This is a genomic window from Pseudosulfitobacter sp. DSM 107133, from assembly GCF_022788695.1.
GTDB lineage: Bacteria > Pseudomonadota > Alphaproteobacteria > Rhodobacterales > Rhodobacteraceae > Pseudosulfitobacter.
Genome location: NZ_CP085156.1, coordinates 171,591 through 229,261 on the forward strand (window position 1 = coordinate 171,591; position 57,671 = coordinate 229,261).

Annotated in this window: 48 protein-coding genes and 1 pseudogene (2 of these 49 cut by a window edge); 16 read left to right on the forward strand and 33 right to left on the reverse strand. The window is 62.3% G+C overall.

Annotation, left to right across the window (positions count from 1 at the left end; translation table 11 throughout):
* Positions 1–77, reverse strand: the start of a protein-coding gene (locus DSM107133_RS20850; protein WP_205387833.1) for a TIGR00366 family protein. The gene continues 1,360 nt to the left of window position 1, outside the view; 77 of the gene's 1,437 nt are visible here — the first part of the coding sequence; its start codon is at positions 75–77; its stop codon lies off the left edge, out of view.
* A 136-nt stretch (positions 78–213) separates the two neighbouring features.
* Between DSM107133_RS20850 and DSM107133_RS20855 the strand changes: the two genes are divergently transcribed.
* A complete protein-coding gene (locus DSM107133_RS20855; protein ID WP_114293803.1) occupies positions 214–873 on the forward strand; it encodes a GntR family transcriptional regulator in 660 nt (219 codons plus the stop codon).
* A 10-nt stretch (positions 874–883) separates the two neighbouring features.
* Here the strand turns inward: DSM107133_RS20855 and DSM107133_RS20860 are convergent, their stop codons facing one another.
* The gene (locus DSM107133_RS20860) at positions 884–3,379 is read right to left on the reverse strand and encodes an ATP-binding protein (RefSeq protein WP_114293802.1); all 2,496 of its coding nucleotides are present in this window, start codon (positions 3,377–3,379) and stop codon (positions 884–886) included.
* Positions 3,376–4,101, reverse strand: a complete 726-nt coding sequence (locus DSM107133_RS20865; RefSeq protein WP_114293801.1) for a response regulator transcription factor — start codon at positions 4,099–4,101, stop codon at positions 3,376–3,378. The genes DSM107133_RS20860 and DSM107133_RS20865 overlap by 4 nt, the downstream gene beginning before the upstream one ends.
* Before the next feature lie 302 nt (positions 4,102–4,403).
* Here DSM107133_RS20865 and phnD point away from each other — a divergent pair, with 302 nt between their 5' ends.
* The 4 genes from phnD (at position 4,404) to phnE (DSM107133_RS20885) (ending at position 7,782) form a co-directional block, all read left to right on the forward strand.
* Positions 4,404–5,339 (forward strand): phosphate/phosphite/phosphonate ABC transporter substrate-binding protein, encoded by a 936-nt coding sequence (gene phnD / locus DSM107133_RS20870; RefSeq protein WP_240310552.1) that lies wholly within the window; start codon positions 4,404–4,406, stop codon positions 5,337–5,339.
* Between the two features lie 81 nt (positions 5,340–5,420).
* Complete coding sequence (gene phnC, locus DSM107133_RS20875; RefSeq protein WP_028954723.1) at positions 5,421–6,194, forward strand: phosphonate ABC transporter ATP-binding protein; 774 nt, start codon at positions 5,421–5,423, stop codon at positions 6,192–6,194.
* On the forward strand, positions 6,191–6,985 hold the full coding sequence (phnE, locus tag DSM107133_RS20880) for a phosphonate ABC transporter, permease protein PhnE (RefSeq protein ID WP_114293799.1): 795 nt from the start codon (positions 6,191–6,193) through the stop codon (positions 6,983–6,985). Before phnC ends, phnE (DSM107133_RS20880) begins: the two co-directional genes overlap by 4 nt.
* Positions 6,982–7,782: a phosphonate ABC transporter, permease protein PhnE gene (gene phnE / locus DSM107133_RS20885; RefSeq protein ID WP_114293798.1), complete on the forward strand. Its 801-nt coding sequence runs from the start codon at positions 6,982–6,984 to the stop codon at positions 7,780–7,782. Before phnE (DSM107133_RS20880) ends, phnE (DSM107133_RS20885) begins: the two co-directional genes overlap by 4 nt.
* A gap of 79 nt (positions 7,783–7,861) precedes the next feature.
* Here the strand turns inward: phnE (DSM107133_RS20885) and dmdD are convergent, their stop codons facing one another.
* On the reverse strand, positions 7,862–8,668 hold the full coding sequence (dmdD, locus tag DSM107133_RS20890; protein ID WP_114293797.1) for a methylthioacryloyl-CoA hydratase: 807 nt from the start codon (positions 8,666–8,668) through the stop codon (positions 7,862–7,864).
* A 139-nt stretch (positions 8,669–8,807) separates the two neighbouring features.
* Between dmdD and DSM107133_RS20895 the strand changes: the two genes are divergently transcribed.
* Positions 8,808–9,821 carry an AraC family transcriptional regulator gene (locus tag DSM107133_RS20895; RefSeq protein WP_114293796.1) on the forward strand — a complete coding sequence of 338 codons (1,014 nt, stop codon included), beginning with the start codon at positions 8,808–8,810 and terminating at the stop codon, positions 9,819–9,821.
* Positions 9,822–9,828: 7 nt separating this feature from the next.
* Here DSM107133_RS20895 and DSM107133_RS20900 read toward each other — a convergent pair whose 3' ends face one another.
* The 4 genes from DSM107133_RS20900 to DSM107133_RS20915 form a co-directional block, all read right to left on the reverse strand.
* Positions 9,829–10,623: an NAD(P)-dependent oxidoreductase gene (locus DSM107133_RS20900; RefSeq protein WP_114293795.1), complete on the reverse strand. Its 795-nt coding sequence runs from the start codon at positions 10,621–10,623 to the stop codon at positions 9,829–9,831.
* Between the two features lie 10 nt (positions 10,624–10,633).
* A complete protein-coding gene (locus tag DSM107133_RS20905) occupies positions 10,634–11,914 on the reverse strand; it encodes a TRAP transporter large permease (protein ID WP_114293794.1) in 1,281 nt (426 codons plus the stop codon).
* Complete coding sequence (locus tag DSM107133_RS20910; protein ID WP_114293793.1) at positions 11,915–12,433, reverse strand: TRAP transporter small permease; 519 nt, start codon at positions 12,431–12,433, stop codon at positions 11,915–11,917.
* 67 nt (positions 12,434–12,500) lie between these two features.
* A complete protein-coding gene (locus DSM107133_RS20915; protein ID WP_114293792.1) occupies positions 12,501–13,475 on the reverse strand; it encodes a TRAP transporter substrate-binding protein in 975 nt (324 codons plus the stop codon).
* Between the two features lie 156 nt (positions 13,476–13,631).
* On the opposite strand from DSM107133_RS20915, the gene DSM107133_RS20920 reads away from it, so the two are divergent.
* From DSM107133_RS20920 to DSM107133_RS20945, 6 genes are all read left to right on the forward strand, one after another.
* Positions 13,632–14,387, forward strand: a complete 756-nt coding sequence (locus tag DSM107133_RS20920; protein ID WP_114293791.1) for a FadR/GntR family transcriptional regulator — start codon at positions 13,632–13,634, stop codon at positions 14,385–14,387.
* Positions 14,388–14,459: 72 nt separating this feature from the next.
* Positions 14,460–15,365, forward strand: coding sequence for a 5-dehydro-4-deoxyglucarate dehydratase (kdgD, locus tag DSM107133_RS20925; protein WP_114293790.1), 906 nt, complete (start codon positions 14,460–14,462; stop codon positions 15,363–15,365).
* Positions 15,362–16,501, forward strand: coding sequence for a mandelate racemase/muconate lactonizing enzyme family protein (locus DSM107133_RS20930; protein ID WP_114293789.1), 1,140 nt, complete (start codon positions 15,362–15,364; stop codon positions 16,499–16,501). The genes kdgD and DSM107133_RS20930 overlap by 4 nt, the downstream gene beginning before the upstream one ends.
* Complete coding sequence (locus DSM107133_RS20935; protein ID WP_114293788.1) at positions 16,498–17,364, forward strand: amidohydrolase family protein; 867 nt, start codon at positions 16,498–16,500, stop codon at positions 17,362–17,364. The genes DSM107133_RS20930 and DSM107133_RS20935 overlap by 4 nt, the downstream gene beginning before the upstream one ends.
* A gap of 441 nt (positions 17,365–17,805) precedes the next feature.
* On the forward strand, positions 17,806–19,173 hold the full coding sequence (locus DSM107133_RS20940; RefSeq protein WP_114293787.1) for a nucleobase:cation symporter-2 family protein: 1,368 nt from the start codon (positions 17,806–17,808) through the stop codon (positions 19,171–19,173).
* 34 nt (positions 19,174–19,207) lie between these two features.
* Positions 19,208–20,569, forward strand: a complete 1,362-nt coding sequence (locus DSM107133_RS20945) for an 8-oxoguanine deaminase (protein WP_114293786.1) — start codon at positions 19,208–19,210, stop codon at positions 20,567–20,569.
* Positions 20,570–20,638: 69 nt separating this feature from the next.
* Here DSM107133_RS20945 and DSM107133_RS20950 read toward each other — a convergent pair whose 3' ends face one another.
* The 8 genes from DSM107133_RS20950 to DSM107133_RS20985 form a co-directional block, all read right to left on the reverse strand.
* A complete protein-coding gene (locus DSM107133_RS20950; RefSeq protein ID WP_114293785.1) occupies positions 20,639–22,111 on the reverse strand; it encodes an NAD-dependent succinate-semialdehyde dehydrogenase in 1,473 nt (490 codons plus the stop codon).
* Complete coding sequence (locus tag DSM107133_RS20955; RefSeq protein ID WP_114293784.1) at positions 22,108–23,160, reverse strand: tartrate dehydrogenase; 1,053 nt, start codon at positions 23,158–23,160, stop codon at positions 22,108–22,110. The genes DSM107133_RS20950 and DSM107133_RS20955 overlap by 4 nt, the downstream gene beginning before the upstream one ends.
* A gap of 17 nt (positions 23,161–23,177) precedes the next feature.
* Positions 23,178–24,641 (reverse strand): aldehyde dehydrogenase family protein, encoded by a 1,464-nt coding sequence (locus DSM107133_RS20960; protein WP_114293783.1) that lies wholly within the window; start codon positions 24,639–24,641, stop codon positions 23,178–23,180.
* A 106-nt stretch (positions 24,642–24,747) separates the two neighbouring features.
* Positions 24,748–26,142, reverse strand: coding sequence for an NAD(P)/FAD-dependent oxidoreductase (locus DSM107133_RS20965; RefSeq protein WP_114293782.1), 1,395 nt, complete (start codon positions 26,140–26,142; stop codon positions 24,748–24,750).
* Positions 26,127–26,429 (reverse strand): (2Fe-2S)-binding protein, encoded by a 303-nt coding sequence (locus DSM107133_RS20970; RefSeq protein WP_114293781.1) that lies wholly within the window; start codon positions 26,427–26,429, stop codon positions 26,127–26,129. Before DSM107133_RS20970 ends, DSM107133_RS20965 begins: the two co-directional genes overlap by 16 nt.
* Positions 26,426–28,411 (reverse strand): hydantoinase B/oxoprolinase family protein, encoded by a 1,986-nt coding sequence (locus tag DSM107133_RS20975; RefSeq protein ID WP_114293780.1) that lies wholly within the window; start codon positions 28,409–28,411, stop codon positions 26,426–26,428. Before DSM107133_RS20975 ends, DSM107133_RS20970 begins: the two co-directional genes overlap by 4 nt.
* Positions 28,404–30,470: a hydantoinase/oxoprolinase family protein gene (locus DSM107133_RS20980; protein WP_114293779.1), complete on the reverse strand. Its 2,067-nt coding sequence runs from the start codon at positions 30,468–30,470 to the stop codon at positions 28,404–28,406. The genes DSM107133_RS20975 and DSM107133_RS20980 overlap by 8 nt, the downstream gene beginning before the upstream one ends.
* Before the next feature lie 98 nt (positions 30,471–30,568).
* Positions 30,569–31,498 carry a LysR family transcriptional regulator gene (locus tag DSM107133_RS20985; RefSeq protein WP_240310545.1) on the reverse strand — a complete coding sequence of 310 codons (930 nt, stop codon included), beginning with the start codon at positions 31,496–31,498 and terminating at the stop codon, positions 30,569–30,571.
* A 76-nt stretch (positions 31,499–31,574) separates the two neighbouring features.
* Here DSM107133_RS20985 and DSM107133_RS20990 point away from each other — a divergent pair, with 76 nt between their 5' ends.
* Positions 31,575–32,681, forward strand: a complete 1,107-nt coding sequence (locus DSM107133_RS20990; RefSeq protein ID WP_114293896.1) for an FAD-binding oxidoreductase — start codon at positions 31,575–31,577, stop codon at positions 32,679–32,681.
* Positions 32,682–32,686: 5 nt separating this feature from the next.
* Here DSM107133_RS20990 and DSM107133_RS20995 read toward each other — a convergent pair whose 3' ends face one another.
* A complete protein-coding gene (locus tag DSM107133_RS20995; protein WP_114293778.1) occupies positions 32,687–34,012 on the reverse strand; it encodes an FAD-binding oxidoreductase in 1,326 nt (441 codons plus the stop codon).
* Between the two features lie 160 nt (positions 34,013–34,172).
* On the opposite strand from DSM107133_RS20995, the gene DSM107133_RS21000 reads away from it, so the two are divergent.
* Positions 34,173–34,667, forward strand: coding sequence for an Lrp/AsnC family transcriptional regulator (locus DSM107133_RS21000; protein WP_114293777.1), 495 nt, complete (start codon positions 34,173–34,175; stop codon positions 34,665–34,667).
* Between the two features lie 315 nt (positions 34,668–34,982).
* Here DSM107133_RS21000 and DSM107133_RS21005 read toward each other — a convergent pair.
* The 10 genes and pseudogenes from DSM107133_RS21005 to DSM107133_RS21050 form a co-directional block, all read right to left on the reverse strand.
* A pseudogene (locus DSM107133_RS21005) lies at positions 34,983–36,650 on the reverse strand (ABC transporter ATP-binding protein).
* Positions 36,650–37,513 (reverse strand): ABC transporter permease, encoded by an 864-nt coding sequence (locus tag DSM107133_RS21010; RefSeq protein WP_114295364.1) that lies wholly within the window; start codon positions 37,511–37,513, stop codon positions 36,650–36,652. The pseudogene DSM107133_RS21005 and the gene DSM107133_RS21010 overlap by 1 nt, the downstream one beginning before the upstream one ends.
* Positions 37,513–38,469 carry an ABC transporter permease gene (locus DSM107133_RS21015; protein ID WP_162792162.1) on the reverse strand — a complete coding sequence of 319 codons (957 nt, stop codon included), beginning with the start codon at positions 38,467–38,469 and terminating at the stop codon, positions 37,513–37,515. Before DSM107133_RS21015 ends, DSM107133_RS21010 begins: the two co-directional genes overlap by 1 nt.
* A gap of 83 nt (positions 38,470–38,552) precedes the next feature.
* On the reverse strand, positions 38,553–40,163 hold the full coding sequence (locus tag DSM107133_RS21020) for an ABC transporter substrate-binding protein (RefSeq protein WP_114295363.1): 1,611 nt from the start codon (positions 40,161–40,163) through the stop codon (positions 38,553–38,555).
* Positions 40,164–40,225: 62 nt separating this feature from the next.
* On the reverse strand, positions 40,226–40,957 hold the full coding sequence (locus tag DSM107133_RS21025) for an HAD-IA family hydrolase (RefSeq protein ID WP_114295591.1): 732 nt from the start codon (positions 40,955–40,957) through the stop codon (positions 40,226–40,228).
* A 189-nt stretch (positions 40,958–41,146) separates the two neighbouring features.
* Entirely contained in the window at positions 41,147–42,058 is a 912-nt protein-coding gene (locus DSM107133_RS21030) for a glyoxylate/hydroxypyruvate reductase A (protein WP_114295362.1), read from the reverse strand.
* A complete protein-coding gene (locus tag DSM107133_RS21035; protein ID WP_114295361.1) occupies positions 42,058–43,431 on the reverse strand; it encodes an aspartate aminotransferase family protein in 1,374 nt (457 codons plus the stop codon). Before DSM107133_RS21035 ends, DSM107133_RS21030 begins: the two co-directional genes overlap by 1 nt.
* 17 nt (positions 43,432–43,448) lie before the next feature.
* Positions 43,449–44,294, reverse strand: a complete 846-nt coding sequence (locus tag DSM107133_RS21040) for a GNAT family N-acetyltransferase (RefSeq protein ID WP_114295590.1) — start codon at positions 44,292–44,294, stop codon at positions 43,449–43,451.
* Positions 44,295–44,427: 133 nt separating this feature from the next.
* Positions 44,428–45,540, reverse strand: coding sequence for an acetylornithine deacetylase (gene argE / locus DSM107133_RS21045; RefSeq protein ID WP_114295589.1), 1,113 nt, complete (start codon positions 45,538–45,540; stop codon positions 44,428–44,430).
* Positions 45,541–45,545: 5 nt separating this feature from the next.
* Positions 45,546–45,926: a cupin domain-containing protein gene (locus DSM107133_RS21050; protein ID WP_114295360.1), complete on the reverse strand. Its 381-nt coding sequence runs from the start codon at positions 45,924–45,926 to the stop codon at positions 45,546–45,548.
* 219 nt (positions 45,927–46,145) lie between these two features.
* Here DSM107133_RS21050 and DSM107133_RS21055 point away from each other — a divergent pair, with 219 nt between their 5' ends.
* A complete protein-coding gene (locus DSM107133_RS21055) occupies positions 46,146–46,811 on the forward strand; it encodes a haloacid dehalogenase type II (RefSeq protein WP_114295359.1) in 666 nt (221 codons plus the stop codon).
* 16 nt (positions 46,812–46,827) lie between these two features.
* Positions 46,828–48,117, forward strand: a complete 1,290-nt coding sequence (locus DSM107133_RS21060; RefSeq protein WP_114295588.1) for an FAD-binding oxidoreductase — start codon at positions 46,828–46,830, stop codon at positions 48,115–48,117.
* A 23-nt stretch (positions 48,118–48,140) separates the two neighbouring features.
* Here the strand turns inward: DSM107133_RS21060 and DSM107133_RS21065 are convergent, their stop codons facing one another.
* The 6 genes from DSM107133_RS21065 to DSM107133_RS21090 all read right to left on the reverse strand — a co-directional run.
* Positions 48,141–49,097: a GNAT family N-acetyltransferase gene (locus DSM107133_RS21065; protein ID WP_114295358.1), complete on the reverse strand. Its 957-nt coding sequence runs from the start codon at positions 49,095–49,097 to the stop codon at positions 48,141–48,143.
* A gap of 183 nt (positions 49,098–49,280) precedes the next feature.
* Positions 49,281–50,318, reverse strand: coding sequence for a zinc-dependent alcohol dehydrogenase family protein (locus DSM107133_RS21070; RefSeq protein WP_114295357.1), 1,038 nt, complete (start codon positions 50,316–50,318; stop codon positions 49,281–49,283).
* A 102-nt stretch (positions 50,319–50,420) separates the two neighbouring features.
* Positions 50,421–52,100 carry a hydantoinase B/oxoprolinase family protein gene (locus DSM107133_RS21075; protein WP_114295356.1) on the reverse strand — a complete coding sequence of 560 codons (1,680 nt, stop codon included), beginning with the start codon at positions 52,098–52,100 and terminating at the stop codon, positions 50,421–50,423.
* The gene (locus DSM107133_RS21080; RefSeq protein ID WP_114295355.1) at positions 52,097–54,160 is read right to left on the reverse strand and encodes a hydantoinase/oxoprolinase family protein; all 2,064 of its coding nucleotides are present in this window, start codon (positions 54,158–54,160) and stop codon (positions 52,097–52,099) included. The genes DSM107133_RS21075 and DSM107133_RS21080 overlap by 4 nt, the downstream gene beginning before the upstream one ends.
* Positions 54,157–56,883, reverse strand: a complete 2,727-nt coding sequence (locus DSM107133_RS21085) for a molybdopterin cofactor-binding domain-containing protein (RefSeq protein ID WP_114295354.1) — start codon at positions 56,881–56,883, stop codon at positions 54,157–54,159. The genes DSM107133_RS21080 and DSM107133_RS21085 overlap by 4 nt, the downstream gene beginning before the upstream one ends.
* Positions 56,873–57,671 carry the 3' portion of an FAD binding domain-containing protein gene (locus DSM107133_RS21090; RefSeq protein WP_114295353.1) on the reverse strand. 38 nt of this gene lie beyond the right edge of the window, so only the last 799 of its 837 coding nucleotides appear in the window; its start codon lies beyond the right edge, outside the window; the stop codon is at positions 56,873–56,875. The genes DSM107133_RS21085 and DSM107133_RS21090 overlap by 11 nt, the downstream gene beginning before the upstream one ends.

Below are 57,671 nucleotides of genomic sequence, written 5' to 3' on the forward strand. Positions count from 1 at the left end.
AGGATGACATAAATATGGGGCATCCTGAATCCCGGTTCCTCCTGACCTGTTTCCAGATCAATGTCTTGCGTACTCATCACATCTCCTCCCGAGAAATGGCGTTGATTGCTTCAAAAATTTCGTCTAACATTTTAGGTATCGTTTTTGTTGAAAGACAACATTGCTACCGAGATAGGACTTTCAATTTTTTCTTGAAAATCACGGATTGTATTCATGAGCACGCCGATAAAAATCGAAACACAGCCCCAATATGACAAGGCTTTTGACGCTTTGGTTCAGGCATTGTGCAGGGGGAAATTGCGCTCGGGCACCTATTTCACAATGCCGGCCCTTGTCGAGGAACTGGGCTTTCCCATTGCTGCCATCCGCGAGGCGACCAAGCGTGCCGAGCAACAGGCGCTGTTGAAAATCCTGCCAAAACGCGGGATCACCGTGATGGATGCAAGCCCCGCATTCACCCGTCACTGCATGGACATGCGCGCGATGATGGACAAGGAAGGCGCGCGGCGACTGTTGGCGCGCGGGCCAGTGCCCGGACTTGCTGCGCTGCGCGACAGGCACCAAGCGATGATGGCCCGCGCCGAACAGAACATGACGCCGTTGTTGCCACCCGAAGCGATCGACGTTGATCTCAGCCTGCACGACGCGCTTGCCAACGGACTGGAAAACCCGTTGCTTTTGCAGTGCTACTCTGAAAACCGCAACCGGATCGCTGTTATTCAGCATTCACGTCCGATGTTGCAGGACCGGATTGTGCCGGCGATGCGCGAACATCTGACGATAATCGACGCCCTTGATGCAGGCGATATCCAAGGCGCGGTTGCGGCCATTGACGTGCATCTGGTGCAGACCTTGCGCTGGTGGGGACTTTAGGCTCTGGACCCTAAAACATTTTTGCCAGCGCCTGCGCCAATGCATCAACGGTGACGGGTTTTGACAGGCGGGCAAAACGGTGCCTGTCGGCAGGATCAATGTGGTCGGCGGCGGGCAGCTGTGTCGACATGGCGATGGCGCGGACCTGCGGATAACGCTCCAGTGCCATACGGATCAGATCCCAGCCGCTGTGCTGCGCGTCCAGCTTCAGATCGCTCAGGATCAGGTCGGGCGCCCCCGCCTGTGCCCCCTCCAGCAACGCGCGACCGCTGGCGAAGTCAGGTGCGGTGATTACATCGAAGCCCATGGATTGCAGCGCAGCAGCGGCGGCGGCCAGTGCCTTGGGGTCATCGTCGACCACCACGGCGCGGCCCGTGTGCTGAACCGCCACCGGCACAGTCTCGGGCAGCGCTGGGAACAGCAAGGTCACCGTGGTGCCCTGTTCGGGGGTCGAAGTGATCTGCAAGCTGCCCCCCGACTGGTGTACAAACCCGTCCACCATCGAGAGCCCCAGCCCCGTGCCCCCGCCGTCACGGCGCGCGGTAAAGAACGGTTCGGTGGCATAGCGCAGGGTTTCGGCGCTCATCCCGTGGCCGTCATCCGAGACCACCAGTGCAATCTGGCCATCGTCCTGTTCTGTCACTGAAATCTCGATCGTCCCGTTGCTGCTGATCGCCTGACCGGCGTTGACACACAGGTTCAGAATGGCACTTTCCAACTGGCCGGGGTCGATCATCGCCCAGATCGGGCCTTCGGGTGTTGCGACAGACAGGGTGACCGTTTCGGGCAGGGCAATTTCCAGCAGGTCGCGCATGGCGTGCAGCAAATCGACGATATCGGTGCGCTGCGGTTCCAGATGCTGTTTGCGGGCAAAGGCCAGCAGCCGTTCGGTCAGGGTCACGCCCAGATCCACCGCATCCTCGATCCGCGCGCGCAGCCGCGTGCCTGCCTGCGCATCGGCGCCTTCCAGCAAATGCAGATTGCCTGAAATCGTCGACAGGATATTGCCAAAGTCGTGCGCCACCTCGCCGGTGACCTTGCCCAGGGTCTCGACCCGCTGGATTTCCGCCAGCCGTGCGTCAACCAACCGCCGTTCGGTGACTTCGGAAAACAACCAGACAGCCCCGCCATCGGGAAACGGCGAGCGGCGCAGTTCCAGCACATGCCCTGCCGCACTTTCGTATTCCAGATAGCCCGCAGCCGTCACCGCCGTGTCACGCAGTACAAAGGGTGACTGCGCCAGCAGATCGTCCACGGTCTCAACCACCTCCGCGCCCTCGGGCAGGCGCAGCAAATCGCGGGTGCGCTGGTTCTGCGCCAATATCCGGCCCGAGGCTGCGGTGATCACAACCCCGTCGGTGATATTTTCAAACACCCGCGAAAACAGCGTGTTCTGCCGCCGGATCAGCCGCGAATTGCGGTCCAGCCGCAGCGCATTGGCCCGGAAAATGCGAAAAGCCGAAAACAGCTGCCCGATCTCGTCGTCGCTTTCCAGCCTGCGTTCCAGCCGCGTCGCGCGATCCCCCGCCGCCAGCCTGCGCATGGCCTGCGCGATGCGGTGCAGGTTCATCACCACATAGCGCGAGACAAACACCGCCGAAACCACCGCGACCCCCAAGCTGACAGCCATCAGCCCCAGCATCACCCATTGCGCCACGGCCAGACGGGCGCGGGTGTCGGCCTGTGACAATTCAAGCCGGTCGCGCGCCGCCGTCACCTTTTGCGCCGCCAGCAGGTTGATGCGCTCGGCCTCGGTGCGGATACGGAACAGGGCGTTTTCCGCGTCCAGCGAAATGGCCAGACTGCGATAGACCAGATTGAACAGCGTATCATCGCGGGTGATCGTGCGGTCGATCTCTTGCACGCGATCCGCGATGCGCGGCGAGGCGACGGCAAGGATATCGGCACGGATATTGTTATACCCCAGACGGAACTCCCAGATCGAAGTCAGTGTATTGGCCCGCGCTGTTCCCACTGCTTCCATCGCCAGTTGTTGCAACGTCGCCCAGGCCTGCCTTTCATACGCCGTGGCCTCGCGTGTCGTGATCCATTGCCGATAGCGGCGCAGCAATACCTCAAGCGCCGCGTCTATACTGGCAATATCCTGACGGATGTGGTTGCGCTGCGGGATGATCCTGACCAGATCGTCCACCGCCGCGCGCATCCGCGCCACCGACAGCGACAGTTCGGCATCGCCTTCGGCCATGCCTTCCAGCCGCGTGATGGCAGCATAGATTTCATCGGTTTCCGTGGCGATGCCAAAGGGCGGGTTCAGCGACAGCAGAAAGGGTGCAGATTTCGACAGGGTTGCAGCGTTATGTGACAGCTCCAGCGCACGGGACACTTCGGCCAGCGACACGCTGTGCAGCAGCTCAATCTGTCGGTCGGCCCGCGACAGCGTGTAGAAGGCGATGATTCCGATGGCGGTCGCAACCACCGCCAACAGCCCGATGGCCCCCAACAGTCGCGTGCGGATGCTGATCCGCGACAGGCCCGCGCCTGTCATGCCCCCCGCCCGTCCAGCACAAAGATATAGCCCTGCGCGCGGCGCGTTTGCAGATGCACCGGCTTTGACGGGATCGGCTCGATCTTGCGACGCAGACGCAGGATCAGCACGTCGATGGTACGGTCCAGATAGCGTTCGGTATCGCTGCCCAGTTCTTCCAGCAGCTCAAGGCGCGGAATGATCCGGCCCGGGTTGCGCACAAAGTAATCCAGCAGCCGGTATTCCGCATTGGTCAGCGGAATTTCATTGCCCGCCGCATCCTGCAACTCGCGTTTCTGCAAATCGACCCGCTTGTTGCCAAATCCGATCTCGTGGCCGGTGGCGGGCGGCGTCACCGCCCCGTGGCCATAGCGGCGCAGCACCGCGCGGATGCGGGCCACCAGCTCGCGCGGGTTGAACGGTTTGATCAGGTAATCGTCGGCACCGGTTTCCAGCCCGATGATCTTGTCGATTTCGTCTCCCACGCCGGTCAGCATGACGATGGGCAGATTGTATTTCTCGCGGATGTGGATCGCCAGCATCAGTCCGCTTTCGCCGCGCAGCCGCAGGTCGATTAGCGCAAGGTCGATGGCCGGCGGATCCCCCAGCGCATGAAACGCCGCACTGTCGGCACAGGCAATCGCCCGATATCCGCTTTGCTCAAGCAATGCGGACAGCGTTTCGCGGACCTGTGCATCATCATCGACGATGGCAATCGTGGGCTGAGTGTTGGCCTGTGTCATGGCATAGCTATGTCACGCCACAGGCGCGCCCGCCAAGCGTGCAACGCGCTGACGCAGCGAAAAACCAGCCAAACGCCCCCGTATTGTAATTCTGTTAACATTGCACCCTGCCCCAGTAACTCTGTTAGTCAGTTGGGCAGTGGCTTGGGCCTGCTATTGCCGACTAGCATCAGCCCAGAGCGAACACATCCGGGGCCTTCGAAACAGCGGCGTCCCCTGCGTGGCAGTTCGACACATGTATTTACGGGAGGAACAAAATGCATATCACCAAAACCCTGCTGGGCACTGCCTTTGCAGTCGCCATGGGCAGCACGGCTGCCTTTGCCCAGGACACCTGCGCCGAGCGCGGCGCGCTGGACGTGATCTATTGCGATGCCAACGGCGATCTGGTCGCAGACGCACCCACCGATCCGGCCAAGCTGAACGATCCATCGACGCTGGTCTTTGCCTATACGCCGGTGGAAGACCCCGCCGTTTACGCCGACATCTGGGCCCCCTTCATCGCCCATCTGGAGGAGGCCACAGGCCGCGACGTGCAGTTCTTTGCCGTTCAGTCCAACTCGGCCGAGGTCGAGGCCATGCGCTCGGGCCGTCTGCATATTGCCGGCTTTTCAACCGGCCCCACACCTTTTGCGGTGAACCTTGCCGGTGCGGTGCCTTTTGCGATCATGGGCGCGGATGACGGGCAGTTCGGTTACAAGCTGCAAGTGTTCACGCAGGCCGATTCCGACATCAAGGAAATGTCCGACCTGAAAGGCAAGCGCATCGCCCACACCTCGCCCACGTCGAACTCGGGCAACCAGGCGCCGCGCGCGCTGTTCCCCGGTCTGGGTGTCGTGCCTGATACCGATTACGAAGTCACCTACTCCGGCTCGCATGACCAATCCATGCTGGGCGTGGTTGCAGGCGACTATGACGCCGCCCCGGTGGCCTCGGAAGTGGTCGAGCGTATGGCCGAGCGCGGTCTGTACGACCCTGCCGACGTGCGTCTGATCTGGGAAAGTGATCCGTTCCCGACAACCTCGTTCACCGTGGCACATGATCTGGAACCCGAGCTGGCTGAAAAGATCAAGCAAGCCTTCTTCAGCTTCCAGTTCGAAGGCACCAAGCTGGGTGAAGAGTTTCAGGGCGTGAGCAAGTTCATCCCGATCACTTACAAGGACCAGTGGGCCGTGATCCGCGAAATCCAGGCCAACAACGGCGTGGAATATACGCCCCAAGGTCTGGCTGCCAACTAAGCGCCAAACCGGACACGGGCCGCGCGTTGCCGCTGGCCCGTGTTCCTTTGCGCCTGTCCCATTGCCCCGTGAGAGGTCAAAATGCTGAAAATCGAAAAACTGGTCAAACGCTACAACGGCGGTGATCCCGTGTTGAAAGACCTTGATCTTGAGGTCGGCGGCCAACAGGTCGTGTCAATCATCGGATCATCCGGCGCGGGCAAAAGCACGCTGTTGCGCTGCATCAACCGGCTGGTTGAACCCACTTCGGGCACGATCACGCTGAACGGCACCGATCTGACAAAGCTGAAGAAATCGGAACTGCGCCTTGCCCGCCGCCGCATTGGCATGGTGTTCCAAAGCTTTAATCTGGTTGACCGTCTGACAGTGATGGAAAACGTCCAGTCGGGGCGCTTGGGCTATATCTCGACCTGGGCCGCGCTGACGCGGCGTTATCCCAAATCCGACATCCGCCGCGCCTATGAGCTGATGGAGCGCGTGGGCATTGCCCATTACGCCAACAAACGTGCCGACGAACTGTCGGGCGGCGAACGCCAGCGCGTCGGCGTCGTGCGCGCGCTGATGCAACAGCCGGAAATTCTGCTGGCGGATGAACCCACCGCCTCGCTCGACCCCAAGACATCGGAACAGATCATGGCGCTGCTGCGCGATCTGGCGAACGAGCTGGAATTGCCGGTTATCATCAACATCCACAACGTCACCGAGGCCAAGCAATACACCGACCGTATCGTCGGCATGCGCTATGGCCGGATCATCTTTGACGATGTGCCCGACGCACTGGACGCCGCCGCGATGGATGAAATCTATGCCGGTGTGCCCGCCGAGGACCGCGCGGCCCAAGGGGCGGCGGCATGACCGATTTTCCCGACACATGGCGCAAGCCGCCCTTCATCCGCAACACGCTGCTGCGGCGCGGGCTGTGGATCGCCATCCTGGCCTATGTTGTCTTTACCATGGCCACCCTGCCGATTGACTGGGAACGCGTTTCGGCAGGCATGGGCCGCGCCGCCAAGATCTTTGGCGGAGCTTTTCCGCCCAGCTTTGCCCGCGCCGACCTGTTGATCGACGGCTTTATGGAAAGCCTGAAAATCGCGCTGCTTGCCACGGTCGCCGGTGTGGGCCTGTCGATCCCCATCGCCTTTTGTGCCGCGCGCAACATCGCGCCACGGCCTGTCTATTATCTGGGCCGCGCCACCATCATCATCGCGCGCAGCTTTCACCCCGTCATCGTCGCCATCATCTTTGTCAAAGCCGTCGGCTTTGGCCCCTTTGCCGGTGTGCTGACGCTGACCGTCTATTCCATCGGCTTTGTCGCCAAACTGCTGGCCGAACGGATCGAAGAGATCGACTTTGGTCAGGTCGAGGCCATGCGGTCGGCAGGGGCACCGTTTTTCAGCACGCTGGTCTACGCCATCGCACCGCAAATTCTGGCCCGTCAGGTGGGTCTGTCAATCTATCAGCTGGACAGCAACCTGCGCGCTTCGGCGGTGGTCGGTCTGGTTGGTGCGGGCGGCATCGGCGCAACGCTGGCCAATGCGTTCGGGCGTTATGATTACGACTTTGCGCTCGCCATCACTATGGTCATCGTCGGGGTTATTCTGGTGTCCGAGGCGATCAGCGGCGTCATTCGGGAGAAACTGGCATGAGCAGCACCGCAGCTTTGGACCACTGGTCGCGCTTTACCCCGAAACAACGCATCAAACGCTATGGCGTGCTGCTGGCCACCCTGCTGGTGGTGGCATGGGCGCTGCAAAGCATCGACGTCATCTGGGAATGGGTCTGGGATTCACCCGCGCAAATGGCCGACCTGTTCAGCCGCATGGTGCCGCCTGACCCGCAGAACCTGCCAACGATCATGCAGGCAATGTGGGAAACCGTGAACATCGCCACCATCGCCACGTTGTTCGCGGTGATCCTGTCGTTGCCCGTCGCCTATATTGCCGCGCGCAACACCACGCCCAACGTCGTGACCCTGTGGATTGGCCGGTTCATCCTGGTGTCGTCCCGTTCGGTCAACACGATCATCTGGGCGCTGCTGTTCGTTGCCATCTTTGGTCCCGGCATCATCGCGGGCATCGTGGCGATCATGTTCCGGTCGATCGGGTTCATGGGCAAACTACTGGGCGAAGCCATCGAGGAGATCGACACCCGCCCCGTCGAGGCGCTGCAAGCCAGCGGTGCGTCGCGCTTCAAGGTGGTGCTATATGCCATCGTGCCACAGGTCATGCCCACATTCTTTGCCGTCTCGATCCTGCGTTGGGACATCAACCTGCGCGAATCCACGGTTCTGGGGCTGGTCGGCGCGGGTGGCATCGGGATTATCCTGCAAGGGGCCATCGACACGTTCAACTGGCCCGAAGTATCGACCGTGCTGCTGGCGATCCTGGCCTTCGTTATTCTGGGCGAGGTGGTGTCGATGTACCTGCGCAAACGCATCCTGTGACCTTGCAGGGGCGGGCCCACATCCCGCCCCTGTAATCCGCGGCGCCCGGTGGGTCCTCCCCCACCGGGCGTTGCCATTTTCAGCTTTGGGGGCGCACCCGTGCGCCGGTCTTGTTGGCAAATGCTTCCAGCCGTTCGCGTGCTGCGGGCTGGGTGTTGACCATCCCCGCCACCACGGATTCAGCATAAGCGCCATCCATCGCAGACATATTGCGGATATGGCTGACCGCCGAGCAGATGGCAAAGTTGGTCAGCGGCAGGTTCATCGCCACCTTGTCCGCCAGTTCCAGCGCCTTGTCCAACGTCGATCCTTCGGTCAGATATTGCGCCAGCCCCAGATCAACCGCCTCTTGTCCCTGATAGACCCGTCCCGTCAGCACCATGTCGATCATCCGCGCCTTGCCGATCAGGTCGCTGACGCGGATCGTGGCACCGCCGCCGGTAAAAATGCCGCGCTGGCCTTCGGGCAGGGCGAAATAGGTGCTTTCATCGGCCACCCGCACATGCGCGGCACTGGCCAGTTCCAACCCGCCGCCCACAACAGCCCCTTTCAGCGCGGCAATGACCGGCACACCGCCGTATTCCATCTTGTTGAACGCCTCGTGCCAGCGCAGGCAGACATGCATGAATTCGTCGGGGCTGCGGTCGGCTTTCCAATGTTCGATCAGGTCCAGCCCGGCGCAGAAATGATCGCCCGCACCGGCCAGCACCACCGCCCGCACACCATTGCGCTGCGCGGTGCTGAAAAATTGCACCAGCTCGTCAATCGTGGCCACATCCAGCGCGTTGCGCTTGTCGGCGCGGTCCAGCGTCACGATCACCACGCCGTTGTCGCGCAGCTCTAGGGCCAGATTGGAATAGTCGGCGAATTTTGCTGCATCGAGCATGGGAAACTCCTGTGTTTCTGACCGCGCGCGGCCCCTGTGGATGTACTAAAGTGACACATATGCGCTGGGAAACAGGTGAACAATCTCTATACATGCCAGTATCCTTTCCAAAACTGACAAATCAGGACCCCGCCCCGACATGATCCAGCCCCATGACGCGCACAGCCTGACAACGGTGTCGCGCCTGTTTATCGACGATTGGCTGACCGCCCTGCGCCGCGTCTGCACCGCGCAGCAGATGCAGGTGTTTCTGGAACGCGCCGGTCTGGACGCCGCAGGCACCACTCGGGTGACGCTGGACCAGATCGTCACCCTGTACCAGATTGCCGCCGTGGACAGCGGGGACGAGATGATGGGGCTGTGGAGCAGGCCCATTCGCGCCCGCGCCTTGCAACATCTGCTGACCACTGTCGCTGCGGCCCAGACCCTGCCCGCCGTGCTGCATCGGTTCTCGACCTTTTGGAACCTGTTGCTGGATGATATCAGTTTCAAGCTGGACATAACGCCCGAGCGGATCACGCTGTCCATCGCGCCCCTGTATGACCAGACGCCGCAACGCTTTGGCCATTTGCTGATCCTCAAGCTGGCGCATGGTCTGTTGTCCTGGCGCGCCGGTTACGAGGTTCCGGTTGCGGGGGTGCATTTTGCCTTTGCCCGCCCTGAATTTGCAGCGGATTATCAGGTGATCTTTCCCAGCCCAGTCACCTTTGACGCCCCGCGTTCGGCCATCCTGTTTGATCCTGCAACATTCGGGCCTGCGCAGGTGCACAGCAAATCCGAGCTGACCGATTTTGTGAAACGCGCACCGCGTGACTGGATGTTCACCGGCTACCGTGAACACACGCAATCGCTGCGGGTGCGCGCCTTTCTCTCCAGGTCCAACTGGCAGGATTGTCGCCTGATAGACGCGGCAGAAACGTTCCGGATGACGCCCAGAACGCTGATGCGGCGGCTGGACGGTGAGGGCACGTCGTTTCAATCCATCAAGGACGGGCTGCGCCGCGATATCGCAATCCGTGACCTGCGCGCGGGCGGCAGAAGCATCGAACAGATATCGCAAGAGCTGGGGTTTTCGTCAGCCGCGAACTTTCACCGCGCGTTCCGCCGCTGGACCGGCCAGACGCCCGTGGCGTTCCGGCAGGTCGCAGCTTAGGCGCGGGTCAATCCTTGTGGATCGGTTCCGCCGTGAACATCCCGCCCTGATAGACACTTTGCGGCGCATCGGCGGGCGGACAGGGTGCTGCCGCCTCGATCTCGGCGCGGAAGGTTTCCGAATTGTCCTTGGGCCGCCAGCCGATCAGCTTGGCGGTTTCGGTGTCCCACCAGCGCAAGTCGTTGTCGGACACGCCCCAGATCACCGGACAGCCCAGCATCGGCACACGGAACACACATTCGATCAACGAAATGAAATCATCCGGCGACATCCACGTTGCCAGCATCCGCCGGTCGCGCGGCTTTTCAAAACATGACCCGATGCGGATCATCGCCGTCTCTTGTCCGAACTTGGAATGATACATCGACGCCATCGCTTCGCCAAAGCATTTGGACACGCCGTACAGCCCGTCGGGCTTTACCGGATCACTGACGCTTAGAACCTGATCCTGCCGGTAATAGCCGATGGTGTGGTTCGAGGTGGCAAAGAAAATACGCGGCATCCCGTGCGCCCGCGCCGCTTCATACAGGTTGTAGACACCCGTGATATTGCCGCGCTGGATAAGGTCCCAGGACCGTTCCACCGACACCCCTCCCAGATGCAGGATGGCGTCGCAATCCTTGACCAGATCGTAAACGGCAGCTTCATCTCCCAGATCGCAGGGCACGACCTCTTCGTTCGCGCCGGCGGGCTCCATGTCGGAAATGTCCGACAGGCGCAGCACATCGGCCATATGGCCCAGACGCGCACGCGCCAGTTTGCCCAGGTTTCCAGCGGCGCCGGTGATCAGCAATCGTTTCATAGAATCCTCTTTATTTCAGCAGGTTCGGCAGGGTCATCGAAAAGGCGGGCACATAGGTGACCAGCATCAGCGCAAACAGGATCGCAAGGTAAAAGGGCCAGATCGCCTTGACCGCCTCCTCGATCCTGATGCCGCCGACCACACAGCCGACGAACAGACAGGCCCCGACGGGCGGTGTACACAGCCCCAGACCAAGGTTCATCATCATGATAACGCCGAACTGCACAGGGTCCATGTCGATGCCAACAACCACGGGCAGAAAGATCGGGGTGCAGATCAGGATCAGCGCCGCCATGTCCATAATCATGCCCAGAACCAGCAGCGTCAGGTTCAGCAGCAGCAAGATCACGATGGGATTGTCCGACAGCGAGGTTACAAAGGTCGCGAGATTGTCGGGCACGCGGTACAGCGCCAGCAAATAGGCAAAGGACGACGCGGTCGCCACCAGCATCATCACCAGCGCCGTGGTGCGCACCGAATTGACGACAGCAGCCTTGAACCCCTCCCATGTAAGCTCGCGATAGACAAAGATGGTGACAGCCAGCGCCCAGATGGCCCCAAAGGCACCGGATTCGGTCACCGTCATCACCCCAGACAACACGCCACCCACGATAATCACCGCCGTCAGCAGGCCCGGAATGGCTACAACAAAGTTGATGAACAAGGTGGACCAGCCGGGAAATTCCTCGGACGGGTAGCCGCGTTTGACGGCAATCCACCAGGCCACGATGCCCAGACACAGGCACATCAGAATGCCCGGAATGACCCCCGCCAAAAACAGCTGCGACACCGACACACCGCCACCCGCCGCCACCGCGAACAGGATCATGTTGTGCGACGGTGGGATCACCACCCCCGCAACCGACGACGTGACGGTGACATTGACGGCATAATCAGCGTCATAGCCTTTTTCCTTCATCACCGGCATCAGGATCGCACCCAGGGCCGAGGTGTCGGCCACGGCAGACCCCGAAATGCCGCCGAACAGCATGGACGAGGCGACGTTGACCACCCCCAACCCGCCACGCGATTTGCCCACGGCGCTGGCAGCCAGCCGCACCAGACGCCCTGCGATGCCGCCCTGCATCATCAGATCACCGGCAAAGATGAAAAACGGGATGGCCAGTAATGAAAACACCGAAATGCCCGACAGGATGCGCTGGAAGCCGATGAACAGCGGCAGGCCTTCGTACAGAAACCCCGCAACCGTCGCCAGCCCAAGGGCAAAGGCCACCGGCATCCCTGCAATCAGGCCAAAGGCAAAGATGCCAAAAAGAAGTGCAAGGCCCATTTAACGCTCCGTGGGGTCAATGCCGCGTGCAAGATCGGCAAGATGTGCAAGGGAAAACAAAATGCTGAGAATGCCGCAGATCATCATCGGAATGGCCCGCCAGCCTTCGGCGATGCCCAGCATCGGGATACGACGGCGCCATGTCTTTTCGGCCAGATCATAGCCTTGCGTGGTCAGGTAATAGCCGAAAACAATCACCCCGATGACCGCAATCCAGCGCAGCGGGACACGGATTGGACGGGGCATCATCTCGCGCAGGAAATCAACCGACAGGTGGGATTTGCTCCACACACCCGCCGCGCCGCCCAGAAAGGTGATCCAGACCACCAGCAACAGGGCCGCCTGTTCCACCCATGTCGGCGTGTCGTTCAGAACGTAGCGCCCGAAGACCAGCCAGCCAAAGATGGCAATCAGAAAGACCAGCTGCGCGCCGGCAACAATCATGCAGATGTGGGCAATGGTGTCGAGAATACGGGTCATCGGACCGCGAGGACCGTGAGTGGTGGGCAGAACTGTCATGGTGGCCTCCGCTGAGACGAAAAAACCCCGATCCGCTGTGCGGACCGGGGGGATTTTCAGGCTGGTGTCAGTCGGTCGACTGAATATCCGTAATCAGCGTTTCAAGGTCAGGGTTCGCCTTGATAAAGCCGTCATAGACGGGGCCCATCGCATCCTGGAACGCCTTGGGATCCTTGACTTCGTTGATCGCAACGCCTGCCGCTTCCACCTTGGCACGGCTGGCCTTTTCACGCTCGGCCCACAGGACCCGCTGTTCCTTGGCGGCGGTCACGGCAGCGGCTTTCACGATGTCCTTGTCTGCATCCGAAAGCGCGTCCCATGCGGCGGTCGAAACACACAGACATTCGGGAATGATCAGGTGGTTGGTGATCGAATAATACTTGGCCACTTCAAAATGGTTCGAACTGTCGAACGAGGGATAGTTGTTTTCGGCCCCGTCGATCACGCCGGTTTTCAGCGACTGGTAGACTTCGCCATAGGCCATCGGGGTGGCGTTGCCGCCCAACTGATCAACCATGTTCACATAAAGATCGTTGTTCATCACGCGGAACTTCATGCCTGTGACGTCGGCCGGTGTTTCGATGGGGTGTTTGGTGTTGTAGAACGACCGCGACCCGCTGTCGAACCACGACAGGGCCACCAGACCCTCGGCGGCAAGCGCATCCGAGAAACGCTGACCGATTTCGCCGTCCATGACGGTGTGCATCTGATCCACGTCGCGGAAGATAAACGGCAGCGACAACACGTTGGTTGCCGGAACAATCTGGCCCATCGGCCCCATGTTAAAGTTGGCAAAATCCAGACCGCCGTTGCGCACCTGTTCAATCGCATCAGGTTGGTCGCCCAGAACCGCATTGTGATAGACGGTGGGGCTGATCCGGCCTTCGGTCTTGTCGGTGACTTCCCTGGCGAAAGTTTCCAGCGCGATCGAGTTCGGATAGTCTTCGGGGTGAATGTTCCAGCCGCGCCATTCATCTGCCATCGCCGGAGCGGCGATGAGGGCAGCGAATGCGCCGGACAGCACGATACGGGTAAAAGTCATGTAAAATCCTCCCAGATTTATTGAACGGTCTTGGCCGCCGATGTGCCGATGTATGAAGAAACATATGAGAGGTTGTCAACACATATGATGAATTTAGGCGAGATTTGACAACTCTGCCGAAATACCGCTTTAGTTCCAGGCAAAAGGATTCACGCAATGGCTAACATTCCAACAGGTAAAACCACCCTCGCCCGCCGTACGCCCCCGCGTGCGCGCGGTAATATGGTGGCCGAGGTTGTCGTACAGCTGCGCGAACAGATTGCGCGCGGCGCCTTTGCCGTTGGCGACAAGCTGCCATCAGAAGCGCGGCTGACCGATGCGTTTTCCGTGTCACGCACCGTGATCCGCGAAGCCATCGCCACCCTGCGCGCCGACGGGTTGGTCGAACCACGACAGGGCGCGGGCGTTTTTGTTCTGGAACCCGCAAGCCCGGAAACCCGCCCGTTTCAGGTGGTAGATGTCGACAAGATTTCTTCGATTATTGAGGTGCTTGAGCTGAGAACGGCCGTGGAAATGGAAGCCGCGGCATTGGCCGCCGTGCGCCGTTCACCCGCGCAGGAAGAAGAGATTTACGAGGCCGAAGCCCAGATTCGCGCCCTTGCCCAAAAAGGTGAAGCCACAACCGAGGCCGATTTCCGCTTTCACCGCGCCGTGGCGCTGGCCACCAACAATCCGCGCTTTGTCGAGTTTCTGGACGTCATGGGGCCGACGGTAATTCCGCGGTCGAATCTTGAGGCCGACGGGCGGCAGCGCAGTTCGGACAGCTATATCGCCCTGATTTCAGCCGAACATCGCGCCATTGCCGATGCCGTCGCCCAGGGCGACGGCGAAGCTGCGCGCGAAGCTGTGCGCCACCACCTGCGCGGAAGCCAGCAACGGTACCGCAGCCTTTTGCGGGACTCGTCAAAATAGATCATACAAGTTGTTGACATACATCAGTCAGGTCAGATACCCCTGACAAAAATCACAACACCGGAGCATCCTATGAACCCGAATGATCTGAAAGCGTCCCTCGGTTCGGGACTGTTGTCCTTTCCCGTGACACCCTTTGGCGTCGATGGCGCATTCAACCGCCCCGTCTACGAAGACCACATCAACTGGCTGTCGCAATACCCTGCGGCCACGCTGTTTGCCGCTGGTGGCACCGGTGAATTCTTCTCGCTCAAACCGTCGGAAATCCCCGAGATCGTCACCGCGGCCAAAGCGGCGTCAGGGTCGATCCCGATTGTTGCGGGCTGCGGCTATGGCACAGAAATTGCGGTGGATATCGCGCAGGCGGCGGAAAAGGCCGGGGCCGACGGCATCCTGCTGATCCCCCACTATCTGATCGACGCCCCGCAAGAGGGGCTTTACGCGCACGTCAAACGGGTCTGCCAATCCATCGGCATTGGCGTAATGGTCTACAACCGCGACAATTCGATCCTGCACCCCGACACGCTGGCGCGGCTGTGCGACGAATGCCCCAACCTGATCGGGTTCAAGGACGGGTCGGGCGACATCGGGCTGGTGCGTCAGGTCACCGCCAAGATGGGCGACCGGTTGATGTACCTGGGTGGCATGCCCACCGCCGAACTGTTCGCAGAGGCCTATCTGGGCGCAGGTTTCACCACCTATTCGTCGGCTGTCTTCAACTTTGTCCCCGGTCTTGCGATTGAATTCTACGACGCTCTTCGGGCCGGCAACCGAGACCGCTGCACGGCGATCCTGAACGATTTCTTCTATCCCTTCATGGAAATCCGCAACCGCAGCAAGGGTTACGCCGTTTCCGCCATCAAGGCCGGCGTGCGCCTGCAAGGCTTCGATACGGGGCCGGTGCGTTCGCCGCTGACTGACCTGACCGCGGACGAAATGGCCATGATGGAACGCCTGATCGGAACCCACAAACGATGAAGATTACAGCCGTTCGCACCCACCTGCTGGAACATCGCCTTGAGACCGCCTTTGAAAGCGCGTCGATGCGCTTTGACCGGCGCCAGCATCTGCTGGTCGAGGTCATCTGCGAAGATGGCACGACAGGCTGGGGCGAATGTCTGGGGCCTGCACGCGCCAACCGCGCGGTGGTTGAAACCTATGCAAACTGGCTGGTGGGGATGGACCCGCTGGAAACCGAAAAGATCTGGGCCGTACTGTACAACGCGTTGCGCGATCAGGGGCAGCGCGGACTGGCGGTAACGGCATTGTCCGGCATCGACGTTGCCCTGTGGGATATCAAGGGCAAGCATTTCGGCGTGCCGGTCTCGACCCTGCTGGGCGGGCGGTTTCGCGACACGGTCAGGGCCTATGCCACTGGCGGGTTCAAGCGCGACGGTGTGGATCGTGTGACAGACAACGCCGAAGAGGCCGCGCGCCACCGCGCTGCGGGTTTTCACGCGATGAAAATCAAGATCGGCTTTGGGTTCCAGGAAGATCTGGCCGTGATCCGTGCCGTGCGCGACGCGATGGGCGGCGACATGCGGCTGATGATCGACGGCAACCACGGCTACGACACAGTCGAAGCCATCAAGGTGGGCCGCGCCGCTGCCGCCTGTGATATCGACTGGTTCGAAGAGCCGGTCACCCCCGAACACCTGTCTGCCTATCGCGAGCTGCGCAAAATGCAGCCGATCCCGGTCGCGGGCGGCGAAACGTGGCACAGCCGCTGGGGCATGCGCGAACCCGTGGAAACGCGTTGTGTCGATATCCTGCAACCCGACCTGTGTGGCTGCGGCGGCTTTACCGAGATGAAGCGCATTGCCGATCTGGCAGCCTTGCACAACATTCGCGTCGTGCCGCATGTCTGGGGCACAGCGGTGCAAATTGCCGCGTCGTTGCAATTCATGGCGGCAATGGTGCCAAATCCGGTGCGTCTGAACCCGATCGAGCCGATCCTTGAGTTTGACCGCACCGAAAACCCGTTCCGCCAGGCGGTGATTACCGCCCCGATCGAACACAGCAACGGCATCGTCACCATTCCCGACGGCCCTGGTCTGGGGATCGAGATCAACCGCGCCGCCCTGACCGAGTTTGCCGCAGGAGACGACACATGATTGATCGCAAACTGTCGGGCGAAAAACCTGCAATAGCCTTGCCTAAAGGTGCCATAGACACGCAAAGCCACATGTATCTGCCCGGCTTTCCGGCGCTGCCGGGTGGACCGGCGAACCCTGTTGACCCTTTGCCGACGCCGGACATGTATCTGGCGATGGCCAACTGGCTGGGCATCGACCGCGTGGTCATCACCCAAGGCAATGCGCAACAGCGCGACAATGCCAACCTGATCGCCTGTGTGTCACAGCTGGGCGACATGGCGCGCGGTGTTGCGGTGATTGATGCGCAAACCGCTGACGCCGAAATGCGCGCCCTGTCTGACGCAGGCATCGTTGGCGCGCGGATCATGGATTTGCCCGGCGGCGCGGTCGGGCTGGACTCACTTGAGGCAGTCGACGCCATGGCCGCCGCCCACGGCTGGATGCTGGCCGTGCAGTTTAACGGTTCGGACATTCTGGAACACGAAAGCCGGTTGGCCGCGCTGAAAAGCCGGTGGACTCTGGACCATCACGGCAAATTCTTTCGCGGCGCCACACCGGATGGCCCCGAAATGGCCTGTATCAAACGTCTGATCGACGGCGGACGCTGTTGGTACAAACTGGCCGGTTGCTACGAAAGCTCCAAAGTCGGCGCGCCCGATTTTACTGACATCGCCGCGATGACACGCGCCGTCGCCAACCACGCGCCAGATCGGTTGATCTGGGGAACGAACTGGCCGCACAATCTGGCCAGGACCACCACAGAATACCCCGATGACGGGGCGCTTCTGGACGTGGTTCTGGGCTGGGTGCCAGAGGCGGATCGCGCCAAGGTTCTGGTATCCACCCCAGAAACCCTGTTCGGTTTCCCGCCGCTCGGTTAATACCTGTCTCAAAAGCAGTGGCGCGCCTCAGATGTGCGCCACCATGCCCTTGGACATCCGGCTGCGCCTGCGCGATTGCTGTCTCACGGTCACCCGCCCCCTACACCACACGCACCATGTCGGCATGTCTGATGTGCAATGAAGCGGCATCATCTGCCGTGTGCACGGCCACGGCTTCGACCCCGAGGGCCGTCAATTCCATAATTTTTGTAACAGCAACTAAATCAGCTTGAAAATAAACGGCCACTTAGGCGTTGCGTGCTGGCGCGCATTGCTCAAGCCTGTGCGCACCGATCTGTTCGTCAGATTGTTCCAACGCGATGACAGGGCTTTCCAGACCATGGAACGGCCCGGTGCAGCTTTGCCGTCCCTCGGAGGAGGGGGCGGCCGGCTTTGTACTGTCGACGCGCAGCACACCATTCGGTCGGGAGGACCAGTACCATGTCGAACCACGCACTCTCAGAGGTTCTGTCGCACGAGCACAGCGAAAGCCACGCGACAGACGTCAACTATATGCCGCCCCTGTTCGAAGCGATCCCGCTGGGCATCCAGCACGTTCTGGCGATGTTTGTCGGCAACGTCACCCCGCCGTTGATCATCGCCTATGCCATCGACGCGCCGGCGGCGACAACGGTGTTTCTGGTGCAGGCGGCGATGTTTGTGGCAGGCATTGCAACCCTTGTGCAGACGCTGGGACTGGGGCCGGTCGGGGCAAAGGTTCCGATCGTTATGGGCACCAGCTTCGGGTTTCTGCCGATCCTTGTTCCTATTGCCCAGAACAACGGGCTGCCTGCCGTTTTGGGCGCGTGTTTCTGTGGTGGCATAGCTATGGCAATTGTCGGCTATTTTATCCGTCACGTCCGGTTTCTGTTTCCCCCCGTGGTCACCGGCACTTTTGTTCTGTTGATCGGCCTGATCCTGTTACCGACCGGTTTTGCCTATGTCGGCGGCGGTTTTGGCGCCGAGGATTTCGGCGCGACCCGCCACCTGTTGCTGGCCTTTGTCGTGTTCTGCGTCACACTGGGCATCAACCAGTTCGCCAAGGGGTTCTTGTCTGAAATGGGCGTGCTGATTGGCATCATCGTCGGGTATCTGATCGCAATTCCGATGGGGCTGATCGATTTTTCCAGCGTCGGTGAGGCCGATTGGGCCGCTCTGCCGCATCCGTTCAAGATCGGACTTGAGTTTGTGCCAACCGCAATCTTTGGCGTTGTGGTGATGTCGATTGTGACCAGCGCTGAGTCCATCGGTGATATTGCGGGTACGGTGATTGGCGGGGCCAACCGCGAACCCACATCCAAGGAACTGTCTGGCGGGGTAATGGCAGACGGGCTGGCCAGCAGCTTTGCGGCCATCTTCAACGCCTTCCCGCAGATCAGTTTCAGCCAGAACGTCGGGCTGGTGGCCCTGACCGGCGTGGCCAGCCGTTATGTCGTCGCCATCGGCGGCGGGTTCCTTGTGTTTGCAGGGCTGTTCCCCAAGGTCGGCGCCTTTGTTACCACCATTCCGGCTGCGGTGCTGGGCGGCGCGGTTGTCATCATGTTCGGCATGATTGCCGCTGCGGGAGTCAGGATGCTGTCACTGGTCACCCTCAACAAACGCAACATGTTGATTATTGGCGTGTCGGTTGCCTTTGCCATCGGTCTGCGCGGTCAGCCCTCGCTGTACGAACACTACTCTGTCGAAATCAAGGCAATGCTGGAATCCGGCTTGATACCCGGCACCGTTGTTTCGATGGCGCTGAACCTGCTGCTGCCGGGGCGCGAAGTGGTAGATCATGGCGACCAGGCCGTCGGGCAGACCACATGAACCGCACCTCAACACTGTCAAGAAATGGCTGACCATGACCACATTGCTTATCAAAAACGCCCACCTTCTTGCGACGCTTGACGACACACGCCGCGAGATACCGGACGGCGGGATGTTCATCCGCGACAATGTCATCGAACAGGTCGGCCCCACAGCCGACCTGCCCGAGACAGCCGACAGCGTCTATGACATGGCCGGACATGTGGTGTTGCCGGGCCTGATCAACACCCATCACCATATGTACCAAAGCCTGACGCGGGCTGTTCCCGCAGCACAGGATGCGGAACTGTTTGGCTGGCTCAAGACACTGTACCCGCTCTGGGCGCGGCTGACTCCCGAGATGATCCGCATTTCGACCCTGACCGCGATGACCGAATTGCTGCTGTCGGGCTGCACCACCTCCAGCGACCATCTGTATGTTTTTCCCAACGGGTGCAGGCTGGACGACAGCATCGAAGCGGCAACCGAGATTGGAATGCGCTTTCACGCCTGTCGCGGCAGTATGAGCGTGGGGGAAAGCAAGGGCGGGTTGCCGCCCGACAGTCTGGTGGAAAACGAACCGGACATTCTGGCCGACACACAGCGTTTGATCGAAGACTATCACGACGCCGACCGCCATGCGATGCTGCGCATCGCCGCCGCCCCCTGTTCGCCGTTTTCGGTCAGTCAGGGGCTGATGCGCGACACGGGCGAACTGGCCCGTACCTACGGTGTCGGACTGCACACGCATCTGGCAGAAAACACCAACGACCTTGCCTACAGCCGCGAAAAATTCGGCATGACCCCGGCCGAATATGTCGAAAACCTTGGATGGGTCGGCACGGATGTTTGGCACGCCCATTGCGTGCAGCTTGACCAGCCCGGCATCGACCTGTTCGCCCGCACCGGCACCGGCGTGGCACATTGCCCCTGTTCAAACATGCGCCTTGCTTCTGGCATCGCGCCGATCCGCAAGATGATCGACGCCGGGGTGACTGTTGGGCTGGGAGTCGACGGCTGCGCCTCGAACGACGGGGCGCATATGCTGGGAGAAGCGCGGCAGGCGATGTTGTTGCAGCGCGTGGGTTTCGGACCTGCGGCCCTGTCAGCCCGTCAGGCGCTGGAACTGGCCACACGCGGTGGTGCCAGCGTGCTGGGTCGCGACGACATCGGGTCACTTGCCGTCGGCAAATCGGCTGACTTTATCGCGTTCAACCTGAACGAGGTGGAATTTGCCGGCGCCCACAGCGACCCGTTGGCCGCAATGGTGTTCTGCGCTCCTGCCAAGGTCGATTACAGCTTTATCAACGGCAAACTGATTGTTGAAAACGGGCGCATCACCCGCATGGACATCCCTGCCATCCTGCGGCGTCACAATGAACTGGCCGCCGATCTGCTGCGGGGTGAAGCCGCCTGAAACAACGAAGCCACGCGACTGGCGTGGCTTCGTCTCATTCACAGCGCACAAGGCATGCCCTCAGGCCGCTTACAGACCGGCGAAATGAAACGCCTTGGTCTCAAGGTATTCCTCGATCCCTTCCTGCGCGCCCTCGCGCCCCAGACCGGAGGCTTTGACGCCGCCAAATGGGGCCTCTGCATGGCTGACCACACCGGTGTTCAACCCGACCAGACCCGCCTCCAACGCCTCGCCGAACCGGAAGGCGCGTGCCATATCGGTGGTGTAGAAATAGGCCGCCAGACCAAAGGGCGTGCCATTGGCCAGCGCCAGCGCCTCGGCCTCGGTGTCAAACCGGAACACCGGCGCAACGGGGCCAAAGGTTTCCTCCTCGGCAAGCTGCATGTCCACCGTCGCCCCCGACAGCACCACCGGATCGGCAAATTGCGCCGGCAAATCGCGCTGTTTGGTGGCACGCACCGCGCCCTTGGCCAGCGCATCCGCCACATGGGCGTTGATTTTGGTGATGGCGCTGGCGTTGATCATCGGGCCAATGGCAATGCCCTTGTCTGTGCCGGGACCAACCGTCAGCGCATCGACCCGCGCCGCCAATGCGGCGACAAAGGCATCGTGAATGCTGGATTGCACCAGAATGCGGTTGGCGCAGACACAGGTCTGACCGCCATTGCGGAATTTCGACAGCATCGCGCCTTCGACAGCGGCATCCAGATCGGCATCGTCAAAGACGATGAACGGCGCGTTGCCGCCCAGTTCCAGCGACATTTTCTTGAGCGTCGGCGCGCATTGCCCCGCCAGCAGCGCGCCCACGCGGGTCGAGCCGGTAAACGACAGCTTGCGTACCACGGGGCTGGCGGTCAGCGTTTCGCCAATCACTTCGGGTCGGCCTGTCAGAATGTTCAGCACCCCCTTGGGAATGCCCGCCCGTTCGGCCAGAACGCCAAGCGCCAGCGCCGAATAGGGGGTGAAGTCCGACGGCTTGATGACCATCGTACACCCCGCCGCAAGGCCGGGGGCCACCTTGCGGGTGATCATCGCATTGGGGAAGTTCCACGGCGTAATGATGGCACAGACACCCACCGGCTCTTTCATTGCAAAAATCTTTTTGCCTGCCACTGGCGAGGGGATGATATGCCCGTTGATCCGCCGTGCCTCTTCCGCGAACCAGCGCACAAAGGACGCGCCATAGACGATTTCGCCACGCGCCTCGTCCAGCGGCTTGCCCTGCTCGGCGGTCAGGATCATCGCAAGGTCGTCGGCGTGGTCCAGCATCAGCTGATACCAGCGCATCAGAATATCGGCACGTTCGATATTGGTGCGTGTCTTCCAGCCTTTCATTGCCACCTCGGCGGCGTCGATGGCGGCGGTGGTTTCATCCGCCGTGCAGTCGGGCATATGGCCAATTGCGCTGCCTGTGGCAGGATCAATCACCGGCATATCGGCGCGGGCAATCCAGATGCCGTCAATCAGCGCCGCCTCGCGCAGCAGGTCGGGATCGGCCAGACGCGCGCGCAGATCGGTGGATGGTGTGGTGTGAATGGTCATGCTGTGCCCCCAAGTGCAGCAACAACAGCTGCCGTAATCTCATCGGTAGAGTTCTGACCGGGACGGGTGCCAATCCCCTGTGCGGTCGCCGTTTCGATAGCCTCCAGCACAGCGGCAGCGGCTTCGCCCTCGCCCAGATGCTCCAGCATCTGCGCCCCCGACCAGATCGCGGCAATCGGGTTGGCAATGTTCTTGCCCGCAATATCCGGTGCCGACCCGTGCACCGGTTCAAACATCGACGGCGCGCTGCGGTCGGGACAGATATTGGCCGAAGCGGCAAAGCCCAGCCCCCCCTGAATGGCAGCACCCAGATCGGTCAGGATGTCGCCAAACAGGTTCGAGGCGACAACCACGTCCAGATCCTGCGGGTTCATCACCATCTTGGCCGCCATGGCGTCGATATGCATGTGGCTGACCGTCACCTCGGGGTATTCAGCGGCCAGTTCGCGCGTGACCTCGTCCCAGAACACCATCGAATATTTCTGTGCGTTCGACTTGGTGACCGACGTCAGATGCTTGCGCCGCGCCTGTGCCTGTTCGAACCCATAGCGCAGGATACGTTCGACACCTTGGCGGGTGAAAATTGACGTCTCGACCGCCACTTCGTTGTCGCGGCCCTGATGCACACGCCCGCCGGCACCGGAATATTCACCTTCGGTGTTTTCGCGGATACACAGGATGTCGAAACCTTCCGCCTTCAGCGGTCCTTCGACACCGGCCAGCAACCTGTGGGGCCGGATGTTGGCATATTGGTCGAACGCCTTGCGGATCGGCAGCAACAGACCATGCAGCGACACCGCATCGGGCACCGTTTCGGGCCAGCCCACCGCCCCCAGAAAAATCGCATCAAAGCCGCGCAGCGTTTCAATGCCATCATCCGGCATCATCGCACCCGTTCTGGCGTAGAATTCGCAAGACCACGGGAATGTCTGCGTTTCCAATGCAAAGCCAAAGCGCCGGGCGGCGGCATTCATCACCTCCATGGCGGCGTCGGTGACATCAACGCCAATGCCATCACCGGGGATCAAAGCAAGATTATATGTGGTCATATCCGTTTCCTTGGTCTTCACAGGTCGATCAGAACCGATTTTGTTCGGCGGTTGGCGGCATAGGCCTCGCGGCCCAGATCCTTGCCCAAACCGCTGGATTTCCACCCGCCCGTGGGCAGGATGTGATCGGTCGAGCGGCCATAGCGGTTCACCCAAACGGTCCCCGCCTCGATCCGGCGGGTCAGACGCAGGGCGCGGCTGAGGTCGCGGGTAAACAGGCCCGCGCACAACCCATAGGTCGGATGGCCGGCAAGAGCCATGGCTTCGTCATCGGTATCGAAAGTTTGAAAGGTAGCTACCGGTCCAAAAATCTCTTCGCGCAGGGCGGGGCTGGTGTCGGTCACGCCGGCCACCAGCGTCGGCTGATAATAACTGCCTTCGTGGTCAAAACGCGCACCGCCGCACAGCACCTCGCCGCCCTGATGCACCGCAGCCCTGACAATGCTGTCGATCCGCTCCAACTGCTTTTCGGAAATGATCGGGGAATAGCCCGCCGTGACCGCAAGGGTGTGCGCCGGACGGTGGCGGCCAAAGCGTTCCCTGACCTTTTCCGCCAGCGCGTCGGCGATGGCGCGCGCCACGATCAGACGCGAGCCTGCCACGCAAACCTGACCGGCATTCGAGGTAATCCCGCGATCAATACAGTCTGCCGCCAGATCCAGATCGGCATCGGCGCAGACGATCACCGGGCTCTTGCCCCCCAGCTCAAGCGTCATCGGCTTGATACCCGTGCGCGCGATGTTTTCCATGATCGCAGCCCCCGCGCGCGTCGATCCGGTGAACGACACCTTGTCAATCCCCGCATGTCCGGTGATCGCGGCACCCGTGACGGGTCCGTCGCCCAGAACCACGTTGATCAGCCCCGCCGGAAGCCCGGCGCGCACCGACAGTTCGGCCATATACAGGGTCGAATAAGGCGTCATTTCCGATGGTTTGATCACCACCGCATTGCCCGCCGCCAGTGCCGGCCCCAGCTTCCAGCCCGCCATGGAAATCGGGAAATTCCACGGGGTGATGGCCCCGACCACACCGTAAGGTTCATCCGAGATATAGCCGAAACTGCTGTCCGCTACGGGGGCCAGCGCACCGCCTTCCTTGTCCGCGAACTCTGCAAAAAAACGGATCTGTTCGGCGGTGATGCGTATGTCGCCTTCATGCACCTGCCAGTAGGGGCGCGACGAGCACACCGCTTCAAGCATGGCCAGCGTTTCGGCCTCGGCTTCGATCAGATCGGCCCATGCACACAGCGCCCGCAACCGCTCGCGCGGGGCAATACCGCCCCAGTTTGACGCGGCCAGCGCAGCACGCGCAGCCTTTACCGCACGGTCTACGGTCGCGGCGTCAGCAATGGGGATCTCGCCCAGTACCTGACCCGTCGAAGGCGACAGAACCGCAATCTGTCCGTCGCCGGCGACATGCTCGCCGCCGATAAAATGGCTGTTGGGCAAAGCGATGCGGTCGGGTTCAACGGCAAAGATCATGTGTCACCTTATTATAGAATTCTGCCTGAAAGATTGCGTATTTACCGCGGCGAAAGCTGCCGAAAGGCGCCTGTCCGCAGCATATTTCGCTGCATGTCCCCAGCTTTCAGGCAGAAGATTGTGCCGCATTTTCAGGCTCTGAGGCAATATATGCGTCGACCGGCGCAGGGCGCACGGGCGGCTGGCCACGCAAACGGCCCACCTGCGCGGGGTGCAGCCCGGCCTGCGCGGCTATCACCTCGGCGCCGGCAAGCTGGCAATACCGGCCCTGACAGCGCCCCATGCCAACCCGTCCCAACGATTTGGCGCGGTTCGCTTCCGGCCCCGAAAGCGCCAGCGTTGCGCGCAAGTCGCCTGCGCTGATGCTTTCGCAGCGACACAGCACTGTCTCATCAGGCAAGGCGCGCACCATTTGCGCGGGCCAGGGAAAACCGCGCTGCATGGCCGTTGCAAACCGCTCCATGCGGCCAATGGCCTTTAGCGTGGCGCGGGCATCGGGCGCAGGCAGCCCCGCGTCGATCAGACAGGCCGTTGCCGCCAGCCTGCCCGCCAGTTCGGCCCCGTCAGCGCCAAGAATGCGCAGCCCGTCACCGGCCAGATACACGCCATCCCCGCCGCGCCCGAACGCATCGGTCCGGGGCAGCCATTGCGCGCTGGTCTTGTCCCAGTCAAAGGTCACGCCTGCCAGATCGGCCAGATGTGTTTCGGCCCGCAGGTGCCAGCCCATGCCGACCATGTCACAGGCGCTGACCCGCGCACGCCCCTTTGCATCGCGCCAATGCATGGCAACCGGTCCTGTGGCGTCTGTCTCGATCCGGTCCAGCTGAACGCCTGCATGATACCGCCGCCCAAGCTGCGCGCGCAACGACAGCCCCCGCAGCGCCACGCCGGGGCGTGCCAGCGCCATGCCGGCAAACCCGCGCGCCTGTGTGCGCAGTGTCGACGTGTCCAGCACCGCCGCAACCCGCGCGCCCGCTTTCAAAAGCTGTGCCGCCACCAGTGTCAGTAGCGGACCGGACCCGGCCAGCACCATGCGCCGCCCCAATGCAACGCCCTGCGCCTTGAGCGCAATCTGCGTGGCGCCCAAACTGTAGACCCCCGCGCTTTGCCAGCCCGGAACCGGTGCCAGACGGTCGGTGGCGCCGGTGGCCAGAATGACCCTGTCATAGGCGATGGTATGTACCCTGTCGGCCTGTAAAACCTGCGCCTGACCTGCCCCCAGCCCAAGCACCGACGCGCGCATGTGATAACCAAGCTGCCCCAGCCCCAGCATCTGTTCAAAACATTGGTGCAGCGCATCGGCCTTTGCCGCCTCTGATCCATACAACACCTTGGAGGAGCGCTGGAAATTCTCGGGCGGGCGGCGATAAATCTGCCCGCCGGCGCGCGCGCCTTCGTCAACCACAACAGGATGCAAACCCGCCGCAACCAGCACTTGCGCCGCGCGGATGCCCGCAGGCCCCGCCCCCACGATCAGCACCCGCGTCATAGCAGATGCCATTCATCAGGCGCGTCGCTCAGCAGGCGCATCCCCGCCGCCAGCGGCGTGGAACAGGCACGCAGGCGGGGGCCGGTTTCCTGCCAGACCCAACAGTCCTGACAGGCGCCCATCAGACAGAACCCCGCGCGGTTTTCGGCCCCGAACTCTGACCTGCGCAGGCTTTTGCGCACCATCAGGATTGCCGTCAGCACCGTGTCCCCTTCCAAAGCGTCAAAGGGCAGACCGTCCAGATGAAACGACACCGGCGCGCGCCCAGTTTCGGCCAGCCGGACGATCTGCCCGCTCATTCTGCGGCCTCTGCCGAGGCTGGCAGCTGTGGCAGGTCGGCAAACCGCGCGCAGGTTTCGGCAAATGCGGTATCCACACCCTCGGCCCCGCTGCGCCCTGCCATCCGGCGAAAGATTTCGGTCTTGGCAAAAAAGCGCCAGTGGATCGGCAATGCCGCCAGAATATCCGTCAACCGGTCATAGGCCGCCGCGTTCCACTGCGCTTCGTAGCCATCGCGTTCGGGACCATAGTGGAAATGCGCCGCATGTGTCGGCATCGTAGCGCGCAGCGCCTCGGTCGCCGCCTCGTCAACTGCACCCTTGTCCAACACGACCCCGTATTCAGCCTGTGCCACAGATGCCGAAACATAGCCCCGCGCCACATCCTGCGCCACGCGCCACGCCGCCCGCTGCAGGGGATCGCCGCGCCCGCCACCCCCGGCCGAGCGGATCTCGATCACATCGCCAGGTTGCAATATCGCGGTGTCCCTGGCACCCAGGGGACGTTCGGCGTTGCTGTCGGGGTTGATGACCATATCGGCCAGCCCGCCCGCATGGCCGCCCAGCACGCCCCACGGGCGAAAGAACGACCGGTCGCGGTTGCGCGCGGTGATGCGCGTGTCGGGGGCAAAGACCCTGAACGCCATCTCGGTCGCCAGACCGCCGCGCCAGTATCCGGCCCCGCCACTGTCGCGCGCCAGCCCGTATTTCACGAATTCCACCGGCACTTCGGTCTCGGTGATCTCGATCGGCGTGTTCTTGAGATAGGCCGCATCCGCCCCCGATCCGTTGGTGCCATCGCGGTGCGGCATGCCGCCGCCACCGCCCACCACCGGGTTGATCGCGGCAATCACGGTTTTCTGCGTGCGCTCGTCACGGGTCATGACGTTGACGATACAGTTGTTGCCCGCAGGCGCCGCCGGCATCCGGTCGGGAATGGCCTGCGAGAATGCGCCAAAGATCACCGACCGCAACCGCGCACAGGTCAGCGACCGCATCCCGACCGCTGCCGGTTCAACCGGGTTCAGAACCGTGCCTTGCGGCGCGATGCAGGTAAAGGGCCGCGTCAGGCCGGTGTTCAGCAGAATACGCGGATTCAGCGTGTACAGCACATAATAGACCCCCACCAACAGGATCGTGTGGCGCGGATCGCCCCCTGACGGGACGTTCAGCGACGATCCAAGCTGCGGATCCGAACCGGTAAAATCCAGCACCGCGCTGTCGCCGTTGATGCGCAGGGTCAGCTTCAACCGGCAGGGATTGGCGTGATCGCTGTCTTCATCCGCATAATCGGCAAACACATATTCACCGTCCGGGATCGCTGACAGGATATCCCGTGCCTGCGCCTCGGCCTGATCCATCAGCGCCGCAACGCCCTGCACAAATCCGGCCTTGCCAAAGCGTGCCGCCATCGCCTGCACTTTGCGCTCGCCCGTGGCCAGTGCGCCGACCAGCGCCTTGATGTCGCCGATGTTCAGCGCAGGTTTGCGCACGTTGGTTTCCATGATCCGCAGGATCTGCTGATCGAAAACGCCCTCGTTCACCAGCTTCATCGGCGGAAAGCGGATGCCTTCCTGATGGATTTCGGTCAGCGACCGCGACAGGGACGCGGGCACCGCGCCGCCCATATCGGTGTTGTGGATATGGCCGCCGGTCCAGGCGATGATCTCATCCTCGACAAAGACAGGCCGCCACAGATGCGTGTCGGGCGCATGGGTCGCGACATGGCCGGAGTACGGATCGTTGGTAAAGGCCACATCGCCGGGGCGATAGTCATCGACCATGTCGATCGCGCGCCCGTAGGTCAGACCCGGATACCAGGTGGCACCCAGCTCCATCGGCACGCCAAAGGTATCGCCCGCCCGGTCCATCAACATGACGGTAAAGTCCTGCGTTTCCTTGACAAAAGCCGAATGGGCCGTGCGGTGCAGGGTCAGGGCCATATTTTCAGCCGCGGCGCGGGCGTGGTTGGCCAGCACCTGAAGGGTCATTTTATCAAACATCGGTGGGCTCCACGAGATTCAGGTGAATGTTCAGATGCTGGTCCGTGCGCGCCTGCGCACCCGAAGGAATTGCAAAGGTGGTGTCTTCCTGCGCCACGATGGCAGGGCCGTCGAACACCGCCCCCGCAGCAAGCTGGTTGCGATCATACAGCGGCACGTTTTGCCAGTCTTCCAGCCAGACCGGAACATGGCGCTGCGGTGTCGCCGCTGCACCGCCGGTTTCGGCATCGGGAAACTCGGGTTTCGGCCCCGCCCCCAAAGCGGACAGTCGCAGGTTCACCACCTCGATCTGCCCGTCGGGGTCGTCGAAATCATAGATCCTGCGATGGGTGTCATGAAAGGCCTGTGCCATACGATCAGGCGCATCAAAGCAATCTGTCTCAAGTGCAACTTCGATTTCATAGCTTTGTCCGGCATAACGCATGTCCGCAGACAACCGCAGCTCGGCTGCGCCGTCATGGCCCTGTGCTTGCAGCCATGCATGACCCTCGGCGCTCAGCGCGTCGAATTCAGCCCGCAGCACCGGCATTGCAGCATCGTCCAGCGGGGCAAAAACCGTGCGGATAAAATCACCACGCAAATCGGCCACCAGCCCGCCAAGCGCCGACACGACCCCCGGCCTGCGCGGCGCGATCACCCGTTTCATACCCAGTTCACGGGCCAGAAACGCACCCAGCATCGGACCGCCACCGCCAAAGGGCATCAGCGCAAAGTCACGCAGATCGACACCGGCCCGCGACGAGAGTTTTTCCACCTCGACGAACATTTCCGAAATCGCAATGTCCAGAATGGCCTGCGCGGTTTCCTCGTTGCTGCGGCCCAGCTGTTCAGCCAGCCGCCCGATTGCCTTGCGCGCCAGATCAACGTCCATGTTCAGCTGGCCATAGGCCATTTCCGAATGTCCAAGCCAGCCGCATACGGCCAGCGCATCGGTCACTGTCGCGGCTTCTCCGCCGCGCCCATAGCAGGCCGGTCCGGGGGCTGATCCCGCAGATTCGGGGCCCACCCGCAACACGCCGCGATCATCCACTGTTGCAATCGACCCGCCGCCGATCCCGATCGAGCTGACCGAAACAGAGGGAATATGCAGCGGAAACGGCCCGATCAGCTCATCGCTGCCATATTGCACCTCGCCGTCCACGATCAGCGCAAAATCGGCAGAGGTGCCGCCGATGTCCAGCGTCAGCACCCGTGCCTCGCCCGCCTGACGCGCCAGCCATGCGGCCCCAATCACACCCGATGCAGTGCCTGACAGCAACATCGACACACAGTCCCGACGCCCTTCGCCCGCGCTCATCAGCCCGCCGTTGGATTTGGTCAGCATCGCCCGTGCCGGCACGCCCTGTCCGGCAAGCCGGTCCTCCAGCGCACTCAGATATCCCGACACCCGCGGATGCACATAGCCGTTCAGGATCGCGGTCGAGCTGCGTTCGTATTCGCGGATCACCGGCCAGACCTCGCTGGAGGTAAAGACGAACAGGTCAGGCGCAGCAGCTTCGATCAGCGCCTTCACCTCGGTTTCCTGTGTGCCGTCGCGCCAGCTGTGCAGCAGGGCGACGATAACGCCCTCGGCTCCGGCAGCTTTGGCCGCTTTGGCCGCCGCCGCCACGGCCTCCTTGTCCGCGTCTGCCGAAACGCTGCCGTTGGCACGCATCCGGGCGTTGACGCCAAACACCATATCGCGGGCAATTAAAGGCTCGGCGCGGTTGCAAAACAGCGAATACATATCGGGCATCCGCAGCCGCGCCAGTTCGATCACATCCTCGAAACCGGCGTTGGTGACCAGCGCCAGCTTGGCCCCCTTGCGTTGCAGGATGGTGTTGATCCCCACCGTGGTGCCATGCACAAACCGGCTGACAGCTGTGGGGTCCATCCCCTCGCGCTCGGCCAAAAGGGTCAATCCGGTCAGCAATTCGGCCCCCGGATCGTCCGGCGTGGTCAGCACCTTGAGCGAGGCGACACGCCCCGAAACAGCCTCAAGCGCACAGAAATCCATGAAAGTGCCGCCAATATCGACACCAATCTTCCAATCCGCTTTTAAGGGCGTGCTGCCATCCATGATGTTGTCCTTTCAGGTACAGGTCTGCGTTGCCCCTAGCTGAGCAGAAAGCGGCAAACCGGTCCAAGACGCATGCAGAGTGCATGCATAAGGCAGACTTATGGGCTGGCGGAAAGCCGGTCCGCACAGACCGCGCGGATCTGGTCGCGCATGATCTCTTCCGCGCGCGACAGCCCCTTGCCCCGCAGTGTCAGCAGTGACAGGGGCAGATCGGGCGCATGGCTAAGCGGGCGGGTGACCACATGATCGAACTGCCCCCAGGGCAGCAGCGAATCCACAACTGCCACGCCCAGACCGGCCTGCACAAACCCCACAGCGGTGATCGACACGTCAATCTCAAGCTGTGGCGCAAACCGCTGCCCCGCGCGGCGTGCGGCCTTGTCCAGTTCATCATGCGGGCGGGTTGAACTGCGGTAGGAAATAATGGTTTCAGCTTCCAGATCGGCGAAACTCACCTCGTCCCGTTCTGCCAGGGGATGCGCCTGCGGCAGCAGGCAGCAGAACGACGTGGCACCCAACCGTTCAACCGCGATGTCCGGCGGCAGATGGTCATCCAACGCAAGCGCCAGCGCCGAATCTCCGGCGCGCAACATCGTGACCAGTGATGAAATCGGCGCCACATTCGAGCGCAGCAAAATATCGGGATGCAACGCGCGATACTGCGCAAGGATCAGCGGCAGCAAAGACATCGCCGGCGGGGCCGACGCCCCGACCCGCACCAGACCGGCGCGCCCCAACCGCAAATCCTGGGTTTTGCGGCGCAACCCTTCCAACCCGCCAAACAGTCGCTCGGCTTCGGGGTATAACTCCAGCGCCTCGGCGGTGGGCCGCAACCGGCCCTTTTCGCGGTCAAACAAGGCAAAGCCCAGCTCATCCTCGCAATGCATCAAAATCTGGCTCAGCGCGGGCTGTGAGATATTCAGCTGCCGCGCCGCTTCTGTCACGGTACCCGCCCGCATCACCGCGGTAAAAACTTCAAGCTGTCGCGCGCGCATGCTGCCCCCATAGGTCCGGCTTATGATATACACCACTTTGCGTCTTTGACGCAGGCCTGTCCTGCCCTGTCTTATAACGATAACCAAAGGATCGGGACAGGGGTTGGCTGTGGATGTGATTGTACTTGGTGGCGGGCTGATGGGCACAAGTGCCGCCTATTTCCTTGCGCATCGGGGCAAATCGGTCACGCTGGTCGACACCGGCCCGATTGGCGCGGGGGCCACCGTGGCCTCCTTTGGCAACATTCGTCGCACCGGACGCTATTTGCCGCAGCTGCCACTGGCGCACCGTGCGCTGGGGCTTTGGAATGACGCCGAAAAGCTGCTGGGACAGGATGTAGAGTTTCGCGCCACCGGCCATCTGCGTCTGATCTTTGACCCCGAAAGCCGGGCCGACATGCGCCGGTTTGCACAGGACGCGCGGCCTTGGGGTCTGGAAATCGAGGAGCTGGACGCCACAGACCTGCGCCGCCGTTTTCCGGGTCTTGGGCCCGACGCCATTGGCGCGTCGTTTTCGCCCGATGACGGCTCTGCCAACCCCCGCCTTGTTGCCCCGGCTTTTGCCCAGGCCGCCGCGCGCATGGGGGTTGAAATACGGCCCAATACCCAGATTCGCAGCATCACACACAGCGACGCGGGTTTTGCGGTAGACACCAGCCGTGGTCGGCTGCAAAGCCCGATATTGCTGAACTGCGCCGGCGCATGGGGCAAGGACATCGCCGCGCGCTTTGGCGAAGACGTGCCGCTGACAACCCACGGCCCCCAGATGGGTGTGACAGAACCCCTGCCCTACAGCATCAAACCGGTGCTGGGGGAATGGTCGCAGGGCCATGGAGTCTATCTGCGGCAGGTCGAACGCGGCAATATAGTTTTCGGCGGCGGTGTGACCCGCACGCCGGTCAACCCCGACCCCGGCCACGCCACGGTGAATCCCGCCTCGCTGGCGCAGCAACTGCTGGGCCTGATCCGCATTCTGCCCGCCCTGCGCAACGTCGCGGTGATCCGGCAATGGTCGGGCTGCGAAGGCTATCTGGCCGATAATCTGCCGGTAATGGGCGCGTCGGGCACCACGCCGGGACTGTTTCACGCATTCGGGTTCAGCGGACACGGCTTCCAGCTTGGCCCCGGCGTGGGCGACGCAATGGCCGAGCTGATTGCAACCGGCATCTGCGACACCCCGCTTGCACCCTTTGACATCCGACGGTTTGCGGTATGACACGCTCAGAACTTCGACACGCTGCCCCATTGGGATTGGTTGAAACGGTCCAGCCGGTATTGCGCCGTTTCGGTGATGGGCGCACGGCCCAGCACCAGATCGGCCACCAGATGCCCCACCCCCGGCCCGATGCCAAACCCGTGGCCCGACAGGCCGGCAGCCAGCGTCAGACCGGCAATGCCAATGTCGTTGTCGATCACCGGCACGCCATCGGGTGTGCTGTCGATATAGCCCGCCCAGCTGGCCTGAACCGGCACATCTGCAAGCGCGGGCAGCAGCTGCCGCGCGTTGGCCAGCGTCTTGTTCACAGTCGCAACCGAGGGGCGCGGATCAAGGATGCGCACCCGCTCCATCGGGGTTTCGCGATCAAGATCCCAGATCGCCATGGTTTCAAACCCCGCTTGCCAGGCCTGCAACCCGCCCGGCACCAGCGACCGCCAGCGTTTGGCGAACATCGGCAGGAAATGTTTGGCTTTGCGGATCATGCGGGGGGTCAGATCAACGTTTCCCTTCCCCGATATCGCCAGCGTGTGCCCGCCGTCGCCGCGCCGTGTCAGCGACACCGCAGCCGTGTGCAGCGCGGGCGGCAGCCCTTCGGCTCCCGGCGCCACGGACAGGATCGAACTGCGCACCGACGCCTGCGGAAAGAAAATGCCGGACTGGTGCAAAAAGCTGCCCGCCCATGCGCCGCCCGCCATCACCACCTGCGACGTGCGGATAACGCCGCGTTCGGTCACAACCGCAGAAACGGCCCCGGCTTCGGTTTCGATACCGCGTGCGGCACAGCCTTGCAGCACGACACCGCCATGCTGCATCACACCGCGCGCAATCAACGGTGCGGCGCTGGCGGGATCGGCAATGCCATCGCTGGGCGACCAGACGCCCCCGGCCCAGCTTTGCCCGGTGGCAGCCCCCCTTTCGGTGGCCTCTGCGGCGCTGAGCATGCGGGTATCGACCCCTTCGCCCCGCGCAAACCGGCCCCATGTGGCCCAACCGTCGATCTCGGCGGCGTTATTGGACAGATACAGCAATCCACAGCGGCGAAAGCCCAGGTCGGCCCCGATGTCCCTGGCCATATCCTCCCACAGGGCCAGACTGCGCGTCGACAACGGAAGTTCACGCGCGTCGCGGTTTTGCTGACGGCACCAGCCCCAGTTCCTGCTGGACTGTTCGCCGCCCACACGGCCCTTTTCCAGCAAGACCACCTTCAGGCCGGACCGTGCCAACCAATAGGCCGCACTTACCCCCACAATCCCGGCACCGATCACCACGCAATCTGCGGCATCGGGAATTTCGTCATTCGTCGTCAATTTCATCAAGGGGGCAGGCATTGTATTCTCCGCACTTTTGTCCGAGCCTAAACCAGGTCGCCCAGCCGCTTATGCCGGATAGCCGCCTGACAACGGCATATCCTGTCGAAAGCAGTTGACCTGAACAGTTTGCTGGCATTTCACACACGCTATAAGGTCTAAAGATCGAGAAGGACTGAACATGACTCTTCGCCACAAGCTGGACCGGATCGACCTGAAGATTCTCACCGAACTACAGGGCAACGGGCGCATCACAAACGCCGAACTGGCCGAGCGGGTGCACCTGTCGCCCTCGCCCTGTCTGATGCGGGTGAAAAAGCTGCAAAAGTCGGGGTATATCACCGGCTACGCAGCCCAGATCGACGTGGCGATGCTGGGCGAAACCCTTGTTGTCTTTACGGAATTCACCCTGACCAACCACCGCCAGATCGACTTTGCCCGCTTTCAGGAAGCGCTGGAAAAGCTGGATTGCTGTGTGGAATGTTACCTGGTTTCGGGCGGCTACGACTATCTTGCGAAATTCGTGACCTCGTCGATTGCCGACTATCAGAACATCATCGAGGCCCTGATCGACCGCAACATCGGTATCGACAAATATTTCAGCTTTGTCGTGATGAAAACACCCTTTGCCAAGACCCAGATTCCCCTGACCCACCTGTTCGAAGATCAGGTCTGAAATGCGCCAGGCTCTGGACCCATTAATCTTACATACTCAGCGGCTATTTCACGAAATTGCAAGGGTTTGGGGCGCACAGCCAATAGTGGTTCTATTTGCAAGCGACCCAAACCCTTGAGATGAAGTGAAATCGCCGCCCGTCGCTCCGTAGGAGCGCTTAATAATATTGGCACGCCTTCGGCGTGACGGGTTTGACGGATTTTCCCGCAGCCTTCGTCACATCTGCTTGAAATAGAACCACTATTCTTGCGCAGATGCTCCTAGTCTGCGAAAAAATCTGTCAAACTGAGCATGTAAGATTAATGGGTCCAGAGCCTAACGGTCGGCAAACTGCGCGACCAGTTCAGGGTCCTGTTCCAGCGCCGACAACCAGCCCGTATCCAGCTGCGGTATCGACGAAATCAACAACCGCGAATACGGATGGGTGGCCTGCGCCGACATGTCGGCAGCGGGCAGCGCTTCGACCACCTTGCCTTTCAGCATCACCAGAACATCATCGCAAATCGCCTCGACGGTTGACAGGTCGTGGCTGATGAACATGTAGCTCAGGTTCAGTTCGCGCTGCAATTCCTTGAGCAGCTCAAGGATCGCCGCCGCCACAACCGTATCCAGCGCCGAGGTAATCTCGTCACACAGGATCAGTTCGGGTTCGGCCGCCAGCGCGCGGGCCAGATTGACCCGCTGTTTCTGGCCGCCCGACAATTCGCTGGGCAACCGGTGACGCATGTTTGCAGGCAGGTGCACCATATCCAGCAATTCAATCACCCGCGCCTCGCGTGCCTTGCCCCGTAGACCGCGATAAAAGGTCAGGGGGCGTCCGATAATCGCGCCAATGGAATGGCCGGGGTTCAGGGCGGTGTCGGCCAGCTGAAACACGATCTGCATACGGCGCAACTGCTCTTTCGAGCGGCTTTTCAGGTCTCCTTGCAAGGCAGTGCCGTTCAGCATGACCTGTCCGGCAAAGGGTGGCAAAATACCCGCCACCGCCCGCGCCAGCGTCGACTTGCCCGAACCCGATTCACCGATCACGCCCAGATTGCGCCCGGGCTCCAGACGGAACGACACATCCTCGAGAATTTTTGCGGTCGGCTCTCCGTTGCGCATGCGCCCGTAACCCGCGCACAAACCGCTGACCTCAAGTATCGGCGTGATGGTTTCAGCCTCGGCTTGCGCTGCCTCGGCCGCACGCGGGGCCGGTTCAAACGCCGACAACAACTCTTGAGTATAGGGGTGGGCCGGTGCCATCAGAATCTGTTCAGCGGTGCCTTCTTCCTGAATTTCACCATTGCGCAGCACAACGATACGGTCGGCAATCTGCGCCACAACCGCAAGATCATGGCTGACGTAAACACCTGAAATGTCGCCCTGTTTCATCACCGACTTGAACGCCCGCAACACTTCGATCTAGGTGGTCACGTCCAGCGCCGTGGTCGGTTCGTCAAAGATCACCAACGACGGGCTGCCGATCAACGCCATCGCCGCCGAAAGCCGCTGAAGCTGGCCGCCAGACACCTGATGCGGATAGCGGTGCCCGATCTCTTCGGGGTCGGGCAGCGCCAGCGCGCGGAACAGTTCCACCGCCTTGGCCTGTGCCTCGCTGCGCGACATCAGCTTGTGAATGGCCGAAATCTCGATCACCTGATCCATGATCCGCTTGGACGGGTTGAACGCTGCCGCCGCCGACTGCGGCACATAAGACACCTGCGTGCCACGCACCTTCGCCCGCGCGCGGTTGCCCATCGCGGTAATGTCGGATTCACCGATGCGGATCGTACCGCCGTTAATCTCGCAGCCGGTGCGGGTGTGCCCCATCAGCGACAGCGCAATCGTGGTCTTGCCCGAGCCTGACTCTCCGATCAGCGCCAGAATTTCCCCGGGCGCAATGTCAAAGCTGACGCCCTTGATGATCTTGACCTTGCGGCCGGAATCCGTTGTGGCACCGATTTCAAGGTCCCGAACGCTCACAAGAGGGGTCTGTTGCATTATTCGCTCCTGTCGCGGATTCGGGTGGGCAGATTGTTGATGAACATGTTGACCGAAATCGTCAGCGACGCGATGGCGACCGATGGAAAGATCACCGCAGGCGCGCCCAGGCTCAGTCCTTCGATGTTCTCACGCACCAGTGCGCCCCAGTCTGCATAGGGCGGTTGCACACCCAGCCCCAGAAACGAAAGCCCCGACAGAACCAGCACGATAAACACAAAGCGCAGGCCCAGATCGGCCAGCACCGGACCCAGAATATTGGGGAAAATTTCACGCACGATCAGATAGGGCGTCGCCTCGCCGCGCGCACGGGCAACGGTGACAAAATCCATGGTGTTGATGTTGACCGCCAGCGCGCGGGCAAACCGGTAGGATCCGGGCATGTAAATCGCCGTCAGGGTCAGGATCAGAACCGGAATGGACGACCCGACAGCGGCCACAACGACCAGTCCGAACAACAGCGACGGAATGCCGTTGAACGCATCCAGCAGGCGCGACAGGATCATGTCGAACCAGCCGCCCGCAACCGCTGCGATCATTCCCAGCAGCACGCCGAAGGTACAGGCCAGCGTGACCGCCGCCAAAGCGATCCCCACGGTATAGCGCGCGCCCATCAGGATGCGCGAAAAGATGTCGCGGCCCAGATAATCGGTGCCCATCCAGAATTTGGAGGTCATCGGGCCAAAATAATCCCAATCCACGATCTTGCCCGGCGGATGCGGCGCCACCACCGGACCCACCAGCGCAACCAGCGCCCAGAACAGGATCACGACAAGGCCGATCCGCCCCACCCAGTTAAAGCTGAATTTGGCGCCTTTTGGCGGGGCAATCTCGGCTTCGGCAGAATTCTCAAAAGATGTCATCAGCGCAACCTCGGATTGGACAGGATGGCGATCATATCCGCCAGCGTAATCAGGGACAGGTAGCTGACACAAAAGATCATGGCGCAGGACTGGATCAGCGGCAGATCACGGGTCGACACCGCATCGACCATCAGCTTGGCCACACCGGGATAATTAAAGATCGTTTCAACGATAATCACGCCCCCCACCAGATAGCTCAGCGACAGGGCCACCGCGTTCGCAATGGGCCCCAGCGCGTTGGGCAATGCATGCACCAGCACCATACGCGACCGCGATGCGCCTTTCAGCAGCGCCATTTCGACATAGGGGGTGTTGATCGTGTCGATCACCGCCGCGCGGGTCATGCGGATCATCTGGGCGGAAATCACAAACGACAGCGTAATCACCGGCATCGCATAGGCCCGCAGCATCGCAGAGAATGAATCGACATCCGCGCCATAGCTCAGCGCCGGCAGCCAGCCAAGCCAGACCGCAAAGATCAGCACCGCCAGCGTTGCCACCATAAACTCGGGAACCGAAATCACCGAAATCGTCACCAATGTCACAATGCGGTCAAAGAGTGATCCGCGCCACATCGCAGCCCCGATCCCAAGGCTCAGCGCAACGGGAACTGACAACAGCGTTGTCACCGCCGCCAGCCGCAGCGAATTCACCAGACGCCCGCCAATCAGCTGCGCCACATCAATGTTGTTCACGTAAGAGATGCCCAAATCGCCATGCAGCAAACCCGTCAGCCAGCCGACAAACCGGCTGAGCGCGGGTTCGTTCAGCCCCATGGCTTCGCGCAGACCGGCCACAGCGTCAGGGGTTGCGGCCTGCCCCAACAAAATCTCGGCCACGTCGCCGGGCAGCATTTCCGTGGCAAAGAACACGGCGAATGACACGATGACCAGCGTCACCAGCGCGATCCCAAGCCGTTGGGCGACAAGAATCCAGGGTAAAAGCGATTGCGGCACAAAAGCACCTCGTTCTGTTGGGTGTCCGGTCAGGGCCGCGCGATCACCGCGCGACCCCGGATTTCAGGCCAGATCAGGCCGGATCAGGCATCAAGCCAGACGTATTCCGCAAAAGCATAGCCCATCATGCCACCCAGCGGGTTGGCTTTGAGGCCGCCAAGTTTCGTGGTCACGGCATCGACGTTGGAAATATAGGTAGGAATGATCGTTCCGGCCTCGTTTGCCACCATCTCTTGCATTTCCCAATAGATCGACGTGCGCTTGTCTTCGTCCAGCGCGCCGCGAGCTTCGATCATCATCTTGTCGAACTTCTCGGACTTGTACTGGCTTTCGTTCCACGGTGCATCCGAAGCATACAGCAACGAAAACAGGATGTCCGGTGTCGGACGCGGGTTGATGTTGCCGAAATGGATCGGCGCTTTCAGCCAGTAGTTCGACCAATAGCCATCGTTCGGCACACGGTCGACTTTCAGGTTCATGCCAATCTCGGAACCGGCCTGTTGAACCAGCGTTGCCATGTCCACCGACGACGACGCCGCATCAGAGGCCACAATCGGGATTTCGGTGCCCAGCAAACCGGCCTTTTCAAAGTGGAACTTGGCCTTTTCCGGGTCATAGGCACGCGCTGCAAGGGTCGGGTTGTGGTAACGGCTTGCCGAAGACACCGGCTGGTCGTTGCCAATCTCGGCCAGTCCGCGCAGCACCGATTTCTGGATCGCTTCGCGGTTGATCAGCGATTTCATGCCCTCGACGAAATCCATCTTCGTGCCCGGCTCCAGGTCGAGGCGGATGTTCAGGTTGGTATAGTTGCCCGCGGTCGAGACCGAAGTTTTCACACCGTCCTGTCCTTCCAGCATCCGCAACGAGCGCGGATTGACCGCCCCCGCCAGATGGATGTCACCGGACAGCAACGCGTTGACGCGGGCGTTGTTGTCGGGGATGGCAAAGAATTCAAAGCTGTCCAGATAGGCGCCCTGCGCTTTGAAATAGTTGGTGTTTTTCACCGCAACCGACCGCACGCCGGGTTCAAAAACCTCGCAGATGAATGCGCCGGTGCCGTTGGCCTTGGTGAAATCCGTGGTCCCATCGGCAATAATCATGAAGTGGTGCAACGACAGGATCGTCGGCAGGTCGGCATTGGCCGCGTTCAGCACGATCTTGACCGTCAGGTCGTCCATCTTGGAAATCTCGGTCATCTGCTTGGCGATCGAATTCACCTTGGACCCGACAGCTTCGTCCAGATGACGCTTTAACGAATACACAACGTCTTCGGCGCTCAGCGTCTTGCCATCGTGGAATTGCACACCCGACTTCAGCTTGATTTCCCATGTTTGCGCATCGTCCGAAGAAACGCTGTCGGCCAGCTCCATTTCAACCTGACCGGCTTCGTTCAAAAAGGTCAGGCGGTTGTAGAACGCACAGCAGCGCACATAATCGGTGGATAACGATGCCTTGGCCGGATCCAGCGTGTCAGCCGTCGACGACGACCAGCCCGCAGCCTTGAGCGAGCCGCCCGAAACCGGTGTTGCCGCAACCGCCGCACCGGCGTTCATCAGCAGCGAACCACCAGCCGTGGCCGCGATGCCCGATGCCATCAGCATTTTCAGCAATTCCCGTCGCGATGCCCCGCGGCGGATCATGTTCTCAATCGCCGCATCATCGCGGCGGGTCCAGTTTGTTGGTGTTTTTGTCATTTTCTTCCCCTGTTGTCGTTGTTGGGTGCCTTTCCGACCTTGTGTCGGTTCAGGCGGTGGTTTCAGGCGCCAAAGGCCGCGTCAGCCGCATCGGCCAATTCGCGCAACGCATGAAAATGAAAATCCGGTTCGGTAAAGGCCGCAGGTGCGATGGTGCCACCATAGCCCTTTTGGGCGTGGCGACGCTGGATCCATGCGTTTGTCATGCCCAGTTCGCGCGAAATACCAATGTCATGATACTGGCTTTGCGCGGTGTGCAGAATGTCGGTCTTGGTGCCGCCGTCCTGTGCGACAAAATCAAAGACCGCATGAAAATAGGCCGGATCCGGCTTTTCCGTGCCGGTGTCGTCCACCGTGAAACCGGCCCAGAACGGGTGCCCCAGTTTCGCAGCATATTTGTCAAAGGCCCAGCGTTGCGCGTTGGTCATCGCAATCAGCTTATAGTGCTTCTGCAACCGCGCCATCGCATCGACACTGTCGGCAAACGGCTTGGCCGCGCCCATCGCATCAATCATGTGCCGACGGTTTTCGGGCGTGTCGGGCAGGCCAAAGGCCTTGGCAAGCTCACCGTAACACCGCCCCAGATCATCGGGAAAACGCGCGGCATCGGGGGCATAGCGCGCCTCGCGATACACGGCCAGCGCCGCCTCGGCCTTCACCTCAATGCCCTCTTTTGCCGCGATCCCCGCCAGCCCCTCCACAATTGCCCCTTCAAAGTCGATCAGGGTTCCGACAACGTCAAAAGTAACGTAATTGAACGCAGTCAAAGGCTTTGGGGCGGTTGTCGTTGCCATGGTGGCAATCCTCTCTTTGGCTTGCAGCCTTGCGATGTCGGACACCGCAGACTCAGATGGTTTGCGCTCTGATTGAGCCAGCATCCCCCGAAACACCCTGTGCAAAACGCCGAATTCGCAGGGTCACGCGGCAGATTCTTCTGTATTCGCAAAAACTGCGGCATTTCGCTTGGTGCCGGTGTCTTGCGCTTAGTACCCCCTGTTTTGATCAATGCGACCGGGAAGCGGGCTGTTGTCACGGGTGGCTCGGATCACCGACAGTGCGTGCATTGCACCTGCATGGTGGTCGGTCACAGCCGCCACATGCGGCGTGACAATCACGCGCGGATCACGCCATGCCCAATGGTCTGCGGGCAGCGGTTCGGGGTCGGTCACGTCCAGCATCGCGGATGACAGCGCGCCGCTGTCCAGTGCTTCGCGCAGTGCCTGCATGTCCAGCTGCGCACCACGTCCTGCATGGACCAGCGCCGCAGCCTCGGGCAGCCTGGCAAACAGGTCAGCGTTCAGAATGCCACGGGTTTCACGCGTCAGCGGCAACAGACACACCAGAATGTCGCTTTGCTCCAGAAACGCATCCATCTGTTGCACTCCAAAGACCTGAGCGCCCGCCACCGCACGGCCCGAACGCGACCAGCCGCTGATCCTGAACCCCATGCTGCCCAGCGTTTGCGCCGCCAGCGTGCCAATCCGGCCCATGCCCATGATCCCGACGCGAGTGTCTTTCGCATGTTTCCCGGCCTGTGCCTTCCACAGCCCCTGTTGCGCTTGGGCCAGATAGACCGGCATCGCGCGGTGCAGCATCAGCGTGGCCATGACCACCCAGTCGCGCACCATCTCTTCAATCCCCGGATCAATCGCGCGCACCAGATCCACACCCTCGGGCAGCTTCGGCATCTGGTCCACCCCCGCACCCGCGCTGATAACAACCCGCAGGTTGGGATAGCGCAGCAGATCCTGTGGCGGTTTCCAGCACATCAAATGGGTGATCGCCGCAGGGTCGGTCACGGCCGCCTCGCCCACAATCATGTCCTCGCCGGCCTCGGCAAATGCATCTGCCCAAACCGCCGCGCGCGCCGCGTCAGAGATAAACAGCAGCGCCATCAGCGCAGCACGGCGCGCATTTCGGGATCGTCCAGCGTGATGTCCAGAACCTTGCGGGTCCGCGCCACGATCTCGTCAATCTCTTCATCCGTGCAGCACAGTGGCGGCGCATAGCCGAATATACCCTGCGCAAACGACCGGATCACCAGCCCCTGCTCCCATGCACGATCAAACAGCCGCGTTGCGGGTTGCATCTCGGCAGGCAGCGGCGTTTTCAACGTCTTGTCGGTGACCAGCTCCACCGCCGCCAGCATCCCGCGTCCGCGCACATCGCCAACCAAGGGATGATCGCGCAGTGTTTCCAGCCCCGCCATCAGACGTTTGCCCGCCCGAATGCCGTTCTCGAAAATGCCGCCCTCGTACAGCGCCAGCACCTCAAGCGCGACCGCCGCCGAAACCGGATGCGCGGAATAGGTAAACCCGTGACCCACGGCCTTGGCCCCTGCACCTTCGGCAATCACCTCGTACACATGGTCCGACATGATCACCGCGCCCATCGGCACATAACCCGAAGTCAGCCCCTTGGCGCAGGTCAGCAAGTCCGGCACGATGCCCTCATCGGCGCTGGCGAAAATCGGGCCGGTGCGCCCGAATCCGGTGATGACCTCATCGGCCACAAACAGAATGCCCAGTTCGGTGCACAGATCGCGCATTGCCTTGATCCAGCCCGCAGGCGGCACCAGCACGCCGCCCGACCCCTGAATAGGCTCGACATAGAAGGCCGCAACACGGTCTTCCCCGATCGCGGCCACCTTGGCGCGCAGCTCGGCCACTGATGCGTCAATCACCGCCTGCGGATCATCGCCCAGCGGATTGCGATACAGGTAATGCGATGAAATCTTGTGCTGCCACGCATAGGGCACGCCAAAACCGTCATGAAAACCGGGCAGCGCCGTCAGCCCCGCGCCCATCGTGGTTGACCCGTGATAGCCCTGCTCGACCGAGATAAACTGATCGCGGTCGGGTTGGCCCAGGGCGTGCCAGTAATAGCGGACAAAACGGATCGTGCTGTCGACCGCGTCCGACCCGCCAAGGGTGAAATAGACATGGTTCAGATTGCCCGGCGCACGATCGGCCAAAGCGGCGGCCAGCCGGATCGGCGGCTCGGACCCCAGATCGAAATATCCCGTGGCATAGGGCAGCCTGCGCATCTGCTCGGCGGCGGCCTCAACAACGCTTTCGTGGCCGTATCCGGCGTTCACACACCAAAGCCCCGCAAACCCGTCCAGCAGCTCACGCCCTTCGCTGTCGGTGACAGTCGCCCCTTTGGCCGACCGCAAGACGCGCACGCCGCGCGCCTCGTGGCCGCGGAACGACGACACCGGATGAACAAGATGCTGGCGGTCCAGCTCGACAAGAGAATTGGTCAACATTTCACGTCCCATTCAGGTTATCCCAGCGCCTGCGACACAAGCGCAAAGGTTTTGTAATCAGAAGGCGTGCGCGTGCGCGCGGCCCGTTTCATGGCAATGCCGCCCCCTGCGGCCACCAGTCCCAGCCGCGTCGCCTTCTCGCTCATGCCTGCGTCGGCGGGCAGATCAACACGCAGGAAGTGTCCGGCGCAGCGGCGGGCGGCCTCGGTCATCAGCGCCGCAGCACTGGCCACGTCCTGCGCCACAACCGGCCCCAGCACCCGCCCGCGCCCGAAATCGCGCAGCAGGGCAAATCCGTTTTCGCACAGCAACACGTCGCCCTGCGCGGCGATGTTCGCCAACAATCCGGCCCGCGACAGGCCCGAGGCCTGCAAATCCGCCGCCGCCAGCGCCGCAATATCCTGCGCAGTGCCGCTGTGGACAGGCAATTCCGGCGTCGCGTTCAGCGCGATCCCCTGCTGCTGATGCACCTCGCCATAGGCCACGAAACCCAGCTTTTCATACAGCGGCAGCCCGTCTGCGGTGGCGATCAAACGCAGTTCACGCGCACCACCCAGGCCAATCACCTGATCCATCAGCGCCCGCCCCAGCCCGCGCCCGCGCATCCGTGCGTCAACGATAATCATGTTCATCGTCGCAACGTCGCCAAAGGTCGAACACAGCGCGGTCCCCACAACCGCGCCGTCCAGCAGCGCCACAACCCCCTTGGACACCGACAGCGTCAGCTGCCAGTCTTCGGTACGATGCGGCCAGCCGGTCTCGGCCGACAAACGCAGCGCGCCGTCCAGATGGGCGGCCTCAAAGGCTGTGATCTGAATATCGTCTTGCGACAGCCTGGCCGGTTCGGGTTTGCTAACGGTCATAAAATCCATCCTCTTTGGCCCCAATCTAGGCCCCTGCAAGCGGCAGTTTTATTTTGATCCCCGCCCGTCGCGGCAGTTTTCTGCGGCAGCCCCCAAGCGCCACCGCAGAAAATGCCGCGCACAGGCCTCGCGGTCAGGCCGCCAGATGACGCCCCAGCGACAGGATCATCGCAACCGCCCCCGCCAGTTCGTCTTCGGTCAGATATTCCTCGGGCCGGTGCGCACGCGCGATGTCGCCGGGGCCACAAATCACCGATGCAATGCCCGCCTGCTGGAACAGCCCCGCCTCGGTGCCAAAGCTGACTGCGCCCAGCGGGTCGCGCCCCGAGATTTGCGCCGTCAAGGCGGCCAGCGGATGACCTGCCTCCAGCGACAGCGCCGGATAGGACGACAGCCATTCGCCGCGCACCCCCGCCCCCAAGGCATCCATGACCGGTGCCAGCAGCGTCTTGGGATCAACTCCCGCAATCGCGCGCGCCTCGATGCTGGCCTCGGCGTGGTCGGGGATGATGTTCAGCGCCTGACCGCCCTGCACCGTGCCGATCTGAAGACTGGAATAGGGCGGCGCAAACCGCGCATCCTGCGGCCCCTCGCGCAGCGCATCGGCCTGCGCGCTTGCCGCCACCAACGCGGGCAACAGCGCGTGAATGGCGTTGTCCCCCAGATCGGGGCGCGAGCTGTGGCCCGACACGCCCGCAGCCACCAGCCGCAGCGCCGCCTTGCCCTTGTGCGCCAGCACCGGCACCAGCCCCGTCGGCTCTCCGACGATACAGCCCAGCGGCGGCGCACACAGATCGGGCAGCGCCGCAATCATATGCGGCACGCCGCGACAGCCCGCCTCCTCGTCATAGGACAGCGCAATATGAACAGGGGCCGACAGATCCATGCGCACCAGCGCGGGCACGGCCGCCAGCACGGCAGCCACATAGCCCTTCATGTCGCAACTGCCCCGCCCGATCAGCCGCCCGCCGTCCCGGCGCAAGACAAAGGGATCACCCAGCCATTCCGGCTCGCCCGCAGGCACCACATCGACATGACCCGACAGCACATAACCGGGCCGTGACGCATCACCGATGGTGGCAAACAGGTTGTAACGGTCGCCTTCCGGCCCCTTCAGCAGATGATAGGGCACGCCATGTTCACTCAGGTAATCGGCAACAAACTGCATCAGCCCGCCATTGGGCGTACCGACCACGCTGGGAAATCCGACAAGCCGCTCCAGCAATTCAACGCCCGATGTCTGCATGGCATTCACCCCGCGACAGGCGCTGCGATGACATAAATCTTGCGCAGGGTTTCCAGCGTTTTCCACTGGCCTTTGAAACCCGGCTTCATCACGAAATTGTCGCCGGCACCAAAGCTGAAGGTATCGCCACCCTCTTCGCTGATCTCGGCGCGACCCGACAGGATGTGACAGAACTCAAAGGTGTCACCCTTGATCGACAGCGTCGTGCCGGGCGTGGCTTCCCATACACCGGTGCGAATCTGGCCCCATTGCGCCGCCTCTGCCAGCGCTTCGTCCAGCGCCCATGTCCGAAACGCAGGTGCGCCTGCGATCAGGCGGTCGGGGGCGGCCACATCTTCGCGGGGGGCAAAATCGGGGGCGGTCTCAATGGGAACAATAAGGGCCATAATGGGGGCTTTCTGTTGATGCGCCAAACGGCGCGTTTGTCTTCCCCGACACAGTGCACCAGCTTGCCCGGCGATCCCGGCCGAAGTTTCCGCGCCGGCGGCAGGTCATGCCGGATGCCGCGCGATAAACGCAATTTACTGCTCGTAATTCCGCAAACGCGGCAAGCCCTGTGGCGCAAATCGGGTGAACATCACTGCAAACAAACCCCGGAGAGACAGATGACCTTCCGCCCCAAATTTATCACCTTTGACTGCCACGGCACGATGATCTTCTTTGACATGGCAGGGGCCGCACGCGCCCATTACGCCGACCAGCTGTCGCCCGCGCAGATGGACAAGTTCATTGCCGATTTCTCGGCCTACCGGCTGGACGAGGTGCTGGGCGCATGGAAGCCTTATGCCGACATCGTCCACAACGCGCTGGAACGCACCTGCAAACGCAACGGTGTTGTCTTTGATCCGGCGGTGGCTGCCGAAATCTACACCCGCGTGCCCACCTGGGGGCCCCATTCCGACGTGCCCGCAGGCCTGGCCAAAATCGCGGACAAGATCCCGCTGGTGGCGCTGACCAATTCGATGAACGACCAGATTCCCCACAACATCGCCAAGCTTGGCGCGCCCATCGCCCATGTCTACACCGCCGAAAGCGCACAGGCCTACAAGCCGCAGATGCAGGCCTTTGAATATATGTTCGACATGCTGGGCTGCGGTCCCGAAGACGTGCTGCACGTTTCGTCCAGCTTCCGCTATGACCTGATGACCGCGCATGATCTGGGCATCAAACACAAGGTCTGGGTGAACCGTGGCCATGAACCGGCAAACCCCTATTATGGCTATACCGAGATCAAGGATATCTCGGGTCTGGCCGCGGTTGTGGGCCTGTGACGCCCCGGAGGCTGTGATGAAATATACGTCCTACTGGCACGACACTTCGCCCGCCTTTGCGCAGGCCCAATCCGGTCCGGTGACGGGCAAGGTCGATGTCGCGGTGATCGGTGGCGGCTTTACCGGGCTGAACGCCGCACGGCGTCTGGCGCGCGCGGGCGTCAGCGTGGCCCTGCTTGAGGCAGACCACATCGGCGCGGGCGGTTCGGGCCGCAATGGCGGGCATCTGAACAACGGCATGGCCCACGGCTATGGCGAAGCCAAATCGCATCTGGGTGCCGAGCGCGCTCACGCACTGTACAAAGCCTATGACCGGTCGATCGACATGATCGAGGATGTCATCGCCGAGGAAGGGATCGACTGCAACTTCCGCCGTTCGGGCAAGCTGAAACTGGCCTCCAAACCCTCGCATGTCGACGGTCTACGGCGTGGCTTTGAACTGATCCACAGCGAAGTCGACCCCGACACCCGCTGGCTGGACAAGGCCGATCTGGCCGGTGAAATCGGGTCGGATGAATTTCACGGCGCGATGCTGTATGGCAAATCCGCGATGATGCACATGGGCCGTTATGTCACCGGACTGGCCGATGCCGCCCACCGCCACGGTGCGCTGATCTGGGAGGGCGCGCCGGTTGTTGCGCGCAACCGTTCCGGCAGTGGTTGGGCGCTGAAAACGCCCAAAGGCACCCTGACCGCCGACCGTGTCATTGCCGCGACCGGCGCCTATTCCGGCAGTGTGGCCAAGGCGCCGCTGGCCTATTTCCGCAAGCGCATCATCTCGGTCGGCTCGTTCATCATCGCCACCCGCCCGCTGACTGCGGATGAGATTGCGGCCACGATGCCGGGCAACCGCACCTGCGTAACTTCGATGAACATCGGCAACTATTTCCGCATGTCACCGGACAACCGCCTGATCTTTGGCGGGCGTGCGCGGTTCTCGGCCACTTCCGACCAGCAATCCGACGCCCTGTCAGGGCAGGTGTTGCGCCGGTCACTGGCGCGGATCTTCCCGCATCTGGCGCAGGTCGAAATTGACTATTGCTGGGGTGGGCTGGTCGGCATGACCAAAGACCGCTACCCCCGCGCGGGCGAGGCTGACGGCATGATCTATGGCATGGGCTATTCCGGCCACGGCGCGCAGATGTCCACGCTGATCGGGCAGGCGCTGGCCGATATGGCGATGGGGCGGACGGATTCCAATCCGCTGGACGGGCTGGACTGGCCTGCGATCCCGCTGCACAGCGGCAAACCGTGGTTCCTGCCACTTGTCGGCATGTGGTTCACGCTCAAAGACCGCATATCCTGACCCAAAACACGGCGGCGCGTATTCTATCCGAAGGAATGCGCCGCCAACCCGTACAGGCAGGCTCCGGTTTCGGCGCGGCGCAACGGGCCAATCCGCATCTCGGTGCAGGTGTCGAACACACCCAGCCCTGCGGCGGACAGGAACGCCTTGAAATGCTCGCTTTGTTGCGGCGTATCCAGACGGACAAACTGGCCTTCGTACTGCTGGATCAGCGGCGCGCACAGCTGCATCGCCATCTGGTCGTCTTCCGCGACCACAGGCCCAATCACCATCCCCTTGCCAAAGGGCCGCACCAGCGCAAAGCCGCACACCACACCGCCCCGCACGGCAACAACGCCACCGGATTTGCGCAGCAACGCTGCCTTCACCACCTGACGGTCGGCACCATAGGCCTGTGTGTCCAGCGCGGACACCGCACCATGATCCGCAGCCTCAAGCGGGCGCACATCGACGCCCGCGACCGGCTCGGGCAGACGCGCAAGCTTTGCAATGCCCTGATGCTGCCAGATGGTCGCAACAGTCTCAAACCCGGCATCGCGATACAGCCGGAATCCCGACTTGGTGGCGGACAGACGCAGATCGCGCCCCCTGCAATCGTTCATAATGCGCCGCAAAAGCCGCCGTCCGACCCCTTGGGTCTGCAAGCGCGGCGTGGTCACCATCATGCCAAACATGGCAAAATCGTCACCCATCGGATAGTACATAGCCGAGCCCAGCGGGCGGCCAATCTCGTCCAGCGCGATATATCCTTCGCCAAGCGACAGAAACAGATCAAGATCCCGCCCGCGGTGCGGCCAGAACACCGCAACTGTCAACTCATGCAACATCCCACGATCCTGCGCGACAAGCGGCCGGATTTCGGCGTTGTAATTTTCCAGCTTCAAGAGGGCATCATCCTCGGGGGACTGTCTGGCCATAAAGGCTTCATAACGCGCCGCGCTGTCCCTTTCGCCATGGTCGCCTGCGATCTTGCCCTGCATTACCTTACATTCCCGTTCTAAATCAGCACACCCTTGGGTCCGTCCAGCTTGAGTGTGTGTTGTGAGGTATTTTGCGCCGACTTTGCCGAACTATTCTACCGAATGCCACCACACAGCGACATAATATGCCGCAAGCCACGCGGTCACCCACCGCTGACCAAAGGTCAACAAAACCCTTGGCGGCTAGAACCGCGTGATGACCGTGGCGCCGACAGATTGGAATTTGTCCATGTCCATCAGCGCCTGCGGCGCCTCGCCCAGACTGATCTGATTGCCCACCAACCGCGCCGGGTCCAGCTTGCCGCTGGCAACCATGTCCAGCATCGCGCCATACCGGTGCGCCTGCATCCCGTGCGAGCCCAGCAATTCGATTTCCTGCCCCACGATCCTGGGCATGGGAATGGCCGGCGCCGCATGATCGCCCAGCATCAGCCCAACCTGAATGTGTTTCCCCCGTGGCCGCAGGCACAGGATTGAATTGGTCATGGTTACCGGATGGCCAAGCGCATCCAGCGACACATGGGCACCCCCCCGAGTGATCTCCCTGATCGCCGCCGGAACATCGGCCTCGCCACCGTTGACGACAGCCACCGCCCCCAGCTTTTGCGCAAGGGCGAGCTTGGCCGGATCAAGATCAACGCCGATCACATTGGCCCCGACAGCCGTGGCAATCATCACCGCCGACAGCCCCACACCGCCGCAGCCATGCACCGCCACCCATTGCCCCGCGCCGACCTTGCCCTGATCTATCACCGCACGAAACGACGTGGCAAACCGGCAGCCAAGGCTGGCAGCGGTGGCGAAATCCATGCTTTCCGGCAGCGCCACAAGGTTCAGATCTGCCTGATGAATGCCGACATATTCCGCAAAAGACCCCCAATGGGTAAAGCCGGGCTGTTCCTGATGCAGGCACACCTGCTGATGTCCAGCGTGGCATTCCGAACAGCTGCCGCAGCCACATATGAACGGAACGGTCACCTTGTCCCCAACCTTCCAGTTGCTCACATCCTTGCCCACCGCTTCGACCACGCCGGCCAGTTCGTGCCCCGGCACATGCGGCAGGTCGATATCGCTGTCGTGCCCCATCCACCCGTGCCAGTCGCTGCGACAAACGCCTGTGGCCGCGACCTTCAGAACAACCCCATGCGCCTCGGGGCCGGGGTCCGCCACCGTGACCAGTTTGGGCGCTTCTTGGAACTTTTCGAACAGGACGGCTTTCATGGCAGGGTCTTTTCACTAGGGGTTTGAAAGGGTCGCAGTCACCGGCGACAGGTCTGGATGATGGTTTACAACAGACCTGTCGGCGTCAAGCAACCCGCCACATCACGTCCCGAACAGCCGCGCCGCCTCTTCGCTGGTATAGCGCCCCAGCCGCACATCTTCGGCGACCAGTGCCGGATCACGGTCTTTCGCAGGCCCATAGCCCCCGCCGCCGGGCGTGCGCACCCGCACCCGGTCTCCGGCTTTCAGCGCGATGTCCTGCGCCTTGGACAGATGTTCAGGCACAAATTCCTTGCCCGATTGCGTGACCACAACGCGGTTCTTGCCGCCATCCTCGCCGCCCAGAACACCCTGAGGGCCGAAACGCCCGTGATCCATCACGAAACTGGCCCGCGCCGTGCCGCGCAGGATTTCCACCTCGTAATCCAGCCCGAAACCGCCGCGCTGCGCCCCCGCGCCGCCCGACCCGTCGTGCAGGGCATAGCGGTGGTACAGGATCGGAAACTGCTGCTCCATGATCTCGACCGGTGGGGATTTGGAAATGCCGATGGTTGAACAGCCGTTCGAAATGCCGTCACCCCCCGCATAGCCGCCGTAACCGCCGCCCGAAATCTGGTACATCACATAGCTGCGCCCCTCTTCAGGGATGTCACCCCCCAGCGCAAAGTTGCCCGAGGATCCGGCGGGCGCGGCTGTCACGAGATCCGGCAAGGGCACCACCAACGCGGCAAAAACCGCCTCGGCAATCCGCTGGCTGACCTCGGCGGCACAGCCCGACACGGGGCGCGGGTATTGCGCATCAAGGAAGGTGTCGACAGGGCGCACAATCTCCAACGGCTCGAACGCGCCCGCGCTGATCGGCACGTCGGGGAAAATATGGCGCATCGCCAGATAGACCGAGGAATGCGTTGTCGCCAGAACCGAGTTCATCGGCCCCGCACAGGGCGCGGACGAGCCGGTGAAGTCAAAGCTCAACCCGTCGCCATCCGCCGTGATCGCCAGCCTGATTTCCAGCGGCTCATCCACCACCCCGTCGCTGTCCACATAGGCGGTCGACCGGTACACACCGGGCGGGATCGCCGCGATGTTCGCGCGCATCTGCTGGGCCGCGCGGGTGCGCAGCTCGGCAATGGCTGCGCGCACCGTGTCGTCGCCATAGCGGTCCAGCAACCGCACCAGACGCGACTGCCCCACATACAATGCCGCCGCCTGCGCCTTCACATCGCCGATCCGCTGTTCCGACACGCGAATGTTGGAACAGATGATGGCGTAAATCTCGGCGTCCATCTCGCCCTCTTTGAACAGGCGCACAGGCGGCAGCCGCAGCCCTTCCTGTTCAACCGAGGTGGCCGAGGCCGAAAAGCCCCCCGGCACCGCGCCACCTGTATCGGGCCAGTGGCCGGTGTTGGACAGCCAGCAGAAAATCTCGCCGTTCCGGTAGACGGGCATGGCAAAGCGCACATCCATCAAATGCGTGCCGCCCAGATAGGGATCGTTCACGATGTAAATGTCGCCCGGCTTGGGCTTGGCCGCTTTGCCGTCGCGGATCATCTGGATCAGGGTCGCCGTCGAAAACTGCATGGTCCCGACAAACACCGGCAACCCTTGTGACCCCTGCGCAATCAGGCTGCCGTCAACGGCAGAATATATCCCGTCCGATCGGTCGTTGGCCTCGGCAATCACCGGCGAGAATGCGGCGCGGGAAAACGACAGGTCCATTTCGTCACAGACCTGTTGCAGGCCCGACTGGATCACTGTCAGTGTAATCGGATCAATGCTCATGGCTGCTCTCCCAGGGTTACGATCAGGTTGCCGTCGGCGTCCTGCACGGCAGTGTCGCCCGGCTCCATCACCAGCGTGCAATCCATCTGTTCCACGATCACTGGCCCTGTCAGCGTTGCGTCCGCGGGCAGGTGGTCGCGCCAATAGACCGGCGTGTCGACCCAAGCATCGAACCACACGGACCGCGTGCCTGTCTGCGCCTCGGCCAGCGTCGCGCGGCGTTCGGCGGTATCGATCAACAGCGACAGGTCCACCTCGGGGCGGCGCCCGATCACGGATGTGTTCACATTGACCAGCGCGGGGCGGATTTCGGGCAGCGTCACCTGAAACCGCCGGAAATAGGCTTCTTCAAACAGCGCCTGCAACGCCGCGCGGGTCGGCGTGGCATCGGGCAGCGGCACCCTCAGCAAATGCGTCTGGCCGATAAACTGCATGTCCACCGAATGCATCAGGCGCAGCTCGGCAATCTCGACCCGCTCGCGGCCAATCGCGGCGGTGCCATCCTCGATCTGGCGGGCAAAGGCGGCGTGAACCTCGTCGATGTCGCAGTGATCCAGCGGGGTGTTCACCGTCTGCACAAAGTCGTGCCGCAGGTCGGCCACGATACAGCCCAGGGCGTTGGTGATACCGGGGCGCGCAGGCACCAACACGCGCGGCACGCCCAGCTCGCGGGCAATGGCGCAGGCGTGCAACGGCCCCGCCCCGCCAAAGGCGAACAGGGCAAAATCGCGCGGGTCCTCGCCCAGTGAAATCGACACCATCCGCACCGCATCGGCCATCTTGGCCGTGGCAATACGCAGCACCGCCGCCGCCGCCTGCACCGCATCCAGCCCCAGCGGATCACCCAGCTTGGCCGCAAAGACATCGCGGATCATGTCGATCGAGACATCCCCCGAAATCGTGTTCAGCTTGCCCGGATTCATCCGCCCGAGCAGCATGTTCGCATCCGAAATCGTCGGCTCGGTCCCGCCCTTGCCGTAACAGATCGGCCCGGGAGTCGATCCCGCGCTGTCCGGTCCCACCTGCAACAGCCCGGCCGCATTCACCCGCGCGATGGAACCGCCACCGGCCCCCACGGTGCGCACATCGACCATCGGCACGTGGATCGGCATCGCGTATTCAATCTCGATCTCGTGGCTGACGGCAGGGTCTGCGCCACGGATCATCGCCACATCGGTGCTGGTGCCGCCCATGTCATAGGTCAGCAGGTCGGGAATGCCCGCGCGCCGCCCGGTATAGGCCGCTGCCATCACACCCGAGGCGGGCCCCGACATCACCGTCTTGGCCGCTTCCTCGGCCACGATGCGCGCCGACACCATGCCGCCGTTGCCGTTCATCACCAGCAGATCACGGGTATAGCCCCGCTCGGCCAGCCGGTCCGCCAAGCGCTCGACATAGCGCCGCAAGAGCGGCTGCACCGAGGCATTCACCGCCGCCGTCACCCCGCGCTCGAACTCGCGGCTTTCCGACAGCAGCGCGCTGCCCAGCGTGATGTTGCCGTTGGGCCATTCCTCGCGCGCAATCTCGCCCGCGCGGATTTCGTGGGCGGGGTTGGCATAGGCATGCAGGAAATGGATCACCAAGGCCTCGCAATCCTCGGCCACCAGCTTGCGCAGGGCCACGCGCAACGCGTCCTCGTCCAGCGCCAGATATTCAGAACCATCCGCAAGCGTACGTTCCGGCACCTCGAGGCGCAGATCGCGCGGGATCAGCGGGCGGAACTGCCCCGACATGCCATAGGCCTGCGGCCGGGTCCGTCGCCCCAGCTCCAGCACGTCCCGAAAGCCCATCGTGGTGATCAGCCCTGTCTTGCACAGCCGCCGCTCCAGCACGGCGTTGGTGGTGGTCGTGGTCCCATGCACGATCAGGTCCAGCATCGCCGCATCCACTCCGGCCGCGTCCAGAGCCGCCAGCACCCCATGCGCCTGATTGTCCAGCGTTGTCGGCACCTTGGCCAGTTTTACCCGCCCCGTACGGCTGTCGTAATGTACCAGATCGGTGAACGTCCCACCCACGTCGATACCGGCAAAGCTGCCGCTCAGTTCACTTGCGTCTGTCATATAGAAGCCTTGTCTTTCTGCGCGAGGATCGCGGCGCGGATGCGGTCCGGTGTCGCCGGAAGATGGTGGATGCGCGCGCCGCTGGCGTCCGCGATGGCGTTCAAAATGGCGGGGGCCGTGGGGATCAGGCAATGCTCGCCCAGCCCCTTGGCCCCGTAGGGACCGTGTGCGTCGCCGGATTCGATGATGATCGAGGTGATGTCAGGCACGTCGCCCATCGTCGGGATCAGGTAATCATGCAGGTTCTCGGTACGTCCGGGCAGGAATTCCTCCATCAGCGCCAGCCCGATGCCCTGTGCAATACCGCCTTCGATCTGCCCTTCGACCAGCAGCGGATTGATCGCACGGCCCACATCATGCGCGGCGACAAACCGCAACAGCTTGACCGTGCCAAGGGCCATATCGACCTCCAGCTCGACCATCTGCGCCGCCGTGCCAAAAACCGCATAGGGCGATCCCTGCCCCTTGGCGTCCATCGGCAGGGTCGGCGGATCATAGCTTTCCTGCACTTCCAGCGCATAGCCTTCGGCAGCAGGCAGTTCGATCCGGCGGCGTACCTCGCCCTCGGACAGCTCGATCGCGCCATCCACAAAGGCAATCGCGGCCCCGTCGCCCACATTGCCCAACCGCAAGATCTGCGCCCGCAGCGCTTCACCCGCCAGCCGTGCGGCGTTGCCGGTGATAAAGGTCTGACGGCTTGCCGATGTCTTGCCCGCATCCGGCGTCAGATCGGTATCGGCGCCAACCAAAGTGACCTGCGACAGCGGCACCCCCAGCGCCTGCGCAAAAATCTGGGTGATGACGGTGTTTGATCCCTGCCCGATATCCACGGCCCCCTGATGCAGCATCAGTTCCCCGTCCGACGTGACACCCGCGCGGATGGTCGAGGGGTTCGACATCGACGTGTTGCCACAGCCATACCAGCCGCCCGCCACGCCAACCCCGCGCTTGATCTGCGCATGGGCCGCGTTGAATGCCCTGGCCTCGGCCAACGCGCGCTCCCATTCGGGTTTCAGCGCGTCAAAGCACGCATCAATGCCCATGCCGGTGTCAAACACCTGCCCCGTCACCGTCGCATCGCCGTTTTGCAGACAGTTCAGCCGCCGGAATGCCAGCCGGTCCATGCCCAGATCATTGGCCAGCAGATCGAACAACTGTTCCTGCGCCACCGCTGATTGCGGCACGCCAAAGCCGCGAAACGCACCCGCCGGTGTGGTGTTGGTGTGAATGCCCACGCTGTTCGCTTCGTAATGCGGCACGCGGTAAGGGCCGGACGCATGGATCGGCACGCGGTTCGCCACGGTCGGCCCCCAGCTGGCATACGCCCCCGTATTGAACACACCGTCAAAGCGCGCGCCCACGATCCGCCCGTCTGCATCCGTCCCGATCTTCATCGAAATCTCGGACGGGTGGCGTTTGGTCGAACTGGCGATGCTTTCGGCGCGGGTATAGGCCATGCGCACCGGCTGCCCCAATATCCACGCCGCCAGCGCCACATAGGGCTGCGCGGTCAGGTCCAGCTTGGACCCGAACCCGCCGCCCACCGCAGTGGGCAGAATGCGCACCGCCGCAGGGTCCAGCCCCAGAATGCCCGCCAGCGCATCGCGGTTCATATAGGGGGCCTGCGTGCAGCATTGCACCTCGATCCGGTCGCCCACCCTGCGGGCGCTGGCCGCTTCGGGTTCGATATAGCCGTGTTCGATAAATCCTGTTGAGAAGTCGCCCGCAACCACATGCGCGGCCTGCGCCAAACCCGCTTCGGCATCGCCGCGCGCCACCAGACCGCGACACATCACGTTGTCCGCGCGGTCGGGATGAAGCAGCGCCGCCGCGTTGGCCCCCGCCGGTGTCAGTTGCGCCGCGCGTTCGTCCCATTCCACCGGAAAGGCGCCCATGGCGTCCAGAACCCCGGCGCGGCCAACCACAGCAGCCACCGCCTCGCCTTTGAAGCGCGCCTCGCCTTCGGCAAAAACCGGCTGGTCGATAAACCCCGGAATGACGCCAAACAGGTTCTCCCCCGGCACGTCGCTGGCGGTCAGGACCAAATCCAGCCCGTTTGCGTCCCGAAACGCCTCCAGATCGCCAAAGCGGAACCCAGCGCGGTGAAACGGCGACCGGATCACCCGCACCGTCAGCGAATCCGCCGGGGCGACATCATCGCCAAACCGCTCGCTGCCCGACACCTTGGGCCAGCCGTCCAGCCGCGCCACCCGCGCGCCGACGCCGCCTTCGGTCAATGTCTCGGTGGTCGCACCGGCATCCAGCACCGCCGCGATGATCTTGCGATAGCCGGTGCAACGGCACAGCACCCCGCCCAAGGCATCGGCCACGCGTTCCTCGGTCAGCGCCGCACCCGAACGCAACAACGCCACCGCCGACACCATCATGCCCGGCGTGCAGATCCCGCATTGCGCCGCCTGATGCCGCTGGAACGCCTGCGCCAAACGCGCAGCATCGGCGTCACCGGCAACCAGCCCCGCCTGCGTTTCAACCTGCCGGCCCTGCGCCTGACCGGCTGCGGTGATGCAGGCACAGACCGGCGCGCCGTCCAGCAGCACGGTACAGGCCCCGCAATCGCCCGCGTTGCAGCCCACCTTGACATCCAGTGCCCCCGCGCTGTCGCGCAAAACCTCGGACATCCGCGCCGTGGGCGAAGCAGACAGGGTGATTTCAGCGCCGTTCAGGGTCAGGGCAATCTGCCCCTTGGGTTCGTCAAGCGACATCGGTTTTCTCCACTGCATCCAACAACGTGCGCCGCACCAGCGTGCGCACCGCATCCATGCGAAAGACCGCGCTGGCCCGCACATCATCAATCGGGGTCAACGCGTCCAGCCGCGCCTCTCCGACGATCCCCCCGACATCTCCCAGCGCGGCCCCGACCAGCGCCGTTTCCAGATCAACCAGCCGCCGCGCCACCGGCGAACATGACCCGACAGCGATACGCGCCCGCACGATCCGCCCGCCGTCAGCGTGTACAACAGCGCTGACCATCGCGATCGAAATCACCAGATACCGCCGCGCGCCCAGCTTGCGAAACGCGCCACAGCCCGGCGCATCATGCACATAGATCGCCGTCATCAGCTCGCCCGCCGCCAGATCGACCTTGCGAACGCCCTGAATGAACGCGCTCAGCGGCACCCGCCGCGCGCCGCTTGGCCCTGTCAGCTCTACCTCGGCATCCAGCGCCATCAGCGCCGGAACCCCGTCCGCCGCAGGCGAGGCATTGCACAGGTTCCCCGCAACCGTTCCGGTGTTCTGGATCTGCACCGACCCGACCTCGCGCGCGGCCAGCTTGAGCCCGTCGAACAATGCAGGCAGGTCGGCACGCACCACATCTGTCCAAGTCGTCGCCGCCCCGATCCGCCAGCCCTCATCAACCCGCGCGATCCCGCGCAGCCCCGCCACCGCCGAAACATCAATCATCCGCGCAGGTGGCGGCGCGGCGCGCAGCCCCGGATAGACATCCGTGCCCCCCGCCAGAACCACCCCGCCGCCTTCGGCCAGCAGGGCA

What these genes read in the sequence shown, in the direction of transcription:
- DSM107133_RS20855 (WP_114293803.1), top strand. Translation starts at nt 214, where the DNA reads ATGAGCACGCCGATAAAAATCGAAACACAGCCCCAATATGACAAGGCT.
- DSM107133_RS20860 (WP_114293802.1), bottom strand. Translation starts at nt 3,379, where the DNA reads ATGACAGGCGCGGGCCTGTCGCGGATCAGCATCCGCACGCGACTGTTG.
- DSM107133_RS20865 (WP_114293801.1), bottom strand. Translation starts at nt 4,101, where the DNA reads ATGACACAGGCCAACACTCAGCCCACGATTGCCATCGTCGATGATGAT.
- phnD (WP_240310552.1), top strand. Translation starts at nt 4,404, where the DNA reads ATGGGCAGCACGGCTGCCTTTGCCCAGGACACCTGCGCCGAGCGCGGC.
- phnC (WP_028954723.1), top strand. Translation starts at nt 5,421, where the DNA reads ATGCTGAAAATCGAAAAACTGGTCAAACGCTACAACGGCGGTGATCCC.
- phnE (WP_114293799.1), top strand. Translation starts at nt 6,191, where the DNA reads ATGACCGATTTTCCCGACACATGGCGCAAGCCGCCCTTCATCCGCAAC.
- phnE (WP_114293798.1), top strand. Translation starts at nt 6,982, where the DNA reads ATGAGCAGCACCGCAGCTTTGGACCACTGGTCGCGCTTTACCCCGAAA.
- dmdD (WP_114293797.1), bottom strand. Translation starts at nt 8,668, where the DNA reads ATGCTCGATGCAGCAAAATTCGCCGACTATTCCAATCTGGCCCTAGAG.
- DSM107133_RS20895 (WP_114293796.1), top strand. Translation starts at nt 8,808, where the DNA reads ATGATCCAGCCCCATGACGCGCACAGCCTGACAACGGTGTCGCGCCTG.
- DSM107133_RS20900 (WP_114293795.1), bottom strand. Translation starts at nt 10,623, where the DNA reads ATGAAACGATTGCTGATCACCGGCGCCGCTGGAAACCTGGGCAAACTG.
- DSM107133_RS20905 (WP_114293794.1), bottom strand. Translation starts at nt 11,914, where the DNA reads ATGGGCCTTGCACTTCTTTTTGGCATCTTTGCCTTTGGCCTGATTGCA.
- DSM107133_RS20910 (WP_114293793.1), bottom strand. Translation starts at nt 12,433, where the DNA reads ATGACAGTTCTGCCCACCACTCACGGTCCTCGCGGTCCGATGACCCGT.
- DSM107133_RS20915 (WP_114293792.1), bottom strand. Translation starts at nt 13,475, where the DNA reads ATGACTTTTACCCGTATCGTGCTGTCCGGCGCATTCGCTGCCCTCATC.
- DSM107133_RS20920 (WP_114293791.1), top strand. Translation starts at nt 13,632, where the DNA reads ATGGCTAACATTCCAACAGGTAAAACCACCCTCGCCCGCCGTACGCCC.
- kdgD (WP_114293790.1), top strand. Translation starts at nt 14,460, where the DNA reads ATGAACCCGAATGATCTGAAAGCGTCCCTCGGTTCGGGACTGTTGTCC.
- DSM107133_RS20930 (WP_114293789.1), top strand. Translation starts at nt 15,362, where the DNA reads ATGAAGATTACAGCCGTTCGCACCCACCTGCTGGAACATCGCCTTGAG.
- DSM107133_RS20935 (WP_114293788.1), top strand. Translation starts at nt 16,498, where the DNA reads ATGATTGATCGCAAACTGTCGGGCGAAAAACCTGCAATAGCCTTGCCT.
- DSM107133_RS20940 (WP_114293787.1), top strand. Translation starts at nt 17,806, where the DNA reads ATGTCGAACCACGCACTCTCAGAGGTTCTGTCGCACGAGCACAGCGAA.
- DSM107133_RS20945 (WP_114293786.1), top strand. Translation starts at nt 19,208, where the DNA reads ATGACCACATTGCTTATCAAAAACGCCCACCTTCTTGCGACGCTTGAC.
- DSM107133_RS20950 (WP_114293785.1), bottom strand. Translation starts at nt 22,111, where the DNA reads ATGACCATTCACACCACACCATCCACCGATCTGCGCGCGCGTCTGGCC.
- DSM107133_RS20955 (WP_114293784.1), bottom strand. Translation starts at nt 23,160, where the DNA reads ATGACCACATATAATCTTGCTTTGATCCCCGGTGATGGCATTGGCGTT.
- DSM107133_RS20960 (WP_114293783.1), bottom strand. Translation starts at nt 24,641, where the DNA reads ATGATCTTTGCCGTTGAACCCGACCGCATCGCTTTGCCCAACAGCCAT.
- DSM107133_RS20965 (WP_114293782.1), bottom strand. Translation starts at nt 26,142, where the DNA reads ATGGCATCTGCTATGACGCGGGTGCTGATCGTGGGGGCGGGGCCTGCG.
- DSM107133_RS20970 (WP_114293781.1), bottom strand. Translation starts at nt 26,429, where the DNA reads ATGAGCGGGCAGATCGTCCGGCTGGCCGAAACTGGGCGCGCGCCGGTG.
- DSM107133_RS20975 (WP_114293780.1), bottom strand. Translation starts at nt 28,411, where the DNA reads ATGTTTGATAAAATGACCCTTCAGGTGCTGGCCAACCACGCCCGCGCC.
- DSM107133_RS20980 (WP_114293779.1), bottom strand. Translation starts at nt 30,470, where the DNA reads ATGGATGGCAGCACGCCCTTAAAAGCGGATTGGAAGATTGGTGTCGAT.
- DSM107133_RS20995 (WP_114293778.1), bottom strand. Translation starts at nt 34,012, where the DNA reads ATGCCTGCCCCCTTGATGAAATTGACGACGAATGACGAAATTCCCGAT.
- DSM107133_RS21000 (WP_114293777.1), top strand. Translation starts at nt 34,173, where the DNA reads ATGACTCTTCGCCACAAGCTGGACCGGATCGACCTGAAGATTCTCACC.
- DSM107133_RS21010 (WP_114295364.1), bottom strand. Translation starts at nt 37,513, where the DNA reads ATGACATCTTTTGAGAATTCTGCCGAAGCCGAGATTGCCCCGCCAAAA.
- DSM107133_RS21020 (WP_114295363.1), bottom strand. Translation starts at nt 40,163, where the DNA reads ATGACAAAAACACCAACAAACTGGACCCGCCGCGATGATGCGGCGATT.
- DSM107133_RS21025 (WP_114295591.1), bottom strand. Translation starts at nt 40,957, where the DNA reads ATGGCAACGACAACCGCCCCAAAGCCTTTGACTGCGTTCAATTACGTT.
- DSM107133_RS21030 (WP_114295362.1), bottom strand. Translation starts at nt 42,058, where the DNA reads ATGGCGCTGCTGTTTATCTCTGACGCGGCGCGCGCGGCGGTTTGGGCA.
- DSM107133_RS21035 (WP_114295361.1), bottom strand. Translation starts at nt 43,431, where the DNA reads ATGTTGACCAATTCTCTTGTCGAGCTGGACCGCCAGCATCTTGTTCAT.
- DSM107133_RS21040 (WP_114295590.1), bottom strand. Translation starts at nt 44,294, where the DNA reads ATGACCGTTAGCAAACCCGAACCGGCCAGGCTGTCGCAAGACGATATT.
- argE (WP_114295589.1), bottom strand. Translation starts at nt 45,540, where the DNA reads ATGCAGACATCGGGCGTTGAATTGCTGGAGCGGCTTGTCGGATTTCCC.
- DSM107133_RS21050 (WP_114295360.1), bottom strand. Translation starts at nt 45,926, where the DNA reads ATGGCCCTTATTGTTCCCATTGAGACCGCCCCCGATTTTGCCCCCCGC.
- DSM107133_RS21055 (WP_114295359.1), top strand. Translation starts at nt 46,146, where the DNA reads ATGACCTTCCGCCCCAAATTTATCACCTTTGACTGCCACGGCACGATG.
- DSM107133_RS21060 (WP_114295588.1), top strand. Translation starts at nt 46,828, where the DNA reads ATGAAATATACGTCCTACTGGCACGACACTTCGCCCGCCTTTGCGCAG.
- DSM107133_RS21065 (WP_114295358.1), bottom strand. Translation starts at nt 49,097, where the DNA reads ATGCAGGGCAAGATCGCAGGCGACCATGGCGAAAGGGACAGCGCGGCG.
- DSM107133_RS21070 (WP_114295357.1), bottom strand. Translation starts at nt 50,318, where the DNA reads ATGAAAGCCGTCCTGTTCGAAAAGTTCCAAGAAGCGCCCAAACTGGTC.
- DSM107133_RS21075 (WP_114295356.1), bottom strand. Translation starts at nt 52,100, where the DNA reads ATGAGCATTGATCCGATTACACTGACAGTGATCCAGTCGGGCCTGCAA.
- DSM107133_RS21080 (WP_114295355.1), bottom strand. Translation starts at nt 54,160, where the DNA reads ATGACAGACGCAAGTGAACTGAGCGGCAGCTTTGCCGGTATCGACGTG.
- DSM107133_RS21085 (WP_114295354.1), bottom strand. Translation starts at nt 56,883, where the DNA reads ATGTCGCTTGACGAACCCAAGGGGCAGATTGCCCTGACCCTGAACGGC.